We start from the raw sequence: 57671 nt of genomic DNA on the forward strand, positions 1-57671 counted from the left end.
ATCAAGGGCAGCTGGTAGATATTAGGCAAGCGACGTTACAAGACGCTCAACTTTTAGACAGTATTCAAAAGCAAGTGTATGCAGTTCCACCCTGGCAATTAGCCACTTTTTATTCGGAATTGGCTAATCGGCGCCGGTTGTATTTGTTAGCACAGACACCGACCCATGTCATCGGTTTTATTGGGTGTGATTTCTTTGAGCGGGCACATATTACTTATTTAGCAATTTTGCCGCATGATCAACATCAAGGTTGGGGGCATTTGTTGTTACAGGTTATGATTGATTATTGTCAAAATTTTGATTATCCGGAGCTGACTTTAGAAGTCGACTATAACAACCAGGCGGCCCAAAAATTGTATTTGCAATTGGGTTTTCAGCCCATTAAATTATTAAAAAATTATTATCCTATGATCCACCATGATGCCATTTTCATGAGTCGACCATTAACAAAGGAGTAGTGCATGACATCTCAGAACCCAATTAATATCTTAGCTTTTGAAAGTAGTTGTGATGAAACGAGTGTGGCCGTAGTCCAAGATGGAAAAACAATTCTATCCAATATCATCGCAACCCAAATTAAAAGCCATCAACGTTTTGGCGGTGTAGTGCCGGAAGTAGCTAGTCGTCATCATGTTGAACAAATTATTCATTGTACTCAATTGGCTTTACAAGAAGCACATATAAAGTATGAACAGTTAGCCGCCGTGGCCGTAACTTATGGGCCGGGGCTAGTCGGATCGTTATTGGTAGGACTAATGGCTGCTAAAGCCGTTAGTTGGGCCCATGATCTACCGTTAATTGGTGTAAATCATTTGGCAGGACATATTTATGCAGCTAATTTAGTAAAGTCCCTACAATATCCCGCTTTGGCGCTCGTAGTTTCCGGAGGTCATACCGAGTTAGTACGTGTTAGTGCTCCGGGCCAATTTCATATTTTGGGAGATACCCGCGATGATGCTGTCGGTGAAGCCTATGATAAAGTAGGCCGTTTATTAGGCGTTAAATATCCCGCTGGGAAAACTTTAGATCAATGGGCTCATGAAGGACAAGATACGTATGATTTTCCGCGCGCCATGTTGCAGGAAGATAATTTGGATTTTAGTTTCAGTGGTATTAAAAGTGCTGTCATTAATACGCTGCATCATGCCCAACAAATCGGCGCACCGATTAATAAAAAGGATGTTGCAACCAGTTTTCAAAATGATGTGCTTGATATTTTAGTCACTAAAACTAAACGGGCTTTGGCGCAGTATCCTTGTGCACAACTGATAGTTGCAGGAGGAGTAGCGGCTAATTCGGGTTTGCGCGAACGATTAACCGCAGAATTGACCCCACAAGTAGAACTGATTTTTCCACCCTTGCGGTTATGTGGTGATAATGCAGCCATGATTGGGGCTTATGCCGCCGTGGCCTATCAGCAGCGGAACTTTAGTGATTTGACTTTAAATGCGGATCCCAGTCTGGATTTTGCTTATCAAACAGAAGATTAGTTGCCTGGCAAAAAGCTTTGTGCACTAGTTACACAATGCTGTCCCAGATAAAAAAATTTTAACCTGCTGTCTATCAGAGACAGCAGGTTTTTGGTTCCTGGCTAAAAATAAAAAGCTGCGCACTACGGCAAGGCAGCATGCAGATTAATTACTTCCAGCTTGTTTGAATAGAGGGATTGTCAGTAAATTGGCTCACTGATAGAGCAGACTTGGTGGCCGGCAGTAATTAATAAAACGAAAAATGGCGTTCAAGTTTATTCAATTAGCTGGGCCCATTGATCTTCGGCGTTATTTTTTTGCTGAGTTAAGGTGGTAATTTGTTGTTGCAGCTCTTGAAGTTTAGTGTAATCTTTTAAATTCTCGGGTTGAGCCATGGCTTGATTTAAAGTTGTAATTTGTTGTTCCAGCTGATCAATTTGAGTTTCCAAGGCGGTGATTTGGCGTTGACGTTTGCGCTCTTGGCGTTGGCGTAACTTGTTTTGTTGATAGTTTTGTTGACCAGTTGTCGGGTGAGCAGTGGTGGTTAAATCCGGCTTATCTTGACTGGCCGCCAATGCTTGAACTTCCGCTTTTTTAGCCAGATAATAGTCATAGTTACCTAAATACAGTGTGCTTTGTTGCGGTTCTAATTCTAAAATGCGGGTAGAAATTTTGTTTAAGAGGTAACGATCATGTGAGACAAATAAAATGGTGCCGGCAAAGTCTTGCAAAGCTTGTTCTAAAATTTCTTTACTTTGAATATCTAAGTGGTTAGTCGGTTCGTCCATAATCAGTAAATTATCATGTTTCAAAGCCAATTTACATAATGTCAAGCGGGCCTTTTCGCCTCCGGACAAATCATGCACAATGTTAAACACATCATCATCTTGAAAGAGAAAGGAAGCTAAAATATTTCGAATCTCTTTTTCATCGATTGTCGGATGTTCATCCCAAATTTCATGTAGGACGTCTTTGTTGGAATTTAATTGATTGAGATTTTGATCATAATAGCCGACGGTCACATTAGTTCCCCATTTGATAGTTCCCTGTAATGGCGGAATTTGATCAATTAAAGTTCGAATTAAGGTTGACTTACCCACACCATTAGGCCCAATGACGCCTAAGCGTTCGTGCTTTTTCAGTGTAAAAGTAATATCTTGTTTTAACTCATTATTCTGATACCCGGTTTGTAAATCCTTGACTTTGAGGACTTCATTGCCGCTAGTTTGTTGGGTCGTAAATTGAAAGCGCACGTGAGGTTGGAGCGATTTGGGTTTGGCTAAGCGGTCAACTTTAGCCAATTGTTTGCGGCGACTTTGAGCACGTTTAGTAGTTGACGCGCGAACGATATTTTTTTGAATGAAAGCTTCGGTTTTTTGGATTTCTTCTTGCTGTTTATTATATGCCTTCCAAGCTAAAGCAAGATCTTTGTCTCGTTGGGCTAAATAAGCACTATAATTACCGGAGTAATGTTTGAGCGTTTGATTTTCCAGGGCGTATACTTCGTTGACGGTATGATCTAAAAAGTATTGATCATGGGACACTATTAATAAGGCCCCCTGATAGGTTTGTAAATATTTTTCCAACCAGTTTAAAGTATCAATATCCAGATGGTTGGTAGGTTCATCCAGAATTAATAATTCGTGGGGCTCTAATAACATTTGGGCAAAAGCCAGGCGGGATTGTTCACCGCCCGATAGATTTAAGGCAGGTTCTTGTTGACGACTTTCGGGGAAACCAAAACCACTTAATACAGAACGAATTTCCGAACGATAGCCATAACCATTTTCATCTTTAAATTTAATTTGTAATTGATCATACTGGTGCAACAGTTCCTGGGCTTGGGGAGTGGTGGTATCCGTTAATTCGCTCAAACGCTTTTCCAAATGATGGAGTCGTTGTTCATCTTGTTTGAGATAATCAAAAATGTGTTCCATTTCCTGATAAATGGTGTTGTGCGAATGGAAGTGGGGATTTTGCGCGAGGTAGCCCATCCGCAGATTATTTTTATAAATTATCTTGCCAGCACTGGGCGCTAGTTCTTGATTAATAATTTTTAAAAGGGTTGATTTGCCGGCGCCATTAGGGCCCACTAAGCCTACACGGGCTTGTTCGGCGATTTGAAAATTGACTTTTTGAAAAAGGGTGTCACTTCCAAAGTTAAGAGCAATATTTTGACCTTGAACAATTAACAATTTAAAACTCCTTCATAATAAATGATTCGAACTGGTTGACATTGTGATATTAGTTGCGTGATACTTTAAGGTATAACTTAAAAAAATCACAAGAGGGTTTATTATGGCGCAATACAAAATTCCAAATGCTACAATTAAGCGACTTCCATTATACTATCGTTATTTTCAATTTTTAAGTGATTCTCATAATCAAAAAGTTTCTTCTACAGAACTAGCCAAGGCCGTCCAAGTTGACAGTGCCACCATTCGTCGTGATTTTTCTTATTTTGGATCATTGGGCAAAAGAGGTTACGGGTATGAAGTGGAACCTATGGTGGAATTTTTTAAAAAATTATTGAACCAAGATAAGACTTCGAAAGTAGCTCTAGTGGGTGTTGGTAATTTAGGCCATGCGCTATTAAATTATAATTTTTCGCAGACTAATAATATTAAAATCGTAGCTGCTTTTGACAGTGATCCGGCCAAAATTGGCACGCAGATTAATCAAATCACGGTTTATGATATTCAAGATGTGGCGCAGCATTTACATGAGCAACAAATTGATGTTGTTATTTTGTCGGTTCCGGTGGGCAGTGCCCAAGTAGTCACAGATCGGTTAGTGCAAGCACATGTGAAGGGCATTTTAAACTTTACACCTTTGCGGATTTCAACTCCCGAAAATGTCCGGGTGCATAATGTGGATTTAGCTAATGAATTACAGACGTTGATTTATTTCTTGGATAATTACTCAGCTTAAAACAACAGTAAGTTTGTTAGAGGCTTAGAGTTTGAAAATAGGATATTAATTGATGGATTATTGTGTCAGTAACCGAATTGTCCGGAGGATTATTGCCCTTTAGTCGAACGTTTTTTAGATGGTTATTGGCTCAATTCCGTCTTCAGCCGAGCTTTTCTTTAGAATTGATTGTGGAAAAACGGGGCTTGCATTTCATACTTGCAGCAACTACAATAAATTTTTCATTTAAAACATTTCATATCAGTTCAAAATAAAAAAATTGGAAATAGTCAGATTGGAAATTCTACTCCACCATCTATGATACTTTTGGGGTTCTTAAAATTCTGAAAATTACCCACAAGAGGACTATACAGGCTTGACAACAGCTTGTAGTTTTGTGTTACAGGATATTTGACTAATAGCTGGCTAAAGCTTTATGCGTATGGTGCAGAATCTAACCGTGATTTTGCCGAGCATTCATTAGCTTGTAATGGGCGAGATCCCAAGCGGGCAGTGACAAATGGCTTGTAGATATTTCCAATTGGAAAGGAGCTTTTTTGCGTAAAAAGGTACTAATTCAAAGTGGCTATGCCCTGTTGCGCCTGCTGGTTTTAGGGCTGGCAGCTTATTTGCTGTACTTTGCCTTACAATTGGCGCTCACAGGAGCATTTTGGAAAAATTTTCTGGAAACCTGGACTCGCTTCTTTGATGGAAGCAGTCCAGTTTTTTGGGTTAATTATGGAGTAGCATTAGGTTTAGTGAGTTTAATCATCACGCTCATCGGTGATTATTGGTTAGGTTTAGCTACTGCGACTAGTTTAGGAATAATTTTCATTTTTGTTGATTATACCAAAATTGTTTCGCGTTCCGAACCCTTGCTGCCGAGTGATTTTTTGATGGCTGGTCAAGCAGGTGATTTAATTCAAATGATTAAATTGAAAGCCATCTTTTTGTTGTTAGGGACCATTCTGCTGATTTTTCTGGTGGCATATTTGTTACACCGCTGGAGCCGACCGCTATGGTGGAATTATCATACTTTAGTTTGGCCGCTACGCGTTTTGGTTGTAGTCAGCTTGGGCGGACTATTAACTCTTTTTTCCCAGGCGGGTAATTCTAAATCTTTCGCGGCTGTTAAATTAGCCCAATGGGGTATGGCAAATATTGACCACGAACAATTAGCTAACTATCAAAATTGCGGTTCGCTAGTGGCTTTTACTTTTAATATTAAAACGGATCCCATGACTCGTCCGCAGAATTATAGTGCCGCTACAATGGCAACGATCGCTAAACGTTACCGCAATGGTTTGGCTCAGCAGAATCAAGGCAAAAAATTTGCGGATGTTAATATCATTTATATTTTAAATGAATCTTTAACAAATCCAGAACGAACCGCGGATCGTTATCCACTTACAGGAACACAAAATCCAATGCCTTATCTGACGCAAATTTTAGATAATCCTGCTGAAAATCAAGCTTCCGGTTATATGATTAGTCCTGGCTTTGGCGGCGGCACAGCGAATATTGAATTTGAAGCGAATACTGGTTTTTCTAATTACTTTTTAAATAATACACCTTACCAGGATATTCTTTCCAAAAAGAGTTACTTCCCGAGTCTAATGCATTATTTAGATGCGGCGCATTATCAATCGCAAGCTTATCATCCTTATTCCGGGACAATGTATCGCCGCCGCCAAGTCTATCCGGGATTAGGAATTAAACAATTTCGCGATCATAATCAATTAAAGGGTTTAAAGCAATCACCATATGGCCTTTATACTTCTGATGCTTCAGCATATCCGAATTTTTATGCCCAACAAAAACGAACCCGGCAGTTTAGTTTGATGATTACCATGCAAAATCATATGCCTTTTGAGGCCGCTAAGGGAAGTAATGCGACTTTCACTTTAGAATCACCGGTGGCTAATGATCAAGATAAGACCAATCGATTGCAAGCTTATTTTCAAGAAGTTAATGCTTCTGATCGAGCCTTTGAACATTTAGTAAACCATTATCAAAAGGCTAAAGAAAAAACTTTGATTGTTATGTACGGGGATCATTATCCGGGTGATGGAATATACGATGATTTATATAAAGCTGACACTTTGAACTCGCATGCAACCCCGTTTGTGATGGTGGCTAATTTTCCTTTAACTCAGCATAACTATGATTATTTTTCACCGAATTATATGTCTTTGTTGTTGTTACAACAATTAGGCTATCCACTAACACCGTTTTATAATATGTTAATTCAATTACAACAACAAATTCCAGTGCTGACTAAGCCACTGCAAATTGATGCGCAAGGCAAACAATATACGGCCCGAACAGATACAGACCCTCATCAGGCCACAGAACCAAAAAATTCTGCTACTAAAAATGCTTGGACCAAAACTCAAGTTTACCAAGATTATCGTTTATTGGAATATGATGTCACCTTTGGTAATAATTATGCCCGCAAGTACCACATGTTTGATGTCAATGATTAACCTGAAAAAAATTTATAGAAAGACTTGCAACAATCTAAAAACATGCTATTATATTAATTGTTGGTTAGCACTAATATTAAACGAGTGCTAAAAGTGCTAAAAGAAATAATTTTTTGGAGGGATTATCTTGTTAAAGCCATTAGGTGATCGCATTTTAGTTCAAGTTGATGAAGAAAAAGAACAAACAGTTGGTGGCATCGTTTTAGCCAATAACGCCAAAGAAAAGCCTCAAACTGGTGAAGTTGTAGCTGTCGGTGATGGCGCTCAAACTCCCGATGGGAAAATTATTCCACTGAACATTAAAAAAGGCGATAAAGTTTTATACGATAAATACGCTGGTTCAGAAGTTAAATATGAAGGTAACAAATATTTGGTCATGCATGAAAAAGATGTCATGGCAATTATTGATTAATTTAATATAATTGAAAATTGAAAATACTTTGAGGTGAAAAAAGTTATGGCAAAAGAAATTAAATTTTCTGAAGACGCTCGCGGTCAAATGTTACGAGGCGTGGATAAATTAGCAAATACAGTAAAAACTACTTTAGGACCTAAAGGACGTAACGTGGTCTTAGAACAATCTTATGGCTCACCTAATATTACCAATGATGGTGTGACAATTGCCAAAGATATTGAATTAGAAGATCATTTTGAAAACATGGGTGCTAAGTTAGTTTCTGAAGTTGCTTCGAAAACTAATGATACTGCTGGTGATGGTACGACTACAGCTACTGTTTTAGCACAAGCTATTATTCAAGAAGGTATGAAGAATGTAACTGCTGGTGCTAACCCGGTAGGGATTCGGACCGGAATTGAAAAAGCAACACAAGTAGCAGTTGATGAATTACACAAGATCTCTCATAAAGTTGAAGGTCGCGATCAAATCGCTCAAGTAGCTGCTGTTTCTTCTTCCAGTGAGCAAGTTGGTGAATTAATTGCGGACGCCATGGAAAAAGTGGGTCACGATGGCGTTATTACCATTGAAGAATCCAAAGGTATTGAAACAACTTCTGATGTAGTAGAAGGTATGCAATTCGATCGAGGCTACTTGTCACAATACATGGTTACCGATAATGACAAGATGGAAGCTGATTTGGAAAATCCTTACATCTTGATTACCGACAAAAAGATTTCCAATATTCAAGATGTTTTACCATTATTGCAGTCCATTGTTCAACAAGGCAAGGCTTTATTGATTATTGCTGATGATGTAGATGGTGAAGCTTTACCTACTTTAGTTTTGAACAAGATTCGGGGTACTTTCAACGTAGTTGCGGTAAAGGCTCCTGGTTTTGGTGATCGTCGTAAGGAACAATTAGAAGATATCGCTATTTTAACTGGCGGCACCGTCATTACTTCTGATTTAGGTTTAGAACTCAAAGACACCACAATTGATCAATTAGGTCAAGCTGGTCGTGTAACAGTTACTAAAGATAATACGACTATTGTTCAAGGCTCTGGTTCCAAAGCAGCAATTGACGAACGAGTAGAATTGATCAAAAAACAAATTAGCGATACAACTTCGGATTTCGATCGGGAAAAATTACAAGAACGTTTAGCTAAATTAGCTGGTGGCGTTGGCGTGATCAAAGTTGGTGCTGCTACTGAAACTGAATTAAAAGAACGTAAATACCGGATTGAAGATGCGTTGAACGCAACCCGCGCCGCAGTTGAAGAAGGCTACGTTGCTGGTGGTGGTACCGCATTAATGGATGTCATTCCAGCAGTTACCAAATTAGCTGAAGAAGCTGATGGTGATGTGCAAACAGGTATCAATATTGTAAAACGGGCTTTAGAAGCACCGGTACGTCAAATTGCGGAAAATGCCGGTAAAGAAGGTTCTGTCATTGTTGAACATATGAAGGGCGAAGAACTCGAAACAGGATACAATGCCGCAACTGACAATTGGGAAAATATGATTAATGCAGGAATTATTGACCCAACTAAAGTAACTCGTTCCGCTTTACAAAATGCAGCTAGTGTTTCAGCTTTGATTTTGACAACCGAAGCTGTCGTAGCTGACAAACCGGAACCAAAGAATGATGCTCCAGCAGCTGATCCAAATGCTTCTGCCGGCATGGGCGGTATGATGTAATTTAAGTCTTAACCTTTTTTAAAAAACCTCTAGAAGGAATCAATAGGTTCTTCCAGAGGTTTTTTTTGAACAAAGAAATATCTAAGCAATTGCAGTATTTCTACCGCATCATTGTATAATAAGCAATAAAAGAGGGGGATTGAAAGTCAATGAACCAGCATAAAAATTTTTTATTAAACCGAATTGCCGGACCCCAGGATCTTAAAAAGTTGAGTCTTGCTGAAATGAATCAATTAGCTGCTGAAATTCGCACCTTAATTGTGGAAAAAGATGCTGCTCAAGGAGGTCACCTGGGGCCAGATTTGGGGATTGTGGAAGCCACGATTGCTTACCATTATGTGTTTAATGCGCCCCAGGATAAAATTGTTTGGGATGTGTCGCATCAAACCTATCCACATAAAATGCTGACTGGAAGGGCCCAGGCTTGGCTGGATCCTGATTGTTATACGGATGTTTCGCCGTATTCCAAGCCAGACGAGAGTCCTTATGATGATTTTGCAATTGGACATACTTCCACTTCCATTGCTTTGGCAACAGGAATGGCCAAAGCTCGGGACTTAAGAGGCGGTCAGGAAAATATAATGGCCTTAATCGGTGATGGTTCTTTGACTGGGGGGCTGGCCTTTGAGGGTTTGAACAATGCCGCCATTGAACCACACAATTTGGTAATAGTAGTTAATGATAACCAATGGTCGATTGATAAAAACGTCGGTGGAATAGTTACCGCTTTACAAAAACTCCGAGATTCCAACGGCCAAACTCCCGAAAATCCTTTTCAAGCGATGGGATTTGATTATCGTTATGTAGCCGATGGCAATGATTTAGCAGCTATGATTGCTGCTTTTCAGGCGGTTAAAGATGTTGACCATCCGATTTTGTTACACATTAATACACTCAAAGGCCAAGGTTATGAGCCGGCCATTCAAGCCGAGGAAGCGCATCACTGGGTCAGTCCGTTTAATTTAGCAAATGACAATCCCTTAAATCCAAAGCCTAAGACACCCAATCCGAATTCAGTCGCCCTAGAGGTCATTCAATCCCAGATTGCGGCCGGACAAAACATTATGGCCATTACAGCGGCAATTCCAGGTGCTTTTGAGCTGGATCAATTTAAAAAGCAATACCCCGATCATTATTTAGATGTGGGTATTGCCGAACAAGAATCGGTAACTTTGGCCGCTGGGTTTGCCCGTGCAGGTGGCACACCGATTTTAATGGAAAAGTCGACGTTTTTACAACGAGCTTTTGATCAATTATCCCATGATGTGGCTGCAAATGATTTGCCCGTAGTAATGTTAGTTTCTGGGGGGAATATTTCCGATCAATCCAAAACTCATTTAGGTATTTTTGATCAAGTCATGCTTGCTAATCTGCCTAATTGGCGATATCTAGCACCGACTACTTTAGCAGAGGAACAAGCAATGTTGGAATGGGCCATTAACCAAAAGCAGCACCCGGTAGCCATTAAAATGCCACAAGAGGTGCCCTTAAGGGATCAGCAGACCGTGACTACAGATTACACAACGATTCACTATCATGTTCAACCAGGTCAAAAAATTGCTATTTTGGCGCTAGGAGATTTTTATCAATTAGGTCAAAAAATTGCTAGCCAACTGCAGGCGACGTTGGTTAATCCGCTGGCCGCTAATATCTTAGATGAAGCAACCCTAACTAAATTAGCTGAGGAACATGAAATTATAGTTACGCTGGAAGATAATATTTTAGATGGTGGTTTTGGACAAAAAGTAGCAGCCTATCTGGGTCCAAAAAAGGTGAAAGTTTTAAATTATGGGCAAAAACGAATTTATACTGATCAAACTCCGCTCTTTGAAAGTTATGCAGCTAATCATTTAACGGCCAAACAAATTATTTCTGATGTTCAAGCCTTGGAGCAATCGATGACAGCCCACCCTGCTTCTAGCTAGTATAAGCGCGCGCAGTCATTTTTATCCTAGATTGTGTTTTCTCAACTGCTGTGGTGGAAGTAATTGAACGTTTGCTTTCAGAAATAGTGGAATACAGATATCAAAAAGTTTCTTACTCAAGAAGAAACTTTTTTTATGTTCAATAGCAATTCTCCAGTCAGGAATTAGTAAAAAGGAAAATTGACCACTCCAAATGAAAAGCTAATCAGTTGTGGCTAAAAATCCAGTCCAGGCCATTTGATTAAACTTTACGGCAAAGGATGCAATACAAGAAGAAGCCACTGGTAACACTACTTAAAACCGCTCCCAGAAGGGCCAGCTTAGTGGGTTGATAAAAAATTTTAATCTGAAGCGCTTGGCGATGGGGTGGGATCTCGATAGCAAGTAATCCGTGATTACTAAATTGAGCCTCTTGGGATTTTTGCTGGGGGATTTGGTAGCGATAACCCCGATAGGCGGTACGCGGTAATTCGATGGTCTTCCCTGCAGCGGAACTAGTCGTTTGAATAAGAAGCTGTTCAGGGTTGTTTTGTAAAATTCGGTAATGATTATGGCGGGCAATTTCTGACGGTGTAGGATCATGGCTTAATTGCATGCGCCACGCATTTAATTTAGCGGGCTGGTATTCTCCCATACTAATAGAATATTCCTGTGAAAAATCCGCTGGAATCAAAGCCTTTCGTTGTTGATAAAATTGGTAGTTATTAGTGACGGGAACGAGGAAAAAATAACCTACTATTAATACAAAAATCCCTCCCAGAATGCCACCTTGCTGGCGCTGTTGGGCAATAATTTGTCCCGCAACTCCCGCGACTACTAAAACTTCTAAGGGCAAAATTAGGGTATTAAAGCGAATGACCGTTTGTAATAGAACAATAGGTTGAAAAAGTTTGACCGCGACGCGAATTAAAAAATTACTGTAAATAAAAATTGTTAATATACCGGCGATGATTGCGATTTGATCGAGAAAACGAGCGGTTAGCCGATGCTGGACCTGTTGATAAATTAAATAAATACTACACAACAAAAAAAGAATAAATAAAGTGGAAAAGACACTGCTGAGCGTAAAATCATTATGAATAATTTGGTAAGATCCGTCATTGGCGCGCGTAGTATCGGTATATTTTTGTGCCGTATATTGTTGGATGAAAGGCAATAAAAAAGCCGCACATAATCCTAATGCCCAAGCAGCACTTTGACATAGAACTTTGATCAAGTTTCGAGATTGTGCATTATGCCATAAATTCAGCAGGCTAAAAAGCAGGACATAGGCACAAGCCAAAAGAAAAGTTAAAATATGACTCAAGAGCAGGGCACTCATACTGCCGGCTAAAAGGAACTTAAATTGCAATTGGTTTTGCCGGATTTTTTCTAAACTTAAAATAACCAACGGAATAAAAATTAACGCCCAGCCTTCGCCGATAGCTGTTCGGGTGTAGATGGCCGTGAGATAATAATTAGAAAGTAAATATAAGGGAGCAGCTAAAAGATTGGCATAATAGTTGTGGAAAAGTTCATTAGTTGTCCAAGTAATCGTAATAATTGCTAAAATAGAAATAATGATGATCATCGCTAGATAAACTTTTACGACACCACAACCCAAGGCCACCAAAATGGCGAAAGGATAAAGAAAAAAATTGCTATAAAAAAAGCCGACACCGTAGCCCAGGGTATGAAGATATTCAAAACCAATCGGATTCGGAAAATGTCCTGCCTGCAGATTATGGGCTAAAGTTTGTAGACGGGCAATATGAAATTTGGGATCATAACCAGTCGCCCAAGTCTGTTGCATCAAGGGAATCAGACTAATGATTAAGGTAATGATTAAGGTGCTCATAAAAAGGAATTTGCGTTTAGGATTCATTACTGTTCCTTACTGAATTAAAATTGAAATGTTCCGAGATTCTGTTGAAATGTTACTATATATAAAATATCACAAAAGCTGTGTCAAGAGCTTAGAATTATTATGGGACCTAGTTAGGAGAATATTATGCGAGTTTTATTTGTCGGCGATGTAGTGGGAGATATTGGGGTGCAGGCGATTGCCACCTACTTGCCGCCCTTAAAAAAAAGTTATCATCCGCAGGTGACCATTGTGAATGGTGAAAATGCCGCCCAGGGTCGCGGAATCAAAGCCCCGCAATTTAAAGCACTACTGCATGCCGGCGCCGACATTATTACGTTAGGCAATCATGCTTGGGATAAGTACGAGGTGCAAGCGTTATTACAGCAAAATGATAATTTATTGCGGCCGGCTAATTACCCGGGAGAACAGACTCCCGGGCAAGGAATGGTAATCAAACGGGTCAATGAGCAGCAGTTAGCTGTTATTAATTTACAAGGTCGAGCTTTAATGAATCCTTTGGATGATCCTTTTCGCACAGTAGATCGCTTATTAGCGCAAATCCCAGCCACGGCCAATGTTTTAATTGACTTTCATGCTGAAACAACTAGTGAAAAAACAGCCTTTGCTTATTATGTGGATGGGCGTGTAGGAGCGGTGTTAGGCACACATACACATGTTCAGACTAATGATGCACGAATTTTGCCTAAAGGGACCGCCTTTGTAACCGATGTGGGCATGACTGGTTCTTATGATGGTGTTTTAGGAGTGAAAGTAGCCAATAGTATTCAACGCTTCGTAACGCAACGGCCGACCAAATATGAAGTAGATGATCATGGCCGCCCCCAAATTAATTATTGTTTACTTGATCTAGCAGCACATAACCAGATCCAAGTGGGTCAGATTAATCCAGATCATCCTTTTACCAATTAATGTCAAATTACGAATGAATTAGGAGTAAATTGTTTCATGCCACAAAAAACCAAAGATACACCAATGATGCAGCAATATCTCAAAATTAAACAAGATTATCCTGATGCATTTTTGTTTTATCGAATCGGCGATTTTTATGAGATGTTTTACGATGATGCCATTAAAGGATCACAAATTTTGGAACTGACTTTGACAGCCCGTAATAAAAATGCTGCAGACCCGATTCCAATGTGTGGTGTGCCGCATCATGCGGCGGATAGTTATATTGAAATTCTCGTGGATAAGGGTTACAAAGTCGCCATTTGTGAACAATTAGAAGATCCCCAAACGGCCAAGGGTATGGTCAAACGGGGAATTATCAAATTGGTCACGCCGGGCACCAGCCTCGATGATAAACCCAATCAAAGTACAGAAAACAATTATTTGGGAGCTATTTTTCCGCAAGCGCAAACCTGGGGCTTTGCTTATACCGATTTATCTACGGGAGAATTTTGGGCAACGAATTTTTCGGATTTTAAATCAGTAGAAAATGAATTACTTAATTTACGCAGCAAAGAAGTGGTGGTACCGGCCAAACTACCTAAAAAGCAGGTCAAACGGCTGCAGAAATTAGGCTTGATGGTTTCACCGGAAACGCCGCAACAAGATTATGCCGAAGTCTCATTTGTAACGCAAAAGTTAACGGCCGCTAGTCAAATTCAAGCGGTCCGCAATTTAATCGCTTATTTAATGGAAACTCAGAAACGTTCTTTAGCCCATCTCCAGGTGGCACAAGCGTATTCAGTCCATCAGTACTTACAAATGGATCATAATGTCCAGAGTAATTTAGAATTGTTTAGTTCTTTACGGACTGGGAAACGCTCCGGGACTTTGACTTGGCTTTTGGATCAAACCAAAACCGCTATGGGCAGTCGGCTGTTAAAACAATGGATTCAACGTCCGTTACTGCAAGTGAAGAAATTAAAGTATCGGCAAGATTTAGTTCAGTTATTATTAGATAATTTTTTTCAACGTGGATCTTTACAGGATTATTTAACCCAAGTCTATGATCTGGAACGTTTAGCTGGGCGAGTAGCTTTTGGCAATGTTAATGCCCGTGATTTAATCCAATTAGCGACTTCTCTAGCACAGGTTCCCAAAATTAAAGCGACCTTACTAGATCTTCAAGCGCCGGTGGTCGATGATTTATTAACCCATTTGCCTGATTGTCAAGATTTAACTACAGCCATTACAACCACTTTGGTAGACGATCCGCCGATTTCGGTGACTGACGGGAATTTAATCAAAACCGGTTTTAATCAGCAATTAGACCAATATCGTGATGCCATGAAAAATGGTAAACAGTGGCTTGCCCAAATGCAAGCCAGCGAACAGCAGGCCACAGGTATTAAAAATTTAAAAATTGGCTTTAATCGAGTCTTTGGCTATTATATTGAAGTAACAAATGCTAATAAAAAACAAGTTCCTGCCGAACGCTATCAGCGTAAACAAACTTTGACAAATGCCGAACGGTATATTACGCCGGAATTAAAAGCGATTGAACAAAAAATATTAGAAGCAGAAGAGAAATCCAAAGTTTTGGAGCATCAGCTGTTTAATCATTTACGCGAGCAAATAAAGGCACGGATTACCGATATTCAAACGGTAGCTTCTACTCTGGCAGCGTTAGATGTCTTACAAAGTTTTTGTGCAGTCAGTGAACAGTATCACTACGTACGCCCGCAATTTACGCAGCAAGAAAAAATTGCCGTGATTAATGGACGTCATCCCGTGGTCGAAAAAGTATTAGGAAAACAAAAGTATATTCCTAATAGTATCACGATGGATGCGAAAACCTCCATCCTGCTGATTACGGGACCTAATATGTCTGGGAAAAGTACGTACATGCGCCAATTAGCGTTAATTGTGATCATGGCCCAAATTGGCTGTTTTGTACCCGCAGAGCAGGCGCAGTTGCCAATTTTTGATCATATTTTTACCCGGATTGGTGCAGCTGATGATTTAATTGCCGGCAATTCGACTTTTATGGTGGAAATGATGGAAGCTAATGATGCTCTGCAACATGCTACCCCCCATTCTTTAATTATTTTTGATGAATTAGGACGCGGGACCGCTACTTATGACGGCATGGCTTTAGCACAGGCGATCGTAGAATATCTCTCGCAAAAGGTCCCGGCGAAAACTCTCTTTTCCACGCACTATCATGAATTGACGGGTTTAGCAGCCCAATGGCCGAATATTAAAAATGTTCATGTTGACGCTACCGAAGAAAAAGGTCAGCTGGTATTTTTGCATAAAGTTTTACCCGGTCCGGCTGATAAATCATACGGTATTCATGTAGCCCAGTTAGCCGGGTTGCCCACTTCCTTATTGAAAAATGCACAGCAAATTTTAACCACTTTAGAACAAAAACCGATTCATTTACAGACGAAGTCTTCGACCCCAGCCACGGCCAAATCAATATCGGAACAAACCAAGCCCAGTCAACCAGTGGAAAAAGAAGAACAGCTATCTTTATTTGGCGAACCGCCGACTTCTAAAAATAGATCTTTACTGCAACAGTTGAAAGATGCTAATTTGATGAAAATGACGCCGCTAGATGCGATGAATTTGTTATTCAAATTACAAAATGAGTTGCAGGACTGAAAGGAGAATGAAAATGGCGCATATTCAACAATTACCTGCAACTTTGAGTAATCAGATTGCTGCCGGCGAAGTAATTGAACGACCAGCCTCAGTTATTAAAGAGCTGGTCGAAAATGCGCTGGATGCTCAAGCAAGTCAAATCGATATTTTAGTCAAGGATGCCGGCATTTCATTGATTAAAGTTGCCGATAACGGTACCGGAATTAAGAGCTCAGAAGTAGAATTAGCTTTTTTACCCCATACCACTAGTAAAATTAGCAATCTACATGATTTATTTCATGTGCACACTCTGGGATTTCGCGGCGAGGCTTTGGCTAGCATCGCTGCTGTAGCAAAAGTTGCTTTAACGACCAGTACTGATAACAATGCAGGCGTCTGCTTAAAAATTAATGGTGGTCAAAAACAGAGTTTAACCACCCTCGCTAAGGCGCGAGGGACGACAGTGACTGTAACTGATCTATTTTATAATACTCCCGCACGTTTAAAATATATTAAGACGGTAAATACGGAATTAAATCATATTATTAATATTGTCAATCGGTTGGCCTTAGCGCATCCGGAAGTGGCTTTTACGCTGGCCACAAACCAGCGCAATTTAATTCGGACTTCGGGCAATGGCAATTTACAACAAACAATTGCCGGCATTTATGGCCGCTTGACGGCGCAACAAATGATTCCTTTTCAACAAGCAAATGCCGATTTTCGTATTCAAGGCTATACTTCACTGCCACAACAAACACGTTCCAATCGCCGCTATATTTCTTTAATAATTAATGGGCGTTATGTGGTTAATAACCAACTGATCCAGGCAGTGATCGCCGGATATGAGTCGAAGTTAATGGTCGGTCGTTATCCCATTACGGTAATTAATATTGCTTTGGATCCGCTTTTGGTGGATGTTAACGTTCATCCCACCAAACGCGAAGTCCGCTTGAGTAAAGAGGCAGCTTTAGCGGAGTTGATTCACACAACCATCGCTCAAAGTTTAGCCAAATTGAATTTAATCCCGGATGCTTTACGCAATCTGCCTCAAAAAGCGCAGCAACGGGTCTTGCAAACTGATATCAAGAAGTCCTCTGACACAATAAAAAAACCACTGGGGGCTCCAAAATCAGCGCCTCAACAAATTGCAGAAGCAAAGACTAACGTGGCTTCAACTCAAGATTCCTGGATTGCTGCTGGGGCATTGCACAGTACCCCCATTTTTGAGGATCCCTCCCATTTGAAACAATGGGATCACGAAATGACCACGCTGGCAGCCGAGCCTCTGGCAGATGATTTGTCCCAAGCGGCCACAATGACGTCGCTGCAAAAATCTTTTCCGCAATTGCAATTTATGACGCAACTACATGAAACCTATTTGGTAGCTCAAAGTGATGATGGTTTTTATTTAGTGGATCAACATGCTGCCCAGGAACGAGTGAATTATGAAAAATACTTTCAGCAGTTGGGATCCGTTAGTCCAGATCAGCAAAATTTATTAGTGCCCTTGGTCTTAGATTACGCCAATGCAGATGCAATTTTGATTGGGGAACACTTACCGTTGTTGCAAACCATGGGCGTGGGCATTACTGCTTTTGGTCAGAATAGTTTTGTTGTGAACAGCTATCCTACCTGGATTCCTGATAATCAAGTAGAAACGACTATCCGGGAAATGATTGATTATGTTTTAAAAGACGGTAAAATTGATATTGCCAAGTTTCGCGAACAAACTGCCATTACAATGAGCTGTAAATTGTCGATTAAAGCCAATCACCCTTTGGATCGTTTACAGGCCCAAGCAGTCTTAGACCAGTTAGCGCAAGCTAAGAATCCCTATAATTGTCCCCACGGCCGGCCTACTTTGGTTCATTTTAGTGATCAGGATATTCAAAAAATGTTTAAACGGATCCAAGATCCACATCAATCTTTACGACAGAAATGAGGGTAACGGGTGTTTGAGTATTTAACTGGGAAAATTACGTATCTTTGTCCGCAATATTTAGTTTTAGAAGTGCAGCAAGTCGGTTATCGCTTACTGGTAGCCAATCCTTATCGCTATCAATTAAATCAAACCCAAACACTGTATGTTGAACAAATTATTCGAGACAACGATCAAACATTATATGGCTTTTATGATTTACAAGAAAAAGAGTTATTTCAACAATTAACTTCGGTTGCCGGAATTGGACCCAAAAGTGCCTTGGCAATTTTAGCAGATGATGACCATACTGGCCTAATTAATGCGATTGTCACTAATGATGTCCAATTTTTAACGCAATTTCCCGGAGTAGGCAAAAAAACGGCCCAACAAATTATTTTAGATTTAAAAGATAAAATCCATCGCACAGATCAACAAAGAGTCGTCACTAATTTATTTGCGGCTCCTGTTGCTAAGAATGGAACAGATCCCATCTTAGCAGATGGTTTGGCAGCCTTAAAAGCGTTAGGTTATACGGATTCCGCCATTAAAAAAATTGCCCCGCAATTAGCCCAAATGGAATTAACGGATGCCGGATCCTATGTAAAAGCGGGCTTAAAATTACTTCAATAATAGGAGGTTGCAGTGGCTAAAAAAGATTTAACTAATGATCATGTATTGGATGATCAAGAACAAGCAGTAGAAAAATCTTTACGTCCCCAAACTCTCAGCCAATATATTGGTCAAACGAAAATTAAACATGAATTGCAAGTTTATATTCAGGCTGCGCAAAAACGCCAAGAAGCATTAGATCATGTTTTGTTATACGGCCCGCCGGGATTAGGTAAAACTACTTTGGCATTGGTGATTGCACATGAGCTTGGGGTTAATCTTCGATCTACCACCGGTCCTTCGATCGATAAAGCGGGGGATCTCGTGGCGATTTTAAGTGAATTACAGCCAGGCGATGTTTTGTTTATTGATGAAGTACATCGATTACCCAAGAATATTGAAGAGATCTTATATTCGGCCATGGAAGATTTCTTTATTGATATAGTGGTAGGCCAGGGAGCAGAGGCACATGCGATTCATTATCCCTTGCCTCCGTTTACTTTAATTGGGGCTACCACGCAGGCAGGCCAGTTATCCTCGCCTTTAAGAAGTCGCTTTGGCATTATTGAACATTTGACTTACTATAATACCACTGAATTAACGCAAATTATCCAACGCTCAGCTACGGTTTTGAATGTCACCATTACTTTAGAAGGTGCCCATGAATTAGCCCGTCGTTCGCGGGGAACTCCGCGTGTAGCTAATCGATTGTTAAAACGTGTGCGTGATTTTGCACAAGTGGCCGGCCGCCAAGAAATTGATGCTCCCTTAGTTAGTTCTTCGCTACAGCAATTACAAGTAGACAGTGCCGGATTGGATCAGACGGATCGTAAGTTATTACAAATGATGATCCAGTTGTACCATGGCGGTCCGGTAGGTTTAAAAACCATGGCGGTAAATATTGGTGAAGAACAAGAAACTGTGGAAGCCGTGTATGAGCCATATTTATTGCAACAAGGATTTTTAAAAAGGACTTCGCGAGGACGGATGGTCACGTCCAAAGCGTATCAACATTTAGGATTACCTGTACCAGATCAGAATGGAGCAAAATAATGTTAACTTTAGATGACTTTGATTATGATTTACCGGCAGAACTTATTGCCCAAACTCCTTTAAAAAAGCGAGATCAATCACGTTTGTTAGTACTTGATCACCAAACCGGAGCTTATCAGGATCGGCATTTTTATAATATATTGGATTATCTTCATTCCGGTGATGCTTTGGTTATGAATGATACCAAAGTTTTACCGGCTCGTTTATATGGAGTAAAGAAAAATACACAAGCGCATTTAGAAGTTTTACTACTGCATAATACGACTGGTGATAACTGGGAAGTTTTAATGAAGCCTGCCCGCCGGGCGCCTGTGGGTACGGTGATTGACTTTGGTGAGGGTCAATTGCAATGTACAGTGACTCAAGAAATGGAACATGGCGGCCGGATGGTCCGCTTTGACTATCAGGGTATTTTTATGGAAATTTTGGAACGCTTGGGAGAAATGCCATTACCGCCATATATCAAAGCTAAATTAGATGATCCGGATCGTTATCAAACCGTTTATGCTAAAGAAGAAGGTTCAGCCGCTGCACCTACTGCGGGGTTACATTGGACCCAAGATTTATTGGCCCAAGTTCAAGCCAAAGGAGTGCATTTAGTATATTTAACACTGCATGTCGGTTTGGGGACTTTTCGCCCAGTTTCAGAAAATAATATTGAAAAACATAAAATGCACAGTGAATTTTATCGTTTGACGCCTCAGGCGGCCCAAGAACTAAATGACGTGCGCGCTCAGGGTGGTAAAATAGTAGCCACGGGCACAACTTCCATTCGAACTTTGGAAACGATCGGGACTAAATTTGCAGGCGCGATTAAACCAGATAGTGGTTGGACGGATATCTTTATTAAGCCCGGTTATCAGTGGAAAGTGGTGGATGAGTTTATTACGAATTTTCATTTACCTAAATCCACTTTGGTAATGCTCGTCGCTTCTTTTACCGGCCGCAAAAATATTTTGCAAGCTTATCAGCATGCCATCCAAGAAAAATATCGCTTTTTTAGTTTTGGCGATGCGATGTTTATTAAATAAGTTAAAATGAGGTTTTTATGGAACAACCAATTCAATACCGTTTGATTAAAAAAGAAAAGCATACTGGAGCCCGCTTAGGTGAATTAATAACACCGCACGGCACTTTTTCAACGCCGATCTTTATGCCGGTCGGCACGCAAGCAACTGTTAAGACCATGGCCCCGGAAGAATTAAAGACAATTGGCGCCAGTGTCATTTTGGCGAATACTTATCATTTGTGGTTGCGCCCGGGTTCGCAGCTAGTACGTGCTGCCGGCGGCTTACACCAATTTATGCATTGGGATCAAGGTATTTTGACTGATTCGGGAGGTTTTCAAGTATTTTCCCTGGCACATCGGCGGGGAATTAGTGAAGAAGGAGTGACTTTTAAAAGTCATTTGGATGGTCAGCCGATGTTTTTATCGCCGGAAAAAGCGATTCATATTGAAAATGATTTAGGCTCAGATATTATGATGAGTTTAGATGAATGTCCGCCGTTTTTTGAATCACATGCTTATCTAAAAGCTTCCGTTGAACGAACTTCGCGCTGGGCTCAACGCGGTTTACAGGCGCATCGTCATCCTGATCGCCAAGGTATCTTTGGGATTGTGCAAGGTGGAGGTTATCATGATTTACGCCGGCAAAGTGCGCGTGATTTGACTAGTTTAGATTTTGCCGGTTATTCGATTGGCGGCCTATCAGTTGGTGAATCGAAAGCGGAAATGAATCACGTTTTGGACTTCACCACGCCTTGGTTACCGGAAAATAAGCCCCGTTATCTGATGGGGGTAGGAACGGCTGATTCTTTATTAGATGGTGTTATTCGCGGCATTGATATGTTTGATTGTGTTTTACCAACGCGCATTGCCCGCAATGGGACCTGTATGACTTCGCAAGGACGATTAGTTGTCAAAAATGCCCAATATGCCCAAGACTTTACACCATTAGATCCGCAGTGTGATTGTTATACTTGCCGAAATTATACCCGGGCGTATATTCGGCATTTGATTCATGTGAATGAAACATTTGGGATTCATTTAACTAGTTACCATAATTTGTATTATTTGGTCCATTTGATGGCGCGTATTCGCCAAGCTATCCGAGATGACAACTTACTGGATTTACGTGCGGAAGTTTTTGATCAATATGGCTTTAATGAAAAAAATGCGAAAAATTTTTAATGAAGTAGTGTCTTCTGATAAATTGTCTGTTAGAATTAAAAGCAGTGAAATAAGTTTAGTTCAATATTTGAGGTGAAAGAATTGCAATTTTTAGCGGCAGCTAGTGGTGGAATGGGTAATTATACGATACTGATCTTTTTTGTTTTGATGATTGTTTTAATGTACTTTACTATGTATCGTCCCCAAAAAAAGCAGCAGGAACAACGGCAGAAAATGTTAAATGCCATTAAGGTGGGCGATCCCGTGGTCACCATTGGTGGCTTACATGGCACTATTGATGAATTAGATGATGCTAATCAAACCGTGGTTTTAGATTGTGATGGGATTTATTTAACATTTAGCCGATCGGCGATTCGTACCATTGCTAAAACCAAACAGCAACCAGCGGCTACTAATAAAACTCAAACAACAACAGCCAACGATTCAAAAAAAGCAAGTACTTCGGCACCAGAAGATGATTCTCAGCCAGCCCCCCAAAAGGCTGCGGAAGTTGAGCCTCCAGCTGAGACCACTCCAACGTCTGCGGAGAAATCTAAGACCACAGAAGCTGATCAAGAAGCGTAAGAAAAACGATTGTCATTTGGGCGGTCGCTTTTTTGTTATGGCTTTAAAAATTAATGTTGTAAAATAAGAATAGGTATTTTGATTGGCGAGCGCGCCCTAAAGGAGAAGAGCTCATGGCACAAGAACAAGCGGTAATTTTTATTATTTTCGGTGGTTCCGGTGATTTGGCGCATCGTAAACTATATCCAGCGCTTTTTAAATTGTATACAAAAGGATATTTGCGGCAACATTTTGCGGTGATCGGAACAGCGCGGCGACCATGGAGTCACGAATATTTTCGACAAACGGTCAGCGAATCGGTTGCTAATGACTTAGGGGATCAAGCTCAAGTAGCCAGTTTTGTGCAGCATTTTTATTATCAATCTCATGATGTCAAGGATGCCAATCACTATGTAGCTTTAAAGAAATTAGCGCAGCAGCTTAATCAACAATATCAGGCACAAAATAATCAAATTTTCTATATGGCTATTGCACCGCAGTTTTTCGGTACCGTGGCCCAACATGTTAATTCAGAGGGCCTGTTGAATCCAGACGGCTTTAATCGTCTGGTCATTGAAAAGCCCTTTGGCAAGGATTTGACGACTGCGCGAGCCTTAAACGACAGTATTAGTGCTACTTTTAAAGAAGAACAAATTTACCGGATTGATCACTACTTAGGTAAAGAAATGATTCAAGCTTTACCTATTTTACGCTTTACCAATCCCGTGCTGGAGGCGGTTTGGAATTGTCACTACATTAGCAATATTCAAATCACCTTAGCAGAAGCCCTAGGCGTGGGGGAACGGGCCGGATATTATGAATCTGCAGGGGCATTACGCGATATGATTCAAAATCATGCGCTCCAGATTTTAGCGTTACTGGCGATGGAACGGCCGACGGAATTCACATCACAGGCGGTTCATCAGCAAAAAGAACAGCTCTTTGCCCAACTACATCATTACACGCTGTCCGAAGTCGATCACAATTTTGTCCGCGGGCAATACGATGTGGATCGCCGCGGCTATCAAACGGCTTATCGGGAAGCTGATAATGTACCTGATGATTCCCTAACGGAAACTTTTGTGGCGGGGCGGATTTTTGTAGATACTCCCCGGTGGCACAATGTACCCTTTTATGTACGGACGGGCAAACGACTACGTCAAAAAGCGACGCGAATTGATATTGTTTTTCAACCTGAAACCAACAATATTTTTGCGAATTATCACAAGCAAAAGATTTTACCAAGACCGACGGTGCTTACGATTGCGATTGAACCCCGCCAGGGATTATGCTTAACGGTAAATGGTACCAATCCGGGACTGGGTCTGCGGAATTCTTTGCAACCCTTGAGCTTTCGGCAATCTGATGGCTCGTTGGCTAATTCGCAGGAGGCATATGAAAAATTACTAATTGATATTCTACAAGGTGATCAAACGAATTTTACCAATTGGATCGAACAAGCCTACACTTGGCAGTTTATTGATATTATTCGTCAGCGTTGGGATCAGATTACACCTGATTTTCCTAATTACCGCAGTAACACTTTTGGCCCAAGTAAAAGTGATCAACTCTTGGCACAATTGGGTCATGAGTGGATTTTTGGCACTGATTCCTTTTAATAATGAGTTTTTTGGAATTACCTCAGGTTGTTCATGACCAGCGCCAAATCATTCATGTGGATATGGACGCATTTTATGCCTCAGTGGAACAACGCCAACATCCGGAATATCGCCACAAGGCACTAGTGATTGCTTATGATCCCCGTAAATATAATGGTCATGGCGTAGTGACTACTGCAAATTACGAAGCGCGGAAGTATGGTATTCATTCGGCAATGCCGACTTTTCAAGTATTAGATAAAGTTCCTGCCGATAAGTTAGTCTTTGTCCCACCAAATTTTTCCTTGTATCGCCAGGTTTCTCAACAAATTCATGCGATTTTTAATACCGTAACCCCCCTGTGGGAGCCGGTAGCTTTAGATGAAGCTTATTTGGATGTCACCGCCCAATTAACAACACCGCAAGCAGTAGTTCCTTTAGCTTTAAAAATTCAACGCACTATCAAGCAGCAATTAAATTTAACCTGTTCTGTAGGTATTTCTTATAATAAATTCCTGGCTAAAATGGCCTCAGATTATGCCAAACCATTTGGCCGCACGGTAGTGAGCAGTCAACAGGCCTTAGCTTTTTTAGCCCCCTTACCTCTAAAAAAATTTCATGGGATTGGTCAAGCTACCCAACAGCGTTTAGCGAAGTTAGGCATGCAAACCGGTGCGGATTTACAAAGGGTTTCCTGGGATTTTTTAACCCAAAAATTTAAAAAGACTGGTTACTTACTCTATCAACGAGGGCGAGGGATCGACGACTCCAGAGTACGGGCCCAGCGTTTGAGTAAATCAATTGGTAAAGAACAAACTTTTTATCGTCCCATCTTTAACGATCAAACAGTTACCCGGATCTTGCATGAATTAGCTGCAGCGGTCGCGCAGGAAGCGCAAACTAAAAAATTGCGGGGGCGGACCGTAGTCATTAAAGTACGCACGGCCGCAAATTTTGAAACTTATACCCGGCGACAGACTTTAGAACGGGCAACTAACGATGAAACAACCATTTTTCAAGCCAGTTCGCAATTATTCACGGCACTTCAAGTAACGACGGATCCTTTGCGGCTGCTGGGAATTACTTTAACCAATTTAGTGGAAAACAGATTTGAAGAAATTAGTTTATTTTAAGGGAGTCAATTATGAATTCTTTTCAAGAATTATTAGCGGTAATTCAGGCAGCGGATAAAATCATCATTCATCGGCATCAAAATCCTGATCCGGATGCGTTAGGTTCACAATTAGGTTTGGCGTTGAGTATTCAAGCCGCATTTCCCCAAAAGACCGTTCTGATGGCGGGAGCAGATGTGGGTGATTTAGCTTGGATAGCGCAGATGGATGCCGTCACTGAAGCCGATTATCAAAATGCTTTAGTGATTGTAGTAGATACTGCCAATCAACCGCGAATTAGCGGGAAGCATTATAAACAAGGAGCGCAACTGATGAAAATCGATCATCATCCCAATGTGGAACCTTATGGTAATTGGCAGTATGTTGATCCCAATGCCTCTAGCTGTGCGGAAATTATTGGCGATTTAATTAACACTAATCCGGCGGTTTTAAAAATGAACCGGGCAGTAGCCCAGGCATTATATACCGGAATTGTGGGCGATACGGGACGGTTTATGTATCCAAGTACTTCGGCACATACCTTAGAATTAGCTGCCCAGTTAATTCGTTATGATTTTCAACCTCATAAAATTAATGAACGCTTGAATCAATTGACTTTAAGTCAGGCACGTTTACAAGGCTACATGTTTGAACATTTAACCATTGATCCTAGTGGAGCCGCTCAACTAATTGTACCTTTAGATTTATTAACCAAACTAGGTTTAGATCAGAGTCAAGCCCATGCCATCGTTTCGACTCCGGGGCGGTTACAAGAAGTGCATAGTTGGTTTATCGCTGTTGAGAAGCCGGATCATACTTATCGCATCCATTTGCGGTCACAAGAACCCGAAATTGATGGTTTAGCAGCCCAACATGCTGGTGGCGGTCACGCTTTAGCTAGTGGAGCTAATGCACACAATCTAGCAGAAGTGGCTGATATTTTTCAGGAATTAATTGCTTTACAAAAAAAGTTTTCAGCGAGGTAATCTATGTCAACGTTTGCCGATTACAATTTTGCACCCTTTTTACAGCAAGCTTTAGCCCAAATTAAATTCACAAAACCTACACCTGTCCAGCAACAAGTTATTCCGGTGATTAATGCCGGACGCGATGCGGTTGTGCAAGCCCAAACGGGGAGTGGAAAAACGCATGCTTACTTGTTGCCCTTATTGAATCAACTCACAACAGCTCCGGTGGTGCAAATTGTCATTACTGCGCCTAGTCGGGAATTAGCTTATCAAATTCGCTTGGCCGCAGAACAATTACTGCAGCCAGCCGCCCATACTTGGAAAATTGGTTTTTATGTGGGGGGAACAGACAAACAACATCAAATAGCTTCCTTGCGCAAGCAGCAACCCCAGATTGTCATTGGCACGCCAGGACGAATTTTAGATTTACTGAAAAGTCAGCATTTGTTAGTGAATACAACGCAGCATTTGGTAATTGATGAAGCTGATATGACTTTAGATATGGGCTTTTTAAATGATGTGGATCGCATTGCCAGCGCAATGCCGGCACAATTACAAATGTTGGTTTTTTCGGCTACTATTCCGCAAAAATTACAACCATTTTTAAAAAAGTATTTACACCAGCCGCAAAACATTCAATTAACAGTACCGACGATTATTGCACCAAATATTACTAATTGGGCTTTGTTTACGAGAGGCCGAGATCGCAAGCAGGTATTGTATCAAGTATTAACGATGGGTCAACCCTATTTAGCGTTAATTTTCGCGAATACGAAAACGGCAGTGACCGAAATTTATGAATATTTAGCTGCGCGCGGTTTGAATGTGACCCAAATACATGGTGATTTGCCGGCTCGTACTCGGCGCCGGACAATGAAAGCCATTGAAAATATGGAATATCAGTATGTAGTAGCTTCCGATCTCGCTGCTCGGGGCATTGATATTCCTGGTGTTTCACACGTGATTAATGCTGAAATTCCGCGCGAAGATGAATTTTTTATTCATCGGGTAGGGCGAACTGGTCGCAATCAAATGTCCGGTTTAGCGATTACGTTATTTGATCCAGATGAAATCGATAAAATCAGTCATTTGGAAGAATTAGGCATTAAATTTGTCATTAAACAAATTAAAAATCATGAATTTGTGGACTATCAGTTGAATCAACGTCGCCAGCGGCGAGCACAATCGAGTGCTTTAGATCCTGGATTGCGGGGCTTAGTGAAAAAGCAGCAACGGAAAAAAAAGCCCGGTTATCGTAAGAAGATAAAGCAGGCAATTAAAACTGATCGCGCGCAAAAACGCAAACTAGCCCAGCGATTACAAAAGAAACAGCAGCGTCAGGCCCGCAAACAACAGTCTTAATTAAAAGATTGACATTTGAATAGGGACTGATTATGATAACTAATGGACAAATTATCGAAACGCCTAGCGTCTTAGAGAAAGCATGGTTGGTGAGAATGCTACGCTGGTTTAGGTAATGCTACCATTTTAAATTAAATAATAATTCAAAAGTACATGAAAGTGGCAAACGACAAAATCGTTGCAAACAAGGTGGTACCGCGCGCGGGCGTCCTTGATAAGCAGCGGTTTTGTTTTATTTTGGAGGGAATTCAATGAAAAAAATGACAAGCGCCCAAGTAAGACAAATGTTTTTAGATTTTTTTAAATCTAAAGGCCATGCGGTTGAACCCAGTGCATCTTTAATTCCAAAAGATGATCCTACTTTGTTGTGGATTAATTCTGGGGTGGCTACTCTAAAAAAATATTTTGATGGCGAGATTATTCCCCAAAATCCGCGGATCACTTCTGCTCAAAAAAGTATACGAACGAATGATATTGAAAATGTGGGCAAAACCGCGCGCCATCAAACCTTTTTTGAGATGTTGGGCAACTTTTCGGTTGGCGATTACTTTAAAAAAGAAGCGATCGCTTATGCTTGGGAATTGCTGACAAGTCCAGAGTGGTTTGATTTTGATCCAGAACGATTATATATGACGGTGTATCCCAAGGATGATGCTGCCTATCAAAATTGGTTGGAAGTGGGCGTGCAGCCGAGTCATATTTTCAAAGTGGAAGATAATTTTTGGGATATTGGTGTCGGCCCCAGTGGTCCGGATTCCGAAATTTTTTATGATCGCGGTCAAGAAAATAACGATGTTGAAGAAAACGATCCGGAAAATTATCCAGGGGGTGAAAATGCCCGTTATTTAGAGATTTGGAATATTGTTTTTTCACAGTTTAACCATTTGCCGGATGGTCGTTTTGTGGATCAGCCACATAAAAATATTGATACGGGGATGGGCTTGGAACGAATTGTTTCCGTGATACAAGATGCTCCTACTAATTTTGAAACGGATTTATTTTTGCCCATTATCCAAGCTACGGAAAAAATGAGTGCGCATAAACAATATGCCACTAATCCGGCCGACGATGTTGCCTTTAAGATTATTGCAGATCATGCTCGGGCGGTGGCTTTTGCGATCGGCGACGGCGCAATTCCTTCCAATGAAGGTCGGGGCTATGTTTTACGTCGATTAATTCGGCGGGCCAATTTGAATGGCCAGCGTTTAGGGATTCAAGGAGCCTTTCTCTATAAACTAGTACCGGTTGTAGGGAAGATTATGCAAAGTTATTATCCGGAAGTCCTTGCGCAACAAGATTTTATTCAAAAAGTGATTCGATCCGAAGAACAGCGTTTTGCTGATACTTTAGAGGATGGTCTCGACCTCTTAAATACTGAAATTAAGGCAGTCAAAGATTCAGGCAGTTCAGTATTAAGTGGTGAAGCAGCTTTCAAATTGTTTGATACCTATGGTTTCCCCTATGAACTGACTGTGGAATATGCCCAAGAAGAAGGCCTCAGTGTGGATCAAGCGGGCTTTGATGCTGCTATGGAAAAACAAAAAGAGCGGGCACGTCAAGCACGGGGCAATGAACAGTCCATGGCTTCGCAAGATCAGTTATTAATGGACATTCAAACACCTAGCCAATTTGTGGGCTATACCCAATTAGATGTGCCTAAGTGCCGCTTAGAAAATCTGATTGTCCAAGATCAAGCAGTATCCAGTGTCACGAAGGGTTCCGCACAATTAATTTTTGATCAAACACCTTTTTATGCGGAAATGGGCGGCCAAGTAGCTGATGTAGGAATAATTAAAGATCAACAAGGAGATGTGGTTGCGCAAGTCGAAGATGTGCAACATGCGCCTAATGGTCAAAATTTACATTATGTGACTGTGCAAAAGCCGCTGGAAAAGGGAGCCACTTATGAACTGATTGTGGATGCCAACTTCCGCAAGAAAGTACGACGTAATCATACCGCTACGCATTTGTTAGATCAGGCACTGCGTAATGTGTTAGGAAAACATACGCAACAAGCAGGTTCCTTAGTGGAACCGAATTATCTGCGTTTTGATTTTACTTGCTTGGATAAAATTAGCGCCCAGCAATTAGCCCAAATTGAACAAATTGTTAATGAACAAATTTGGCAAGAAATTCCAGTAGAAACAATCGAAACTGACTTAGAATCCGCTAAGAAAATGGGGGCGATTGCGCTATTTGATAATAAATACGGTGATCAGGTTCGAGTAGTTAAGATTAGTGATTTTTCGATGGAGCTGTGTGGCGGCACCCATGTAAAAAATACTGCAGAGATCGGTCTCTTTCGTATTGTGAGCGAGGCTTCGACCGGAGCTGGCGTGCGGCGGATTACAGCTGTGACGAGTCAAGAAGCTTTTGAATATGATCAACAACAAATTAGTTATTTACAGCAAGTACAACAACAAGTCAAAGCCCCCCAATTACAAAGTGTGCCCGCAAAGGTAGAGCAATTAAATACAGAATTAAAAACAACGCAAAAACAATTGCAAATGTTTAAAAATAAATTAGCCCAAAAAACAGCCCAAGATTTATTAAATAATGTTACTCCTGTCGGGAACTTTCAAGTGATTCAAGCAATTGCACCGGTCACTGGGATGGCTGATTTACGGCAAATTGCGGACAATTGGAAAAACAAAAATGCTTCAGATGTGTTAATATTAGGTGCAAAAGTTCAAGACAAAGCTAATTTATTAGTGGCAGTAAATCAAAAAGCGATAGACCAAGGCTTGCAGGCAGGTACCATTATCAAAGCCATTGCGAGCGAAATTGGTGGCGGCGGCGGCGGTCGCGCAGATTTAGCACAAGCTGGCGGTAAAAATCCGGCGGGGTTGCAAAAAGCATTGCAAAAAGCATTGACGCTGATCAATAATTGGTCAGCTGTCAAGTAAAATGCTTGCCCAGTCTTGTGTAATGCGGGATGCGGCTGTATAGTAAAATAGTGTTTACAATTTAATTAATTGAATATTGTTGGGATTTTTGAAGAGGGGTGTTGTATGTGAGTTCACTAGATAATACGATGAGCTTTGACTTTAATGAAAGTCGGCAACAAGATGTACGTGATACGTTATCCAAAGTGTATCGAGCGTTGGAAGAAAAGGGATACAATCCGATTAATCAAATTGTAGGTTATCTTTTGTCCGGGGATCCAGCCTATATTCCACGCTATAATGATGCGCGTAATTTGATTTTAAAACATGAACGTGATGAAATTATTGAAGAATTAGTCCGGTTTTATTTGAAAAGTGATGGTTCCAAGCAGTGAGGTTCATGGGGTTAGATGTTGGTTCTAAAACAGTAGGCGTCGCTGTGAGTGATTTATTGGGCTGGACTGCACAAGGTGTGGAAATTATTCGAATTAATGAAGCACGACAGGAATTCGGCTTAAAACGTTTGAAAGAACTAGTGGATCAATATCAAGTCGAACGCTTTATTGTGGGATTACCCAAAAATATGAATAATACCCTGGGCGAACGAGCTCAAAAATCACAAGCATATGGAGAACTGATTCACCAAGAATTTAAATTGCCGGTAGATTATATGGATGAACGCTTAACTACAGTACAAGCAGAGCGAATGTTAGTCGAAGAAGCCGATTTATCCCGAAAAAAACGCCATCAAGTAATTGATGAATTAGCAGCGGTCATGATTTTACAAACATATTTGGATCGACAAGCTAATCTTAATTAAAGGAGTCGCTTATGACACAGCAATCAGAAAACAACGTTGATCAGGAAATTATTTTAAGTGATGAACAAGGTCATCAAGCCCGTTACAAAATTTTATTTACTTTTGATTCCGAAGATTACGGAAAATCATATGTGCTTTTATATTTAGCCAGTCAAGAAAACGCTGCGGAGATTGAAATTCAAGCCTTTAGTTTTCAACCTGATGCCAACGGTGATGTCACGGCCGGTGATTTAGAACCGATTGAAGATGATGATGAGTGGGCCATGGTTCAGGAAGTTTTAAATACTTTTTCAGCCGAAGAGTAGACTTTACATTTTAGGGGACCTCATGTTAATTTTTTTGATTTTAGTCTATGGTATTTATATCGGTTCTCGACGGGGACTGGTGATGCAGGCCGTTTATACTATCGGCTATTGCATTAGTTTTGGCATCGCCGTACTCAGCTACCGTGTCTTAGCGCCTCAATTAGACTTAATTGTGCCGTACCCTTCCACTTCACCGCATAGTTATTTTGCCTTTTTCAGTAGTAGTAATGGTGTAAGTTTTTTGGATACTGCTTTTTATCGTGGAGTAGCCTTATTACTAATTATCTTAGTGGGTTGGATTGTAACGCGTTTAATCGCAGCTTATCTGCATGATTTGACCTTTTTTCCCCTGGATCTGCGAACGAGTCAAATCGGTGGTGGCTTTTTAGCTTTTTTATGTAATTATGTGGCTATTTTTATGGTTTTATATGTCTTAGCCTTAGTTCCGCTTACCGGTCTACAGCGGGCTTTAAATAATTCCTTGATGGCCTCCAGTATGATTCGCTATTCTTTAGGGTTACCCCAGTTGTTTTATCATTTATTAATTGCTACTTCGTAAATTTTCGACATGATGAATATTTTAAGGCTGAAACAAAACGTTGTTTTGCTTCGGTCTTTTTTTTAAGAAGGATGATTGATGAATTCCAGAATATTAGAAACTTTAGAATACCCCAAAATAAGGACTCAACTAGCGGAGTTAACGATTACGCAAGATGGTCAAGAACAAGCTTTGTCCTTAACTCCTAGTTCTCGCCGCCCTCAAGTACAACAATGGCTGGCAGAGACGCAAGATGGTTTCGAAATAGATCGCTTAGGTTTAAATTTACCCTTAGAGCCGACTAAAAAGATTAATTCTGAATTGAAAAGATTACACATCGAAGCAGTATTAAATGGGACGGAATTGGCTAAAATCAAAACCGTTTTACAAAATGCCAATCAGTTACGCGATTTTTTGAATGATTTACGGCAACAGGGTGCCAATTTACCGTCATTATATCGTTTAGGCCAAAAATTAGTCCCACTGCCAACTATCAGCCAACGATTAGAAGCGGCCATTGATGAACAGGGAAACATTTTAGATACAGCTTCACCCGAGTTAAAGCAAATTCGAACTACTTTAAAACGAACGCAGCAACGTGTACGCGAGCGTATGGAAAGTTATCTCCAAAGTGGCCAGCGCAAATATTTAACCGAGAATTTAATTACGGTACGTGATGACCATTTGGTTTTACCGGTGAAAGCTGAAGCTCGTCAACATTTTGGTGGGGTCATCCATGATCAAAGTGCTAGCGGACAAACTATTTATGTAGAACCGCAAGGCGTGATTAATCTTAATAACACAATTCAGACACAAAAAATTTTGGAAAAGCAAGTCATCGCCCATATATTAGCGGATTTGAGTGCAATGTTGCGACCTTACCAGGCGCAGTTGCGCGAAGATGCTTGGTTGGTAGGTCGTTTTGATTTTATTAATAGTAAAGTGACGTATGCCAAACAACTCAAAGCGACTCAGCCCCAGTTAAGTGACGAACAGCATTTTGCCTTTTATCAAGCACGACACCCATTATTGCCCCAAGATCAAGTAGTGCCTAATGATATTATCTTAGGCCAAAAATATCGGAATTTAATTATTACCGGTCCCAATACGGGCGGTAAAACCTTAACTTTAAAAACGGCTGGTTTATTGCAATTAATGGTGCAATCAGGCTTATTTATCCCCGCTGGAGAAAATAGCCAGGCCGCGATTTTTGACGAAATTTATGCCGATATCGGTGATGAACAATCGATCGAACAAAATCTCAGTACTTTTTCTTCCCATATGGAAAATATAATTTGGATGAGTCGACATCTCAACGCCCAAACCCTCGTCTTGTTGGATGAACTTGGAGCTGGGACCGATCCCCAAGAAGGAGCTGCTTTGGCCATCGCCATTGTTGAGTCCTTCAGTCAAAGCCATTGCCAATTAATGATTACCACGCATTATCCAGAGTTAAAGGTCTTTGCATATAACTACCCTGCGACAATTAACGCTTCGATGGAATTTGATACAAAGACTCTGCAACCCACTTACCGCTTATTAATTGGAATTCCTGGAAGTAGCAACGCTTTTGATATTGCAGCTCGGTTAGGGATGCCGGCCGACGTAGTGCAGCGGGCGCGGCAATTACAACCTGGTGCCAGTCAGGATTTAAATGTGATGATTCAAGATTTAGAAAAACAGCGGAATCAGTATGAACAAGAGGCCCAAGATTATCACAAGCAACGTCAGACATTGCAGCGCCAACAACAGGATTTAGATCAGCAACGACAAAAATTACAAAATCAAAAAGCGCAACTGCTAGATCAGGCACAAGCAAAAGCCAATCAATTGGTGGATCAGGCACAGCAACAAGCTGCTAAAATTATCGCGCAATTACGTCAATGGCAACAACAAGGACGTTTGGATATTAAAGATGACCAATTAATTCGGGCTCAAACCCAATTGAACCAATTACATCAACAACGGGCTTTACAAAAAAATCGCGTATTGCGGCGTGAAAAACGTAAACAACAAATTAAGGTGGGGGATGAAGTTCATGTTAATTCCTATGATCAAGATGGGGTCGTCATTGGTCAAGATAAAAAAGGCAACTTTGAGGTCCAATTAGGCATTTTAAAAATGCGACTGCCCCAAGAACAGTTGACCAAACTGAAAAAAATTCCTACTAAAGCAGCCACGAATTACGTTAGTCGCCGACGTGCACATGATAATTTGCCATTACAATTAGATTTACGTGGTAAGCGTTATGAAGAAGCAATGCAAGATTTAGATCAATATCTGGATGCGGCTTTATTAGCCGGCTATCAAGAAGTAACGATTATTCACGGCTTTGGCACCGGGGTCATTCGTAAAGGAGTGCAAAAATATTTGTCCCATCATCCGCGTATAAAAAAATTCCAATATGCTCCTGCTAGTGCAGGCGGTCAGGGAGCGACAATTGTTCAGTTACGCTAAGGCGGATTTATTAGGGACCCAGGCGCTATTGTGCTACAATATGCTACAATGAAACTAGATTAAAGGAGATGACAATATGGTAGAAGAAATAACGGATCAAGATTTTCAAGCCAAAACAAATCAAGGTCTCGTTTTAACCGACTTTTGGGCAACTTGGTGTGGTCCTTGTCGAATGCAAGCTCCTGTAATTGAGAAATTAGCGGAAAATTATGATGACGTCAAATTTACCAAGATGGATGTCGATGCTAATCCAGCCACGGCAAATAGTTTTGGTATCCGCGCGATTCCGACCTTGCTTTTACAAAAAGATGGTCAAGTTGTAGAAACCATGGTGGGTTATCAAAGTGAAGACCAATTGAAGGCCGTCATTGCCAAACATTCTTAATGTATTAAAAAAGGTGATTACCATTAGGTAACCCTTTTTTGTTATACTTAGTGTAGTTTAAAGATAAAATGTTATAATTGTGCAAGAGAAATTCAAAATTATGTTAATTTTCAGTCAAACTGAGGATATTTATTAGTGGCACTCACCACCAGGTTAAGGAGATTACAGTTGTGAAAAAGTTTTTAAATCGTCCGGTTGTAAAATTTATTTTGCTGACTTTTTTTTATTTTGTAATTATTATGGCTCTGGTGTATCTTTACAGTTATGCGGGAATTAATAATAGTAAATTTATTTATAATGAGTTTTAAGAAGGTGCCGACTTGTGAGTTATAAATTAACTAATTTGATTCAAGCAATAGATCACCAAGCAAAAGATAATCGGGCTAGCTGTTATTGGGATGACCAGGGGCATCATCCATATCAAGATCTCTATCAGCAAAGCAGCTGTTTGGCGGCTTATCTGCAAACCTTAAACCTCCCCAAAAAGAGCCCCATCATCATTTACGGCGATCAAAGTTTTTTGATGATTGTAACGATGCTGGCTGTAGTAAAGGCCGGTTATGCATACATTCCGGTAGATGCAGATTCGCCTCAAGAACGTTTAATCCAAATTCAGCAAATTGCACAACCGGCAGCCATTATCGGAGTAGTAGAGTTGCCGTTGACTTTATCTTTGCCCACAATTACACGAATGGATTTACAGGAACATTTGGATTATCAGACTACTGCTTGGGATACTAGTCAAAGTGTTCAGGGGGAAGATAATTTTTATATTATTTTCACCTCAGGAACTACAGGGGTACCTAAGGGAGTGCAAATCAGTCATGACAATTTATTAAGCTATGTGAATTGGATGCTCAATGATTTTAACTTACCAGCTAAAGTGCGTTGCTTGTCCCAGCCACCATACTCCTTTGATTTGTCGGTTATGGATTTATATCCCACGCTGGTTTTAGGAGGAGAGTTAGTGGCCTTATCCCATGCAGTAACGGCTAATTTTGCTCAACTCTTTCAAGTTTTACCGACGTATGACTTAGAAGAATGGGTCTCTACGCCTTCTTTTGTGGAATTATGCTTACTGGATAAAAATTTCCAGCAAAAAAATTATCCGCGGTTGCATCATTTTTTGTTTTGTGGTGAAGAATTGACACACACTACTGCAACAAATTTACTCCAGCGCTTTCCCGAGGCACAAATTTTCAACACTTACGGACCAACGGAGGCTTGCGTTGCGGTCACCGCTATTCAAATTACCAATGTCCTGTTAAAACAGTATTCGCGGTTGCCAATTGGTTATGCGAAAGCAGATACGAAAATTTGGTTAGTTGATGACAAACAGCAATCGGCGACAGCAGGTGAAATAATGATCAGCGGACCTAGTGTTTCGAAGGGTTATTTGCATAATCCTCAAAAAACCCAGCAAGCTTTTTTTCAAGCTCAAGACCAATGGACCTATCGTTCGGGTGATTTAGCAACGATGAATGCTGATGGATTAATTTTTTACCGCGGTCGAACGGATTTTCAGGTGAAATTGCATGGATTTCGAATTGAATTAGAAGACATTGATCAAAATTTGAGCGCCTTACCTCAAGTCGATCAAGCGATTACGGTACCGCGATACGATGCCAATCATAAGGTAGTGCAATTAATTGCCTATGTAGTTTTAAATCAACCACTGACCAATGCAAGTGCTGTTCTCAAAAAAGAATTAGCGGCGACTGTCATGGAGTACATGGTGCCCCAGCGGATTGAAATTCGGTCACAGTTACCCCAAACAGCCAATGGCAAAATTGATCGCAAAGCTTTGATGGCTGAGGTAAATCAACATGATTAATTTACAACCTTATCAAAATCCGCAATATTTTGTCCTTTTGCTTATTGCACTTCTCCCGCTAATGATTGGCTTGTATCATGGAAAGCGCTGGCGTGGATATGAAACGATTATTTCGCTAGTTTTTTTGTTTTTCATTTTTGATGCTCAGAAATGGCCTCAAGGTGTAGCTTTGATGGGTTATGCGGTCAGCCAAATTGTCATCGTTGGTAGTTATTTTCATTATCGTACGAACAAAAGGTACCACAATCGTTTCAGTATATTTGCCTTGGCTGTTGGTTTATCGATCGTGCAATTAGTCTTAGTGAAATTAACGCCGTTGTTTGCTCAGGGTCGCGATTCGATTGTCGCCTTTTTGGGGATTAGTTATTTAACTTTTAAAACCGTAGGCATGTTAATGGAGATCCGCGATGGTGCTATTAAGGAGTTTAGCATTAGCAAGTTTTTACATTTCTTACTTTTCTTCCCAACGATTTCTTCGGGACCGATTGATCGCTATCGCCGGTTTATTCAAGATTATGAATCAGTTCCTGAGCAAACGAAATACGTCCAATTAGTGGGCAAGGGTTTGCACAATTTGTTCTTAGGTTTTTTTTATAAATTTTTATTAGGCTATGTATTTGGAACACTGTGGTTACCTTATTTGGAACATTTGGCAATGCTGCAAAGACATTCTGCTCCCTTGGGAATTTCAATTTATTTAGTAGGTGTCATGTATTGTTATAGTATGTATCTTTTTTTTGATTTTGCCGGTTATAGTCTGTTTGCGGTTGGTATTAGTTACTTAATGGGGATTGAAACGCCCATTAACTTTAACAAGCCTTTTTTGGCTGCTAATCTCAAAGACTTCTGGAATCGTTGGCATATGACCTTATCTTTTTGGTTTCGAGATTATATTTATATGCGTTTTGTGTTTTGGGCGATGAAGCATAAATTATTGCACAGCCGAATCGCAATGGCGAATATCGGTTATCTACTGTTATTTTTGACCATGGGTATTTGGCATGGCGAAACTTGGTACTATATAGTTTATGGTTTGTTTCATGCGATCGGGTTAATTGTAACGGATGCTTGGATTCGCTTTAAAAAACGGCATGCAACTCACTTGCCTACTAATAAGGGGACGAAGTTGCTGGCAATCTTTTTAACTTTTAATACGGTCTGCTTTAGTTTTTTAATTTTTTCAGGGTTTTTAGATCAATTATGGTTTAGTTAAATCAAAGGAGAATAACTGATGGATACAAAAGAAACAGTCTTAAATATTTTGGCAGATTTAGTAGGCACGGATGATGTAAAAACTAATTTAGATCAGCCTTTATTTACCAGTGGTTTATTGGATTCCATGGCCACAGTGCAAATGTTGTTGGAATTACAGCAGCAATTAGGCATTGATGTACCCGTATCAGAATTTAACCGCGAAGAATGGGAGACACCTAATAAAATTATCGCAAAGGTCGATAGCTTGAGAAATGAGTAATTTTAAAAAATTAGTCGCAATATTGGCTCCAATGATTGCGGCAGGCCTGTTGGTGGTTTTGTTATTATATGGTCCACTCCACTTTCCTGCGCCTAATCAGACCGTAGAAGATAAGGCGGCTTTGTCTTTATCGCCTAATGTTTTGCGCGGCGATCAGATTAAGGATAAGGCTTTAGATAAGGGCTATTTAATGATCATGGGTTCTTCGGAGTTATCCCGTTTTGATTCCTTTCATCCGGCGGTATTAGCTCAAAAGTATGAGCGCGGCTATCATCCTTTTTTACTAGGAGCACCCGGCACCCAATCGCTGACGCATTTTTTTTCTACCCAAGCAATGGGCAAGCATGTAAATCATAAAAAAGTGGTCGTGATTATTTCCCCGCAATGGTTTGTTCCGACTGGTGTAGATGCCAATATGTTTGATCATTATTACTCCAAACAGCAGGCTACTTATTTTGTTAATCATGCCAATCCCAGTTCTCCCGCGGACCGTTATGCTGCCCAGCGTTTATTGGCAATGCCTTCGGGGCAATCCGATGATGTACTGGCGGCGGCTTTAAAAAACATTGCGCACAAAAAGCAACTGACATCCATGCAACGTTTGTTGATTACTCAGATCTCGAGTAATAATTTACGCCATCAAGATCAGTTATTCACGCGCTTTTTAATTCGGGATCGGCGGCGGTTAATCTCCGAACGGGCTAAGTCCTTGCCGACAGTTTATAATTATCAGCATTTAGATATTATGGCGGAAAGCCGTGGTCGGGAACATACGACTAACAATGATTTTGGTATTGCTAATAGATTTTATTCGAAACAGTTGCAAAATAACGTTAAGGGATTAAAGAATAGTCAAACAAAGTTCACCTATGAATATGGTCCGGAGTATTCGGATTTTCAATTATTATTAAATCAATTTAAACAGCACCATGTTACACCATTATTTATTATTACGCCGATTAATGGTCGCTGGCAAAATTATACTGGTTTACGGCAGTCAATGTTGAATAATTTTGATAAAAAAATTAACTTTCAATTAAGATCTCAAGGTTTTACACATATTGCCGATTTGCATCAGGACGGTAATCAGCCTTATTTTATGCAAGATACGATTCATTTAGGTTGGCGGGGCTGGCTGCATGCAGAACGCCAAATTCATCACTTTGTGCAACACACGCCACCGATGAAAAAATATCAACTCAATGATTATTTTTATTCGAAAAGCTGGCAGCAACGCAAGCCCCAGACTATTTCTTCCGCTGAGTAAATGCTCGGCGTTTTTTATGATCCTGAATAATACAAGAAATGAGGTTGAATGATTTATGCAAGAACGGCCGATCGGATTTTTGGATTCTGGCGTTGGCGGCTTAACCGTCATAAAAGCAGCAGTGAAACTATTACCCTATGAAAATATGGTTTTTATTGGTGATCAGGCTCATTTGCCGTACGGTAATAAAACGGCTGCCCAAATTATAAAATATGTACGCGCCGCGGTTGATTTTTTACAGACGAAAGAGGTTAAAGCGATTGTCTTTGCTTGTAATACCGCGACGGCCTATGCTTTACCAGTTCTGCAAGCAGAGGTTGATTTACCGCTTTTGGGGGTTGTTGAATCAGGGGCGCGCGCAGCTTTAGCGCAGACTCAGAATCAAAAAATTGCGGTTTTAGCCACACAGGCCACGGTACAAACCGATATCTATTCGAAATTATTGCATCAATTAAACCCGACCGTAGCAGTTCATAGCTGGGCAATGCCGGATTTCGTTCCGATAGTAGAAAATAATCAAGCACAAACCCCTCAAACACAAAGTTTGGTTGATCGTTGTTTAGCTCCGGTACGGGCGTGGGACATGGATACCATCATTTTGGGCTGTACGCACTATCCAATATTAGCACCTGCGATCCAGGCAAGTGTAGGGCCGCAAGTGCACTTAGTAGATGCAGGCGCAGCAACGGCTGTTACTCTTAAACAATTTTTAAATCAACAGCAGCTGGCAATAAAGCAGCCACAACAGCCAAAATATGAATTTTATACTACAGGGGACCCGCAGGCTTTTGATCAAGTAGCGCAGCAGTGGTTACCAGAATTAATGATCCCAGCGCAAGCGGTGAACTTAGATGAAGGGGCGATTTAAAGCATGAATCAAATTTTATTGGCCACGCAAAATTCCAATAAAGTGCGGGAACTAACGGATTTATTAGCTGATACAGCAGTACAAGTATTGTCTTTCAGTGATTTGCCGCCAGTACCAGAAGTAGTAGAAACTGGCACGACTTTTGAAGCTAATGCCCGGTTAAAAGTCCAAGCCGCTGTCAAACATTTTCATTTGCCGACTTTAGCGGATGATTCAGGCTTGGAAGTTACTTACTTACATGGCCGGCCTGGAGTTTATTCGGCTCGATATGCGGGCAATCATGATGATGCTGCGAATAATGCTAAATTATTGAGTGAGTTAGCCGGCGTCGCACCTGCACAACGCACAGCTCAATTTGTAACGACACTAGTTTTTCAAGATCCGGCTACCAACAAAGAAATAGTAACTCGTGGCTGTCTCAAAGGACAAATTGCGACTGTACCTCAAGGGGACAATGGTTTTGGCTATGATCCTTTATTCTACATTCCAGCAGCCAATCAGACGTTGGCTCAAATGAGTCCGACAGAAAAAAATCGACTTAGCCATCGGGGCCAAGCCTTACGTAAATTTGTACAGCAATATCGGCTGCTCTATCAAAAATAGCATTTAAGCTTGAGTCTTATTGCTTAAATCCATGGAGTTTTCAGGCATTTGAATATTCGCAGCTTGTAAAGCTGCAAGATAAGCACCTAAAAATTTGCGCTTTAAAATTTCTTGGGTGCCGTTTTTAGTGTCTAATTGAATTTGATAGTGTAATAAACCCAGCCGTACTTCCGTGGGTCCCAGTAATTTCGGAGCTTGAATTAAATCGGGATTTTGGGGCGTTAATTGTTGATTGACTTGTTCTAAGACGCGGGTTACCTGTTGGATATTGGTATGCGGGAATAATTGTAAATCTATAATGGTCGTCATATTACCCCGAGACAAGTTTTGCACAATGGTAATATTTCGATTGGGGATATAATTTAAAGTTCCATCGGCACTACGTATTTGCGTTGTTCGTAAACCCACGTAAGTGACAGTACCGGAGATATCATTAACCTTGACGACATCGCCAACATCTAATTGTTGTTCTACTAAAATAAAAACCCCATTGACGACATCACTTACGAAACCTTGGGCTCCAAGACCTAAGGCTAAACTAAAGATTCCAGCACCAGTAATTAAGGCACCAATGGGCACACCACAAATCGACAAAATAACATAAATGTAAATAAAAACGAGGAAATAAAAATAAATATTCTGGGCTAGTGTAGCAATAGTTCGGGAACGATTACTGCTAGTTTTATCATGGCGTAAATTATTAGAAATCCGGCTGACAAAACTTTTCCCAAAACGGTAAAGTACTAAAAAAAATAAAGTGACCAAGATAATTTTGACTACATTACTCAGTAAAGTATTAAAAAGGTTAATCCAGTATTGCGGATTATTAATCTGTTGCAGAAATAAGGTTTGGTTTTGGCCCGATTGTTTAGGTTGTTGATTGAGCTGAGAAGTATATTTACCAAGAAGATTATTCAAAAGACCACTCCTTAATTTTATATTACCAGTATAGTCGGTCCAATTGCTGTTGTCATGATTTAATGATAGAATTTAACTGATTTTAAAATAGGGGGCAAATTAGATGACAATGGGTCAAATCGCCGCGTTAATTGCTGCCATAGCATTTGTAATTTTAGTTGTGTTTCTAGGTGTTATGTTAGTGCAATTGGCCACAGTATTAAAAAAATTACAGGCAACCGTGGATGAAACTACCAGAATTATCAAGACTTTAACGATTGATTTAGACAAAATTGCGCATCAAGGCAATGATTTAACACAAAAGTTTAATGATTTGATGGTGGATATCAATGCTAAGATGACCAAATTAAATCCCTTTTTCCAGTCAATCGAAAATGTGGGTGGTAATTTAGAAAAAGCAACCAATAAAGTTAAAGATCAGCCATCGACCAATCATCGATCTTTTAAATTTTCACCTACTTTAGCTGGAAAGTTGGCTAAAACCGCCTGGAAAATTTATCGGAAAAAGTAGCAGCTAGTGGAGGTTATATGAAAAAATTAGAATTAGTTTGCGGGGCAGTCTTAGGTGCCGGGCTGACTTATTGGTTATGGAAAAAACAGCCATTACACAATTTCAATGCTGGAAAAAACTCAATGCCAGAAGCGAATAAGGCTCAACTGCGTGACGCCTTTAACCAAAAGACGGCAGCTATCGCTAAAGAGTTTCCAACCACTAATGTGGCCGACGTCAATACGAATTTTGATGACATTGAATTAGATGCAAATCAAATTGTCCCACCGACTGATTAAAAAAGAAAGAAAAACCACTCCTTTGGGAGTGATTTTTTTTGTAGTTCTGTAACAGAATAAGCTTTAATAGTGATTTTATACAGCAGCTGTCTTGGTCTTTTAATTTTCAGATATCGAAGACTACTATTTCAGTGATGCTAGTCCAGGCATCATTTTAGTTGTCTCCAACAAAAAAGCACTAGTTGGCTACTAGTGCTGTGAGATAAAAAAGATTATTTAACAGGTAAAACTTTTAATTCCTTCGGTGTATGAGTAAAAGGTTGATTACCAGTTTCGGTAAGATAAAGGCAGTCTTCGATCCGCACACCTGCTACATGTGGAATATAGATGCCTGGTTCAATTGAAAAGCACATGCCCGGCTGCAAGACCATGTCATTACCTTCCATAATTGAAGGGAATTCATGCGTCGAGGTACCAATACCATGGCCTAAACGATGAATAAAGTATTCGCCATAGCCGGCATCGCTAATGATTTTCCGGGCCACATGATCCAATTCGGCAGCCGTAATTCCAGGTTTAGCCGCATCCATTGCCGCCAATTGTGCTTGTAAACAAACATCAAAAATTTCCCGTTGCTTAGCTGATGGTTCGCCAAAAGCAACCGTTCGGGTAGCATCACTCATGTAACCTTGATGCACAGTTCCTAAATCAAACAATGCTAAGGAATTGGCTTTAATAGGAGTTTTTTCAGGAACACCATGAGGATTAGCTGCGTTGTCACCTGATTGGACAATTGTGTCAAAACTGGTATGCATGACACCTTTTTTCATTAAGCCATATTCAATTTCAGCCACAACTTGTTGTTCTGTGCGTTGTGTAGAAAGAGCCGCAAAACCTAATTGAAAAGCATAATCGGCCTCTTCACCGGCGGCTTTCATTAATTCAATTTCTTCGGGTGTTTTTATGAGCTTTAAATGATCTAAAAAGACGGATGCGTCTCCCGGAAAGGAGGCTTCGGGAAATTGTTCCTGTACGGCTTCATAACGGGCATAAGGTAAGTCGGCTTTTTCCAAAGCCCATTTATTATATTTAGAAGTGCGCTCTTTAATATGTTGGGCAATCAGGGCAAAAGGATTTTCATGATCCAGATAACCGAAGACATCCTGATGCCAGCCGGCCTTTTGCGCAGCTTCCACTTCTAACTGCGGTGTAAACAAAAAAGGTTCCGCTTCCGGAAAAACGAATAAAGCTAAAACCCGTTCTTCCGGATCACTGTGAAAACCTGTAAAGTACAAAATGTCTGTAGGATTGCTAATGTATGCGACATCAAGGTTTTGGTCTGCAACCCACTCTTGTAATTTTTCTAAATGACTCATAATGTAACCTCCGTTTCAATAATATAAAAAGTATAGCACTTTTGGTTTATGGAAGTAAAAAGTAATAAAGCGCTTGCAATGGCCGATCCTTTTTGTTAAATTATTTATGAAAACTTTTGAAAAGTAGTTTTCAAAACTAGCTTATTTATAGATTGGATATGAAATAGATGGATAAATCAGATAAAGAAATCACAATTACCGATGTAGCAAAACAGGCTGGTGTATCCATGGCAACCGTTTCACGAGTAGTTAATGGGAATAATAATGTAAAAGAAACCACCCGTCAAAAAGTCATGGATGTCATAGATAAATTGCATTATCGACCTAATGCCGTAGCACGGGGATTGGCTAGCAAAAAAAGTACAACCATTGGTTTAATTTTACCAAATATGGGTGATTTACTGTATTCTAATTTAGCTAAAGGGATCGACGATGTTGCTTCAATGTATAAGTATAACATTATCTTGACTAGTTTGAAAAATGGAATCGGCAGTGAGCAACAGTTGTTTAATGATTTACTGGCCAAACAAGTCGATGGCATTATTTATATGGGTGAGACTATTTCGAATGATATTTATAAAGAAATGTGTAACTCACGGGTACCAGTGGTTTTTGCGGGCGCGATTGATGAACAACAACAAATTTCCAGCGTTAATATTGATTATGTCAAGGCAGTGCGGGATGTAGTCAAGTTTTTGATTGACAACGGGAATCGAAAAATTGCGCTGGTAACCGGTGATTTAAATAGTCCGATTAATGGTAAATATCGATTGGAAGGTTATCAGCAGGCATTAGAGAATGCAGGTATTAGTTATTCGTCAGACAATGTTTTCGAAACTGTTTACAGTTTACAAGCTGGAGCAGCCGTATGGGATGCGATGCATGATAGTGGAATTACAGCGGCTTTTGTTTCCAATGATTTACTGGCAGCAGGAATTTTAAATGCCGCAGTCGACTCAGGAATTCAGGTGCCTGAAGAATTTGAATTAGTAACCAGCAGCAATACCATTTTATGTGATGTGGCACGTCCTAAAATGACATCCGTGGCACAACCACTGTACGATATTGGGGCAGTAGCGATGCGCATGTTAACCAAATTAATGAATGATGAAGAGATTAACGATAAGACCATCAGTTTGCCTTATAGTTTCGTCAAACGTGGCACAACTAAGAATAATTAAAACATCTCAAAAAAGGCTTTGACTGTACCAACTGTCAAAGCCTTTTTTAATGGCCTGTGGTGGTTCGTTCGGCCGGGGTTTCGGAATTACTTGCAGAAGTTTCACCTGTTGAGTGTGGCTGAGTCGGTGTAACTGCTGAACTATTGGATTGAGCTTGGGGAGTAGTGGTGCGCACATTAGGATTAGTGGGGGCTGTAGGCGAAGTATTTTGAATGGCGGGCGAAGCTTCCGGATTGGTTGTGCTATCTTGATTATTATTCCAAATCGATGATGCATAGTTACCTAAAATAGAATCCGGATTGTTCACTGTACTGTAGTCGGGATTATAAATTGTATCATTGGGGTTATTTAGTTGTTGTTCTACCCCGTAGTTATTGCGCCGGCCAAAGTAATTATCCCAAAACAACTCATAATCCTTAGCGCGACCACCAATGCCAAATTCATGACTTAAATTAGGGGCGTGAGTTTTATAAAATAATCCCGTGGTCATCTGACCGTGCACATTACTATGATATTCATGATACGTAATTTGTCCGGGTAAGGTCCCAGTGCGACTTAAGACTTGCTGGCGCTTCACCGCAGCTGGTTGAGCCATGGCCTTTTGGTTGAGGAATAGTTCTGGTTGTGTTTGATAAACGCTATTCATCAGATTAGCCCAAAGTGTCTGATTAGTTTCAGTAGAATTTTCGGCTAAATTGTAATTATGACCATATAAATTATCATAACCAATCCATGAAGCCAAGGTCAGTTGAGGGGTACTGCCGATAAACCAATTATCCCGAAAATCGTTGGAAGTGCCGGTTTTGCCAAACGCATTTTTATAATTAAAGTCTAATTGATAAGTCAGTGAAGAAGCGGTTCCCCTTTTAATGACTCCATGCATCATTTGCTGCATAATATAGGCTGTCGGTTTAGCAAAAACTGTTTGGAGATGAGAAGAGTGTTGGTACAAAGTGCGATTGTTGACATCAGTAATTTTTTCTACAGAGTATGCAGGACGGTGTTGACCTTGGTTTGCAAAAGTAGAAAAAGCGCTCGCCATTTGTGCCACCGTAAACCCTTTATGAGTTCCGCCCAGGGCTAGACCTAATTGTTGATACTCTTGGGGGGATAATTTTAATCCCATTTTTGTCATATAAGTTTGTGGTTTAGTCTTTTGCAGGACCTGGCTATATAGATGAACTGCCGGAATATTAAGTGATTGTTCCAAGGCTTGATCGGCGGCGACAAATTTGTTAGCAATTGTGTCGCCAAAATCCGTTGGCTGATACTTATTTTTTCCTTGGCCAAAGGTATATTGGAAGTCGGCCAGCATAGTTTTACTGCCAATCAAACCGTTATCAATGGCAGGTCCATAAACCAGCATCGGCTTAATGGCTGATCCCGGTGAACGGCGAGTATCAAAGGCATGATTAATTTGATTTTCCTGAAAATTTTGTCCACCCACAAAACCTAAAACTGCACCGGTTTGGTTATTTAACAAAACACTGCCGTTTTGCACAGGTTCTTTGACTTTAATTTTTTTGCCGGTATTGGGATCAATTGCATTGGTGTAGTGAATGGTTCCTAGATTGGCTGCAGTTTGTTTAAAGGCTGTTTGCATTTGATCATAAAGATCTTTATCAATCGTCGAATAAACATGATAATCATGTTCCCGCATAAGATGATCGGCTTGCTGAAAATAAACTTGATATAAATCTTGATCTTTTAAAACTTCTTGATATTTAATTTTATTATCACGGGCTAGTTGTTTCATTAGTTGCAACCGTAATTGCGAAGTTAATAAGTTATATAAATAATTGTATTTAATTTTGGCTTTGGGAGCCGGTTCTGCAGGAGCAAATTGCTGAGCCAAATTCACTTTTTTGGCTGCTAGATATTGCCGATAGGAGATATCACCATGACGATACATACGAAATAAAACCAAATCTTTGCGCTTTAATCCGAGTTTAATTTCTTGGCGTTGCTGGCCGTGATTGTCAAAAGGAGTATATAATGAAGGACTTTGAGGTAAGCCGGCAATAAAAGCGGCTTGGGGCAAAGATAAATTTTGAGCAGAAGTCTTAAAAATTCCTTCGGCAGCTGCTTGAGCTCCGGCAATATTCTGGCCCCGGTTGTTTCGACCCAAAGGAACGACATTTAAATAAGATTCTAGAATGTGATTCTTCGAAAAGTGCTTTTCAATCCGCGTTGCTAATAAGATTTCAATAGCTTTTCTTTTCCAAGTAGTTTCGGAAGATAAAATTTGCATTTTCACCAGTTGTTGGGTCAAGGTGGAGCCCCCTGTTTGGGTACCCCAGCCAGTCACTTCCCCTAAAATAGCACGCAGAAGAGATTTGGGCACAATGCCATGATGTTCGTAAAAGTTTTCGTCTTCTGTGGCTACAATAGCTTTCTTTAAATAAGGAGAAATTTGTTGGATCGAAACTTGTTGGCGCTGTACATCACTGGGAACGCGGGCTAATTTCACATGATGGGCAAAATAGAGCGTTGTTGATTGATCAACTTTTTGAATTTGATTTTTTAAGTTGGCATAACTGGGAATGCTTTCTTGTTTGACAATCGTGGTTAAATAACCAGTGGCCAAGCCGCCGCCCAGCCCCAACAATAAAATAAAACCTAGTATCATGGCAAAAAACAACTTCCGAATAATACTAATAGTTAAGCTGATTTTGCCATTCCAAGTCGTCGGCCAGTCTTGTTGTTGCACAATACGCAAAGTGGGGTGCTCTGGAGACTCTGCAGACTGAGCAGGTGGTGTTGCCTGCCACCAATTTTTGAAGTGTGATTTAATGCGAGTCCACCAAGAAGAATCATACTTATTCAAAAGAAAACCCACCTTTTAGTGATAAAAAAATCAATTCTACTATTTTACATATTATATAACAAGATAAATGAACTATAGCGATAATTACTAAACAATCAGTTCAAATAATAACGAGAATCTGGATTTTTGTAAATATCAGCAAAGAAACTGTAAACAAAATAGCTAAGCACTAAAGGCAAGAGCCAAATGTTGCATTGTTTTAGGCGAGCGTTTAATATTTGATTGAGGGCCACTGCTGTAATGGAGGAGGTTTTTCTCATGGAAATTACTTTTAAGCATGTCGATTGGGCGCCAAATCGTCAGCCAGCTATCCTAAAAGATGTGAATTTTACTATTCCTGATGGAAAACTAGTAGTTTTTTTAGGATCACGTCACAGTGGGATTAATGCAGTAATCAATTTAATTGCTGGTTTTATACGACCTAATCAAGGTGAGATAAGGTTTGACCAACAAACAATTAATTTGCAACCCCCCCAAGCGCGGAATATTGGTTTTCTTAGCTCCGAGGTGAGTTTATATCCCCAATTAAACGTATTTGATAATATCGCCTTTCCCTTAAAAGTTTTAAAAATTAAAAAAGGGGATCGTCAAAAGCGCGTTCGCACATGGGCCCAATTAGTCAATGTGGAAAAACTATTAAAACGCTATCCAGCCAGTTTATCACCGCAACAAAAATGTAGAGTGGCCTTAGCACGGGCCTTAGTCAAAAAACCAGACCTCTTGCTTTTGGCGGCTCCTCTCAAGGCCGTTTTACCGACCGAACGTTCGGAATTACAGCAGCTAATTTTACATTTGCAAGCCAGTTTGGGCATTACTACAATTTGGACGACGGCCGATCAAGATGAAGCACTGCAAAGTGCAGATCTTATTGCCATTATGCACCACGGAAAAATCCAACAATTGGCTACACCAGAGGAACTTTATCATAATCCGCAAAAATTATTTGTGGCCCGTTTTTTAGGGCATCCACCAATTAATGTCCTGCCGGCGTCGCTCATTGAACCGGCAGTTAAAAAGTATCTCTCCCAAGATATCTATCGGCATGCCGAATTTGTCGCCATTCGTCCTGAAGCTATAACTTTAGAACCGCCTGACGACTATGTTGCCCATATAAAGGCGGAGATCAAACGCATTGATAATTTTGGCATCAGTAGTGCCGCCTATATTCAATTTCAGGAACAAGAGTTAGTTTCTTCAGCTATTAGTGATTATTTTAAACAAGCTGATCAATTAACGGACCTGTATTTTGCCGCTCAAGGAACTTATTTTTTTGATCCACAAGGGCAAAGAATCGCAGGAGGCCAATTATGACTAAACGTGCGCCAGTCAATCAGAAAACGTTTTCAGCTTGGTTGGCACTGTTGCCACTATTCATCTTGGTGGTGGGATTTACTTTTTTCCCCCTGATCAAAATTTTGTTTATTGGTTTAGGAAAAACAGTGCAGCCTTTTCAAATAAATAGTTTTGCACTCTTAGCCAAAGACGCTAACTTTAGGCAGGCTTTGAAGAATACATTGATTTTATGTCTGGGGGTAGTTCCAGCCAGTTTGGTAATTGGGTTCTTCCTAGCGTGGGCGGTTTCTGAGGTGCGACTCTTGCGCCCAGTTTGGCGCACTATCTATTTATTACCGTTAGCCAGTGGCTTTGTAGGACTAACAATTTTAATGCAGGGACTGTTTCAATTCCGACAGGGTCTTATGAATGAAGGACTTAAATTGGAGGGCTGGACCGTTCGGCACTGGCTCCAAATACCAACTGCGGCGAATGCCGCATTTATGGTTACTGTTTTAATTCAAGGTCTGGGTCTCAGTTTTGTAATTTTTGTGGCTAAAATAAGAACTTTGCAGCACCGTCAAGCAATATATCAATTGGCCGCTATAGATGGGGCCTCCTCCCGGCAGCAATTGCGTTATGTCACTTTACCAGCGTTAAAAACCACTTTTTGGGTAGTACTTTTGGTAGAGTTAATGTTTGTTTTGCAGCTCTTTGATCAAGCCTATATTTTTTTTAATCATCATTTAGTTTCACAACACTTGGGTTTTACTTTAACCTATTATGTATATCAAACTTTTTGGCAACAACATAATTATCAATTAGCGGTGGCGGCAGCCTTAGTTTTAATGGGTTTAATGGTGCTGGGAATGATTATCCCCCTGTGTTGTTTAAAAAAGCACCCCCGCAACTTCACGCCGCAGATTAAGGCGTTATGAGGCAGACCATGAAACGAAGAATATTACATTGCCTACTATTTTTATTAGTTTTATTAGGTGCAGTTGCGATTATTTTGCCTTTTGTTTGGCTGCTCAGCATGACATTAGCTGATCCCAAAGCGCAGACAACAGCAGCCATGTGGCAACCCCAACAATGGCGGTGGGCGAACTTGCCGTCCATTTTAGTAACCAATCTGAAGCATCTGCATTTAGTGACTAGTTTTGCTGTGGCCTTAATTACCGCATTTTTGCAACTGCTAGTGAGTGTGTTGGCTGCCTTTGTCTTTGTTCATTTTAATTTTTGGGGAAAAAGATTGTTCTGGATCCTGTTGGTTTGTACGTTGGTCATTCCTACAGCGATTGTAATCATCCCTAATTATCAAATGTTAATGGCATCTACTTGGACGCGCAATTTGAGTGCTTTAATTGGACCTGAAATTGTGAATGTAGGTGCTGTGTGGCTACTCATAGCTACTTTTCAAGTCATTGCCCAACGGTTTTATGTCGAAGCCCAATTAGACGGCGCTAGCGATTGGTACTACTTACGACATGTAGTTATCCCCTTAACACATCCTTCGTTAATTACCGTTTTTATCAGCCAATTTTGTCTGAGTTGGAATAACGTGCTGTGGCCTTTAGTTGTGAATCGACGTTTGTCATTACTGACTTGGCCGTTAGATTTACAAAAGTTAGGTCAGCAAGCGCATTTTAGTTACCAAGCCTTTTTAGCTATTACCACTTGGGCTATTATGTTTTTAGCATTTATTGTTTTATGGTTACAAAAAGATCTCCTTACCGGAATCGCCACCCTTGTAGCAGATGATGACAGATAATTTGTGAGGGTTCTTGTTTTTCTGGTCTGATTTGTGCTACGATATAACGACTTTAACAAACGCTCAGTAATAAAATTGCGAGGCGTTTTATTTTTTGGGTAAGGGGTGGATTATTTGAATAAAGAAGCCAAACGGGCCATTTATATTTTAATTTTTGGCAACTTCTTAATTTGCTTAGGAATTAGTTTAGTAATTCCAGTACAGCCGTATATTAAAAAAATGTATGGTTATTCAACAACAGAAATGGGAATTATGACCTCCCTCTACTCGCTAGCACAATTTATTGCTTCGCCGATTGTTGGCCGCGTGTCGGATATCATTGGTCGTAAATCCGTCATTGTCAGTGGGTTAATTTTATATTTTGTGTCGGAAGTGATCTTTGCGATGTCCAATGATTTATGGCTGTTTGACTTATCGCGCATCATTGGAGGACTCTCGGCGGCAATGTTTATTCCTACCTCAATGGCCATGGCAGCAGATTTAACTGATAATCGGCATCGTGCCCGGGTCATTGGTTGGATTTCGGCGGCTTTTAGTGGCGGTTTAATTCTAGGACCTGGTTTAGGTGGTTTAATTGCACAGATTTCTTATAAAGCACCTTTTTGGGCTGCTGGTTTGTTAGGGTTATTAAGTACTATTTTTACACAGTTATTATTACAAGATCAGGCTGGCAAGCGGCCCACTAATTCCGCGGTTGTCAATTGGCGGCAACTTTTAACCCCCTTACTAATTATTTTATTTGTAATGATTTTTGTATCTTCATTTGGTTTGCAGGGCTTTGAAAGTATTTATAGTATCTACGTCAATCAAGTCTTTCACTTTGATATGGGCACCATTGCCTTGGTGTTAACGCTTAATGGTATTTTCTCTTTGTTTTTCCAAATCGTTATTTTTGATTGGTTGACACAAAAACTGGGAGAACTGAATTTAATTGCTACTTGTTTTCTATTAGGCAGTTTATGTACTGTCTGGATCACACAAGCAAAACAAAATATTGAAGTCATCATTGCTACTTTAGTGGTCTTTGTAGCGTTTGATTTATTACGACCAGCCATTACTACTTTATTAACGAAAATGAGTCACGCCAATCAGGGATTGGTGAATGGTTTGAACATGTCCTTAACTAGTGTAGGGAATATTATCGGTCCGATCATGTCCGGGATGTTGATGGACTTTAATTACCATATTCCGTATATCGTTGTAGCAATCCTATTGTTTATTTCCTTTTTGATCACTTTACTTGTTGCGGCAGTTTTTAAAAAGCAGCTGACTTAGGTTCTAATATAAACAAGAGCAAAGATTATAGCCAATAAAAAGCCGGTTTCCGGCTTATGTTGGGAGAAACAACCAGGGGTTTAGAGTACTGGTTGTTTTTATTTGGCATTCAATAAGAATTGCGAGGGCATATCCGCATTTGCCAAAGGCCATTGTTGCAACACGGTGAAATCGGCGACGCTCGGCACTATATATTTGAGCGCGGGTAGCGGTGAAATAACGGCATTTTGACAAGGCGGTTGGAACTGTAAAGCCAGATGATTTTGAATAGAAATATCACCTTGATGAGCAAGCGGGACTATCGCATTAGGCGGCAAATTGTCGGGGGTGGGTACTACCAATAAATTGTTTAAGGGTAACCAGCCATGGTAATTAATTTGGGCCCAATTAGTGCCATCAATATTTTGTAAGGCAGTGACTTGATAACAAGCTTGCGGCAGTAAACTGCCATTCACCGGACTCTGAGAATGAGGGGCCTGATTTAAATTCCGGTCCACTTGACCAGATCGCACGCGTACTAACTGATTGAAAAAAGGTGTTAAACTAGGTATGAGATCAGTTTGGACAAAACCGGCATCCGCAATAAAACGATTATCTGCAATTTGATAATATTCTTTTTGGTTCAGTGTCACCACTTTTTGAATATGGACCGGCGTCTTAGAAGCTAAGGTTCCTTTTTGAGGAGCCTTGGGATAGGGATTTTCCCAAATAGGAACTGCCGTCTTATTTAAAAAGACGGCATCAAAATCAGCGTTACTTTGATTAGCTTGTCGTTTTAATTTTTGATAATGGCTGGCTGTCGCAGGAAAATTAGTGACAATCCCGTCAATGGGTAAGTTAACCAACCAGTTCCATTGTTTCGGATCTTCATTCATTTCGTCCCAGACGTAGACACGCTGATTGATCGCATGTAATTGATCGACTAATTGGGAGGTTAATAAATTAGAAGAAACATTAATTGCATTGGAATATTGTAAAGTCTCAAAATTAATTTTAGACAAACTGCCGGCGATAAAAATGCGCGGAATCTGGGGCATTAATTTTTGTAAGTTTTGCAAACTGGCTAACGAAAAAGAGTGAACCATCACGCGGTTTTCAAAATGATATTTTTTGATAGCGTTGACGAGCAGTTCCTCCATATTTTGTGGATTACCATGTTTTGTTTTTTTCGTCTCAATCAAAAATTTGGTATTGGGACGATTTTGGTAACGGGCAAATAGTTGATCCAAAGTATAAACTGGTTGACCATTACGTTGTTTCAATTGGGTTAATTGATTAGCCGGGTGTTCGGACACAATGATGTTATTGCCCGTAGTACGCAACAAATTACGATCATGCGAAATGATTAATTGATTATCACTGGATTCATGCAAGTCCACTTCAACGTATTGGGCTCCTTCATTAAAAGCAAGATCGAGACTTTGAAAACTTTCTTCGGGAGCTTTGATCGGATCACCGCGATGACCGACGACAATGAAGCCGCTATTAAAAATAAATGTTATTAATAGTAAAATAGAACTGAGAACTTTTTTTAACAATGAAATAACCTCTTAATTTAGGAGTCGAGAATATGGCTGAACATCAAACTTTTGATTTAATTGAAAGAATTACCCGTAATGATGGTACGCAGTATTTCGAATTAGGCAATGTCTTTTTGAATGGTCGCGCTGAACTGGCCGCGGAACGGGGACTGATTAAAGAAGTCCGCATTTTACAATTGAATATTCCTCATTCTAATGCCGTAAAAATATACGAAAATTACATCAATGAAAACTATCAATTTCCCGATGCTAATTTGGACCACTGGGAAGAATGGGCTAAACCAGCCGGCAAAATCAAGGACGCTTTTGATTCAATTTTACAAGCTAATCATATTAGCTGAAACAATATATTCCATCATAAAACATTTAGGCTGATTGTTTAAGCTTTTGCTTTTATAAAAAGTGAGGGGGAGTTTCATGACCGAGAAAATTCACATCATTCATACTAACGATTTGCATTCACATTTTGAAAATTATCCCCGCATTGAGCGCTTTGTCAAAGAGCAGCGTCATTTGGATCAGCAGACAGGATGGCAGACATTATTATTCGATTTAGGTGATGCAGCTGATCGGGCCCATCCGTTAACTGAAGCGACGCATGCCCAAGCTAATATTCGCTGGTTAAATAAGTTACATTACGATGGGGTAACAATTGGTAACAGTGAGGGACTGTATTTTGATCATCAGACCTTAGAAACCATGTATAATCAGGCTAATTTTGATGTGATTTTAGGCAATCTCTATGAAACCAATGGGCAATTGCCGCATTTTGCACAACCCTACAAAATTATTACTACCAAACAGCATACAAAAATAGGCATTTTAGGTTTAACCGCGCCTTACTTATTAACCTATCCTTTGATGAATTGGGATATTAAGTTAGTGCAGCAAGTTTTGCCACAGTTGATCGCTCAAATAGCACCGCAAGTTGATGTTTTAATTTTGTTGTCGCATTTGGGCTTGAGTACCGATCGTTATTTATGCCAAAAGTATCCGCAACTCAATATAATTATTGGCTCGCATACGCATCATCTCTTAATTAACGGTGAGTTAGATCAGCAGACCTTTTTAGCGGCAGCTGAAAAGTATGGTCATTATATCGGCAACATTTACTTTACCCTAGAAGATCACCAGATACAACAAATCTCCGCGCATCCTACTTTGACTGCCAATTTACCCGTTTTACCAACTGATCAGCAAGTTATTACTAATTATGCCCGCAAAGGGCATAGATTATTACAACAGCAAAAAATAGCATTTTTACCTCAGCGTTATACTGCTACTGGACTAGGAGCACATTCCAGTATTCAACTCACACTCACCGCTATGGAACAAGCTACGCAGACTACTGCTGCCATGATTAGTTCGGGTTTATTTTTGACTGATTTGTCTCAAGGCATATTGACTGCCGATGATTTGCATGAACAATTACCTCATTCCATTCATTTAATGAAAACAAAGTTGAAAGGTCAAGAATTGTGGCGTTTTGTAATGGAAGTGGAAAAGAATCGAGGATTTTTACGAAATTTCCATCAGAAGGGAATGGGTTTTCGAGGCAAAATTTTTGGGGAAATTTATTTTGGTGGCATTCAAGTCCAACCGGGAACACGGCAGGTTTTTTATCAACATCAAGAATTGATCCCAGAGAAAACTTATGAGATTGCGCTTTTAGACCATTACTTATTCATTCCTTTTTTCCCCACTCTGCAAATTGTGGGCGATAATCAAATTATTTATCCCGATTTTTTACGGACAGTAGTAGCTAAATATTTAGCACGAAAATACCCTTTAAAAAAGGAGTAACTATGACAGAAGAACATTCAAAGAAAAAGAAACAATCCTTATTGAGTAAAAGTATTGAGCATGCCATTGCCGTCACGGATAATGATAATGCCGAGCAATTTGCGATTGCCGAAGTATTACAGTTAAGTTCGGAAAAAATCAAAATTAATCAGGAAACTTATTTACTGGTGGTCAATCATAAGCAGGGATTTGATGCAGCGCGCTTGGCCGTGCGGTATAATCCCGTCTTGAAAAAATATGATTACATTGTTGGCGATTGGGGTTATGGTCAGTTGCGCTTACGCGGGTTTTATGATGATCAGCGTCCACAAGTGAAGATTGATCAGAAAATTTCAACCCTCCAAGATTATTTGTTAGAATATTGTAATTTTGGCTGTGCTTACTTTGTAATTGAACGGGAACGTAAATTACCGTATGCAACTAAATTAAAACCGCGCAATCATCGGTATAAGCGCCGCGTGGTTAAAACTCCGAAAATTGTTTCTAAAACTAACTCATCGCAAGCGACAAAAGCTTTACATTCCAGCAAAAAAAATACTAAATTTAAAATTCGTAATTTAGGTAAATAATGAGGTCAGCATGGCAAAATATCAAAACTATTTAATTGATTTAGACGGCACTACGTATCGCGGGCACCAGCCTATTCCCGCTGCGCAACGTTTCATTCACCGACTGCAAGCTCAGCAGTTGCCATTTGCTTTTTTAACTAACAATACTACTAAAACGCCCCAAGCAGTGGTTCAAAATTTGGCACAAAATCACAATATTAAGGTGCAACCTGAACAAGTAATTACCCCATCCGCGGCGACCGCTGATTTTTTGCTTGAACAAGCAGGAACTCATTTAAAAGACCAATCACTGTATGTAATTGGCGAGCAGGGGTTAAAAACGCCGCTTTATCAAACCGGATTACAATTTAATGAAACAGATCCAAATTACGTAGTAGTCGGTTTAGATAGTGATGTTACTTATCATAAATTTGAATTAGCCACACTGGCGATTTTGCGGGGCGCACAGTTTATTGGCACCAACGCGGATACTAATTTACCTAATGAACGGGGGTTGGTGCCTGGAGCAGGATCCGTCATTTCTTTAGTGGAAACTGCCACGCAACGGCGAGCCATTTACATTGGTAAACCGGAACGCCGAATCGCTGATTATGCTTTGAAAACATTGCGTTGGTCTCGAGATCAGGTTTTATTGATTGGCGATAATTATCAAACCGATATTAAGTGTGGTTTGGCTGCAGGAATTGATACCTTGTTGGTTTACACAGGTGTCAGCACGCCGCAGCAAGTTCAGCAACAAAAAGATTTACCGACGTATCAAGTAGCTAGTTTAGATGATTGGGAATTGTGAAGTATGGGGGGATTAAATTTATTTTTTTCAGTAATCTTTGGGGGTTGGATTTTAAGTAGTACTGTTCTGTTAACCATCGTGGGTAGTTTGGCTATTTTTTGGTTGGATGCACATTACTTACAATTAGATTTAGTGGTTCAGCTGTCACAGGCGCAAATCTGGCATAACTATCTGCAAATTTGGCGGTACTTATTTTGGTTTCCGCAACGGTGGCTGCATTTAGATAATTTTCACTCTTCAGTTCAAGGATTGGAACATTTTCATGAAGTGCAACTTTTAATTGGAGCAGTTGTTATATTGTGGTTCATTACAACTATAATTTTGTTGGTGTTGGTGATTAAGCACCAGTTATCCAAAGTGCTCGTTACGCAGCAATTTTTTTTGGGAGGATTGCTGTGGCTACCGTTAGTTATTTTGGCTTGTGCATTAATTGATTTTGAAGATTTATTTATTGGATTTCATCATTTGCTTTTTCGTAACAATTATTGGATTTTTGATGCGTTAAAGGATCCAGTAATCAATATGTTACCGGATACC

General features: G+C 40.3%; 51 protein-coding genes (2 of these 51 cut by a window edge). 45 read left to right on the forward strand and 6 right to left on the reverse strand.

The annotated features are described in order from the left end of the window. Both rimI and tsaD read left to right on the forward strand, forming a co-directional pair. Positions 1 to 458, forward strand: the 3' portion of a protein-coding gene (rimI, locus tag JG30_RS01965) for a ribosomal protein S18-alanine N-acetyltransferase (RefSeq protein ID WP_052725164.1). It extends 67 nt beyond the left edge of the window; only the last 458 of its 525 coding nucleotides appear in the window; its start codon lies off the left edge, out of view; it ends in the stop codon at positions 456 to 458. A gap of 3 nt (positions 459 to 461) precedes the next feature. Next, complete coding sequence (tsaD, locus tag JG30_RS01970; protein ID WP_046315748.1) at positions 462 to 1490, forward strand: tRNA (adenosine(37)-N6)-threonylcarbamoyltransferase complex transferase subunit TsaD; 1029 nt, start codon at positions 462 to 464, stop codon at positions 1488 to 1490. A gap of 254 nt (positions 1491 to 1744) precedes the next feature. Here the strand turns inward: tsaD and JG30_RS01975 are convergent, their stop codons facing one another. After that, positions 1745 to 3664: an ABC-F family ATP-binding cassette domain-containing protein gene (locus tag JG30_RS01975; protein WP_046315750.1), complete on the reverse strand. Its 1920-nt coding sequence runs from the start codon at positions 3662 to 3664 to the stop codon at positions 1745 to 1747. A gap of 103 nt (positions 3665 to 3767) precedes the next feature. Here JG30_RS01975 and JG30_RS01980 point away from each other — a divergent pair, with 103 nt between their 5' ends. The 5 genes from JG30_RS01980 (at position 3768) to JG30_RS02000 (ending at position 10885) form a co-directional block, all read left to right on the forward strand. Next, positions 3768 to 4400, forward strand: a complete 633-nt coding sequence (locus tag JG30_RS01980; RefSeq protein WP_046315752.1) for a redox-sensing transcriptional repressor Rex — start codon at positions 3768 to 3770, stop codon at positions 4398 to 4400. Positions 4401 to 4936: 536 nt separating this feature from the next. Beyond that, positions 4937 to 6865 (forward strand): LTA synthase family protein, encoded by a 1929-nt coding sequence (locus tag JG30_RS01985; RefSeq protein WP_046315754.1) that lies wholly within the window; start codon positions 4937 to 4939, stop codon positions 6863 to 6865. A gap of 127 nt (positions 6866 to 6992) precedes the next feature. Further along, positions 6993 to 7277 (forward strand): co-chaperone GroES, encoded by a 285-nt coding sequence (gene groES, locus JG30_RS01990; RefSeq protein ID WP_046315756.1) that lies wholly within the window; start codon positions 6993 to 6995, stop codon positions 7275 to 7277. Positions 7278 to 7322: 45 nt separating this feature from the next. Next, complete coding sequence (gene groL, locus JG30_RS01995; protein WP_046315758.1) at positions 7323 to 8960, forward strand: chaperonin GroEL; 1638 nt, start codon at positions 7323 to 7325, stop codon at positions 8958 to 8960. 149 nt (positions 8961 to 9109) lie between these two features. Continuing rightward, positions 9110 to 10885, forward strand: a complete 1776-nt coding sequence (locus tag JG30_RS02000; RefSeq protein WP_046315759.1) for a 1-deoxy-D-xylulose-5-phosphate synthase — start codon at positions 9110 to 9112, stop codon at positions 10883 to 10885. Positions 10886 to 11126: 241 nt separating this feature from the next. On the opposite strand, the gene JG30_RS02005 is transcribed toward JG30_RS02000, so the two are convergent. Then, positions 11127 to 12749, reverse strand: coding sequence for a glycosyltransferase family protein (locus JG30_RS02005; RefSeq protein WP_046315761.1), 1623 nt, complete (start codon positions 12747 to 12749; stop codon positions 11127 to 11129). Positions 12750 to 12875: 126 nt separating this feature from the next. Between JG30_RS02005 and JG30_RS02010 the strand changes: the two genes are divergently transcribed. The 26 genes from JG30_RS02010 to JG30_RS02135 all read left to right on the forward strand — a co-directional run bounded on the left by JG30_RS02010 (position 12876) and on the right by JG30_RS02135 (position 41082). Then, positions 12876 to 13661 (forward strand): TIGR00282 family metallophosphoesterase, encoded by a 786-nt coding sequence (locus JG30_RS02010; RefSeq protein ID WP_046315763.1) that lies wholly within the window; start codon positions 12876 to 12878, stop codon positions 13659 to 13661. 36 nt (positions 13662 to 13697) lie between these two features. Then, positions 13698 to 16307 carry a DNA mismatch repair protein MutS gene (gene mutS, locus JG30_RS02015; RefSeq protein WP_046315765.1) on the forward strand — a complete coding sequence of 870 codons (2610 nt, stop codon included), beginning with the start codon at positions 13698 to 13700 and terminating at the stop codon, positions 16305 to 16307. Positions 16308 to 16320: 13 nt separating this feature from the next. After that, positions 16321 to 18231 (forward strand): DNA mismatch repair endonuclease MutL, encoded by a 1911-nt coding sequence (gene mutL, locus JG30_RS02020; RefSeq protein WP_046315768.1) that lies wholly within the window; start codon positions 16321 to 16323, stop codon positions 18229 to 18231. Between the two features lie 9 nt (positions 18232 to 18240). Further along, positions 18241 to 18840, forward strand: a complete 600-nt coding sequence (ruvA, locus tag JG30_RS02025; RefSeq protein ID WP_046315770.1) for a Holliday junction branch migration protein RuvA — start codon at positions 18241 to 18243, stop codon at positions 18838 to 18840. Positions 18841 to 18852: 12 nt separating this feature from the next. Next, the gene (ruvB, locus tag JG30_RS02030) at positions 18853 to 19872 is read left to right on the forward strand and encodes a Holliday junction branch migration DNA helicase RuvB (protein WP_046315771.1); all 1020 of its coding nucleotides are present in this window, start codon (positions 18853 to 18855) and stop codon (positions 19870 to 19872) included. After that, the gene (queA, locus tag JG30_RS02035; RefSeq protein ID WP_046315774.1) at positions 19872 to 20903 is read left to right on the forward strand and encodes a tRNA preQ1(34) S-adenosylmethionine ribosyltransferase-isomerase QueA; all 1032 of its coding nucleotides are present in this window, start codon (positions 19872 to 19874) and stop codon (positions 20901 to 20903) included. The genes ruvB and queA overlap by 1 nt, the downstream gene beginning before the upstream one ends. Before the next feature lie 17 nt (positions 20904 to 20920). Then, positions 20921 to 22063, forward strand: coding sequence for a tRNA guanosine(34) transglycosylase Tgt (gene tgt, locus JG30_RS02040; protein ID WP_046315776.1), 1143 nt, complete (start codon positions 20921 to 20923; stop codon positions 22061 to 22063). A gap of 81 nt (positions 22064 to 22144) precedes the next feature. Beyond that, positions 22145 to 22627, forward strand: a complete 483-nt coding sequence (gene yajC, locus JG30_RS02045; RefSeq protein WP_245626282.1) for a preprotein translocase subunit YajC — start codon at positions 22145 to 22147, stop codon at positions 22625 to 22627. 113 nt (positions 22628 to 22740) lie between these two features. After that, on the forward strand, positions 22741 to 24225 hold the full coding sequence (zwf, locus tag JG30_RS02050; RefSeq protein WP_046315778.1) for a glucose-6-phosphate dehydrogenase: 1485 nt from the start codon (positions 22741 to 22743) through the stop codon (positions 24223 to 24225). A 2-nt stretch (positions 24226 to 24227) separates the two neighbouring features. Continuing rightward, on the forward strand, positions 24228 to 25337 hold the full coding sequence (gene dinB, locus JG30_RS02055) for a DNA polymerase IV (RefSeq protein ID WP_046315780.1): 1110 nt from the start codon (positions 24228 to 24230) through the stop codon (positions 25335 to 25337). Positions 25338 to 25348: 11 nt separating this feature from the next. Beyond that, entirely contained in the window at positions 25349 to 26302 is a 954-nt protein-coding gene (locus JG30_RS02060) for a DHH family phosphoesterase (RefSeq protein WP_046315781.1), read from the forward strand. Positions 26303 to 26305: 3 nt separating this feature from the next. After that, complete coding sequence (locus JG30_RS02065; RefSeq protein WP_046315782.1) at positions 26306 to 27646, forward strand: DEAD/DEAH box helicase; 1341 nt, start codon at positions 26306 to 26308, stop codon at positions 27644 to 27646. A 251-nt stretch (positions 27647 to 27897) separates the two neighbouring features. Next, positions 27898 to 30552: an alanine--tRNA ligase gene (alaS, locus tag JG30_RS02070; protein WP_046315784.1), complete on the forward strand. Its 2655-nt coding sequence runs from the start codon at positions 27898 to 27900 to the stop codon at positions 30550 to 30552. 107 nt (positions 30553 to 30659) lie between these two features. Further along, complete coding sequence (locus JG30_RS02075; RefSeq protein WP_046315786.1) at positions 30660 to 30926, forward strand: IreB family regulatory phosphoprotein; 267 nt, start codon at positions 30660 to 30662, stop codon at positions 30924 to 30926. Next, entirely contained in the window at positions 30923 to 31351 is a 429-nt protein-coding gene (ruvX, locus tag JG30_RS02080) for a Holliday junction resolvase RuvX (RefSeq protein WP_046315789.1), read from the forward strand. The genes JG30_RS02075 and ruvX overlap by 4 nt, the downstream gene beginning before the upstream one ends. Before the next feature lie 11 nt (positions 31352 to 31362). Then, on the forward strand, positions 31363 to 31656 hold the full coding sequence (locus JG30_RS02085) for a DUF1292 domain-containing protein (RefSeq protein WP_046315791.1): 294 nt from the start codon (positions 31363 to 31365) through the stop codon (positions 31654 to 31656). A gap of 22 nt (positions 31657 to 31678) precedes the next feature. Continuing rightward, complete coding sequence (locus JG30_RS02090; RefSeq protein ID WP_046315793.1) at positions 31679 to 32215, forward strand: CvpA family protein; 537 nt, start codon at positions 31679 to 31681, stop codon at positions 32213 to 32215. A gap of 78 nt (positions 32216 to 32293) precedes the next feature. Continuing rightward, positions 32294 to 34651 (forward strand): endonuclease MutS2, encoded by a 2358-nt coding sequence (locus JG30_RS02095; RefSeq protein WP_046315795.1) that lies wholly within the window; start codon positions 32294 to 32296, stop codon positions 34649 to 34651. 76 nt (positions 34652 to 34727) lie between these two features. Beyond that, entirely contained in the window at positions 34728 to 35036 is a 309-nt protein-coding gene (gene trxA, locus JG30_RS02100) for a thioredoxin (protein WP_046315798.1), read from the forward strand. Between the two features lie 170 nt (positions 35037 to 35206). Beyond that, entirely contained in the window at positions 35207 to 35344 is a 138-nt protein-coding gene (locus JG30_RS02105) for a teichoic acid D-Ala incorporation-associated protein DltX (protein ID WP_376856554.1), read from the forward strand. A gap of 14 nt (positions 35345 to 35358) precedes the next feature. After that, positions 35359 to 36870, forward strand: coding sequence for a D-alanine--poly(phosphoribitol) ligase subunit DltA (gene dltA / locus JG30_RS02110; protein WP_046315803.1), 1512 nt, complete (start codon positions 35359 to 35361; stop codon positions 36868 to 36870). Continuing rightward, positions 36863 to 38083, forward strand: a complete 1221-nt coding sequence (gene dltB, locus JG30_RS02115) for a D-alanyl-lipoteichoic acid biosynthesis protein DltB (RefSeq protein ID WP_046315804.1) — start codon at positions 36863 to 36865, stop codon at positions 38081 to 38083. Before dltA ends, dltB begins: the two co-directional genes overlap by 8 nt. An 18-nt stretch (positions 38084 to 38101) precedes the next feature. Then, positions 38102 to 38344, forward strand: coding sequence for a D-alanine--poly(phosphoribitol) ligase subunit DltC (gene dltC, locus JG30_RS02120; protein ID WP_046315806.1), 243 nt, complete (start codon positions 38102 to 38104; stop codon positions 38342 to 38344). Further along, positions 38337 to 39611 (forward strand): D-alanyl-lipoteichoic acid biosynthesis protein DltD, encoded by a 1275-nt coding sequence (dltD, locus tag JG30_RS02125; protein WP_046315808.1) that lies wholly within the window; start codon positions 38337 to 38339, stop codon positions 39609 to 39611. The genes dltC and dltD overlap by 8 nt, the downstream gene beginning before the upstream one ends. Before the next feature lie 55 nt (positions 39612 to 39666). Beyond that, a complete protein-coding gene (gene murI / locus JG30_RS02130) occupies positions 39667 to 40479 on the forward strand; it encodes a glutamate racemase (RefSeq protein ID WP_046315810.1) in 813 nt (270 codons plus the stop codon). A 3-nt stretch (positions 40480 to 40482) separates the two neighbouring features. Beyond that, positions 40483 to 41082 carry an XTP/dITP diphosphatase gene (locus tag JG30_RS02135; protein ID WP_046315812.1) on the forward strand — a complete coding sequence of 200 codons (600 nt, stop codon included), beginning with the start codon at positions 40483 to 40485 and terminating at the stop codon, positions 41080 to 41082. A gap of 3 nt (positions 41083 to 41085) precedes the next feature. On the opposite strand, the gene JG30_RS02140 is transcribed toward JG30_RS02135, so the two are convergent. Further along, positions 41086 to 42000: a mechanosensitive ion channel family protein gene (locus tag JG30_RS02140; RefSeq protein WP_046315814.1), complete on the reverse strand. Its 915-nt coding sequence runs from the start codon at positions 41998 to 42000 to the stop codon at positions 41086 to 41088. A gap of 103 nt (positions 42001 to 42103) precedes the next feature. On the opposite strand from JG30_RS02140, the gene JG30_RS02145 reads away from it, so the two are divergent. After that, positions 42104 to 42511 (forward strand): DUF948 domain-containing protein, encoded by a 408-nt coding sequence (locus JG30_RS02145; RefSeq protein WP_046315816.1) that lies wholly within the window; start codon positions 42104 to 42106, stop codon positions 42509 to 42511. A 17-nt stretch (positions 42512 to 42528) separates the two neighbouring features. Then, positions 42529 to 42789 (forward strand): hypothetical protein, encoded by a 261-nt coding sequence (locus JG30_RS02150; protein ID WP_046315818.1) that lies wholly within the window; start codon positions 42529 to 42531, stop codon positions 42787 to 42789. Between the two features lie 212 nt (positions 42790 to 43001). Here JG30_RS02150 and JG30_RS02155 read toward each other — a convergent pair whose 3' ends face one another. After that, on the reverse strand, positions 43002 to 44105 hold the full coding sequence (locus JG30_RS02155; RefSeq protein WP_046315820.1) for a M24 family metallopeptidase: 1104 nt from the start codon (positions 44103 to 44105) through the stop codon (positions 43002 to 43004). A gap of 167 nt (positions 44106 to 44272) precedes the next feature. Here JG30_RS02155 and ccpA point away from each other — a divergent pair, with 167 nt between their 5' ends. Beyond that, a complete protein-coding gene (ccpA, locus tag JG30_RS02160) occupies positions 44273 to 45286 on the forward strand; it encodes a catabolite control protein A (RefSeq protein ID WP_046315822.1) in 1014 nt (337 codons plus the stop codon). Between the two features lie 46 nt (positions 45287 to 45332). Here the strand turns inward: ccpA and JG30_RS02165 are convergent, their stop codons facing one another. After that, complete coding sequence (locus tag JG30_RS02165) at positions 45333 to 48113, reverse strand: transglycosylase domain-containing protein (RefSeq protein ID WP_052725166.1); 2781 nt, start codon at positions 48111 to 48113, stop codon at positions 45333 to 45335. A gap of 258 nt (positions 48114 to 48371) precedes the next feature. Between JG30_RS02165 and JG30_RS02170 the strand changes: the two genes are divergently transcribed. From JG30_RS02170 to JG30_RS02185, 4 genes are all read left to right on the forward strand, one after another. Further along, positions 48372 to 49424, forward strand: a complete 1053-nt coding sequence (locus JG30_RS02170) for an ABC transporter ATP-binding protein (protein ID WP_046315824.1) — start codon at positions 48372 to 48374, stop codon at positions 49422 to 49424. Further along, positions 49421 to 50323 carry a carbohydrate ABC transporter permease gene (locus JG30_RS02175; RefSeq protein WP_046315825.1) on the forward strand — a complete coding sequence of 301 codons (903 nt, stop codon included), beginning with the start codon at positions 49421 to 49423 and terminating at the stop codon, positions 50321 to 50323. Before JG30_RS02170 ends, JG30_RS02175 begins: the two co-directional genes overlap by 4 nt. Before the next feature lie 8 nt (positions 50324 to 50331). After that, complete coding sequence (locus JG30_RS02180) at positions 50332 to 51156, forward strand: carbohydrate ABC transporter permease (protein WP_046315826.1); 825 nt, start codon at positions 50332 to 50334, stop codon at positions 51154 to 51156. A 114-nt stretch (positions 51157 to 51270) separates the two neighbouring features. Continuing rightward, positions 51271 to 52431, forward strand: a complete 1161-nt coding sequence (locus JG30_RS02185) for an MFS transporter (protein ID WP_046315827.1) — start codon at positions 51271 to 51273, stop codon at positions 52429 to 52431. Positions 52432 to 52529: 98 nt separating this feature from the next. Here the strand turns inward: JG30_RS02185 and JG30_RS02190 are convergent, their stop codons facing one another. After that, on the reverse strand, positions 52530 to 53969 hold the full coding sequence (locus tag JG30_RS02190) for a glycerophosphodiester phosphodiesterase (protein ID WP_052725167.1): 1440 nt from the start codon (positions 53967 to 53969) through the stop codon (positions 52530 to 52532). 32 nt (positions 53970 to 54001) lie between these two features. Here JG30_RS02190 and JG30_RS02195 point away from each other — a divergent pair, with 32 nt between their 5' ends. The 5 genes from JG30_RS02195 to JG30_RS02215 all read left to right on the forward strand — a co-directional run. Continuing rightward, positions 54002 to 54313 carry a hypothetical protein gene (locus JG30_RS02195; RefSeq protein WP_046315828.1) on the forward strand — a complete coding sequence of 104 codons (312 nt, stop codon included), beginning with the start codon at positions 54002 to 54004 and terminating at the stop codon, positions 54311 to 54313. Positions 54314 to 54389: 76 nt separating this feature from the next. Continuing rightward, a complete protein-coding gene (locus JG30_RS02200) occupies positions 54390 to 55775 on the forward strand; it encodes a bifunctional metallophosphatase/5'-nucleotidase (RefSeq protein WP_046315830.1) in 1386 nt (461 codons plus the stop codon). Between the two features lie 2 nt (positions 55776 to 55777). Next, on the forward strand, positions 55778 to 56344 hold the full coding sequence (locus JG30_RS08780) for a YutD family protein (RefSeq protein ID WP_071236996.1): 567 nt from the start codon (positions 55778 to 55780) through the stop codon (positions 56342 to 56344). 10 nt (positions 56345 to 56354) lie between these two features. Continuing rightward, entirely contained in the window at positions 56355 to 57134 is a 780-nt protein-coding gene (locus tag JG30_RS02210) for a TIGR01457 family HAD-type hydrolase (protein ID WP_046315833.1), read from the forward strand. 3 nt (positions 57135 to 57137) lie between these two features. Next, positions 57138 to 57671, forward strand: the 5' portion of a protein-coding gene (locus tag JG30_RS02215; RefSeq protein ID WP_046315835.1) for a TIGR01906 family membrane protein. It continues 111 nt past the right edge of the window; only the first 534 of its 645 coding nucleotides appear in the window; the start codon lies at positions 57138 to 57140; the stop codon falls past the right edge of the window.

It is taken from the genome of Bombilactobacillus mellifer, assembly GCF_000970795.1.
In the GTDB taxonomy this organism is placed as follows: domain Bacteria; phylum Bacillota; class Bacilli; order Lactobacillales; family Lactobacillaceae; genus Bombilactobacillus; species Bombilactobacillus mellifer.

What these genes read in the sequence shown, in the direction of transcription:
- mutL (WP_046315768.1), top strand. Translation starts at nt 16,321, where the DNA reads ATGGCGCATATTCAACAATTACCTGCAACTTTGAGTAATCAGATTGCT.
- zwf (WP_046315778.1), top strand. Translation starts at nt 22,741, where the DNA reads ATGGCACAAGAACAAGCGGTAATTTTTATTATTTTCGGTGGTTCCGGT.
- JG30_RS02195 (WP_046315828.1), top strand. Translation starts at nt 54,002, where the DNA reads ATGGCTGAACATCAAACTTTTGATTTAATTGAAAGAATTACCCGTAAT.
- tsaD (WP_046315748.1), top strand. Translation starts at nt 462, where the DNA reads ATGACATCTCAGAACCCAATTAATATCTTAGCTTTTGAAAGTAGTTGT.
- JG30_RS02175 (WP_046315825.1), top strand. Translation starts at nt 49,421, where the DNA reads ATGACTAAACGTGCGCCAGTCAATCAGAAAACGTTTTCAGCTTGGTTG.
- dltD (WP_046315808.1), top strand. Translation starts at nt 38,337, where the DNA reads ATGAGTAATTTTAAAAAATTAGTCGCAATATTGGCTCCAATGATTGCG.
- JG30_RS01980 (WP_046315752.1), top strand. Translation starts at nt 3,768, where the DNA reads ATGGCGCAATACAAAATTCCAAATGCTACAATTAAGCGACTTCCATTA.
- JG30_RS08780 (WP_071236996.1), top strand. Translation starts at nt 55,778, where the DNA reads ATGACAGAAGAACATTCAAAGAAAAAGAAACAATCCTTATTGAGTAAA.
- groL (WP_046315758.1), top strand. Translation starts at nt 7,323, where the DNA reads ATGGCAAAAGAAATTAAATTTTCTGAAGACGCTCGCGGTCAAATGTTA.
- JG30_RS02010 (WP_046315763.1), top strand. Translation starts at nt 12,876, where the DNA reads ATGCGAGTTTTATTTGTCGGCGATGTAGTGGGAGATATTGGGGTGCAG.
- JG30_RS02065 (WP_046315782.1), top strand. Translation starts at nt 26,306, where the DNA reads ATGTCAACGTTTGCCGATTACAATTTTGCACCCTTTTTACAGCAAGCT.
- dltC (WP_046315806.1), top strand. Translation starts at nt 38,102, where the DNA reads ATGGATACAAAAGAAACAGTCTTAAATATTTTGGCAGATTTAGTAGGC.
- JG30_RS02155 (WP_046315820.1), bottom strand. Translation starts at nt 44,105, where the DNA reads ATGAGTCATTTAGAAAAATTACAAGAGTGGGTTGCAGACCAAAACCTT.
- JG30_RS02095 (WP_046315795.1), top strand. Translation starts at nt 32,294, where the DNA reads ATGAATTCCAGAATATTAGAAACTTTAGAATACCCCAAAATAAGGACT.
- trxA (WP_046315798.1), top strand. Translation starts at nt 34,728, where the DNA reads ATGGTAGAAGAAATAACGGATCAAGATTTTCAAGCCAAAACAAATCAA.
- JG30_RS02200 (WP_046315830.1), top strand. Translation starts at nt 54,390, where the DNA reads ATGACCGAGAAAATTCACATCATTCATACTAACGATTTGCATTCACAT.
- tgt (WP_046315776.1), top strand. Translation starts at nt 20,921, where the DNA reads ATGGAACAACCAATTCAATACCGTTTGATTAAAAAAGAAAAGCATACT.
- JG30_RS02150 (WP_046315818.1), top strand. Translation starts at nt 42,529, where the DNA reads ATGAAAAAATTAGAATTAGTTTGCGGGGCAGTCTTAGGTGCCGGGCTG.
- alaS (WP_046315784.1), top strand. Translation starts at nt 27,898, where the DNA reads ATGAAAAAAATGACAAGCGCCCAAGTAAGACAAATGTTTTTAGATTTT.
- JG30_RS02145 (WP_046315816.1), top strand. Translation starts at nt 42,104, where the DNA reads ATGACAATGGGTCAAATCGCCGCGTTAATTGCTGCCATAGCATTTGTA.
- JG30_RS02210 (WP_046315833.1), top strand. Translation starts at nt 56,355, where the DNA reads ATGGCAAAATATCAAAACTATTTAATTGATTTAGACGGCACTACGTAT.
- JG30_RS02085 (WP_046315791.1), top strand. Translation starts at nt 31,363, where the DNA reads ATGACACAGCAATCAGAAAACAACGTTGATCAGGAAATTATTTTAAGT.
- mutS (WP_046315765.1), top strand. Translation starts at nt 13,698, where the DNA reads ATGCCACAAAAAACCAAAGATACACCAATGATGCAGCAATATCTCAAA.
- ccpA (WP_046315822.1), top strand. Translation starts at nt 44,273, where the DNA reads ATGGATAAATCAGATAAAGAAATCACAATTACCGATGTAGCAAAACAG.
- JG30_RS02060 (WP_046315781.1), top strand. Translation starts at nt 25,349, where the DNA reads ATGAATTCTTTTCAAGAATTATTAGCGGTAATTCAGGCAGCGGATAAA.
- JG30_RS02135 (WP_046315812.1), top strand. Translation starts at nt 40,483, where the DNA reads ATGAATCAAATTTTATTGGCCACGCAAAATTCCAATAAAGTGCGGGAA.
- JG30_RS02000 (WP_046315759.1), top strand. Translation starts at nt 9,110, where the DNA reads ATGAACCAGCATAAAAATTTTTTATTAAACCGAATTGCCGGACCCCAG.
- JG30_RS02090 (WP_046315793.1), top strand. Translation starts at nt 31,679, where the DNA reads ATGTTAATTTTTTTGATTTTAGTCTATGGTATTTATATCGGTTCTCGA.
- JG30_RS02180 (WP_046315826.1), top strand. Translation starts at nt 50,332, where the DNA reads ATGAAACGAAGAATATTACATTGCCTACTATTTTTATTAGTTTTATTA.
- queA (WP_046315774.1), top strand. Translation starts at nt 19,872, where the DNA reads ATGTTAACTTTAGATGACTTTGATTATGATTTACCGGCAGAACTTATT.
- dltB (WP_046315804.1), top strand. Translation starts at nt 36,863, where the DNA reads ATGATTAATTTACAACCTTATCAAAATCCGCAATATTTTGTCCTTTTG.
- murI (WP_046315810.1), top strand. Translation starts at nt 39,667, where the DNA reads ATGCAAGAACGGCCGATCGGATTTTTGGATTCTGGCGTTGGCGGCTTA.
- JG30_RS02005 (WP_046315761.1), bottom strand. Translation starts at nt 12,749, where the DNA reads ATGAATCCTAAACGCAAATTCCTTTTTATGAGCACCTTAATCATTACC.
- JG30_RS02170 (WP_046315824.1), top strand. Translation starts at nt 48,372, where the DNA reads ATGGAAATTACTTTTAAGCATGTCGATTGGGCGCCAAATCGTCAGCCA.
- dinB (WP_046315780.1), top strand. Translation starts at nt 24,228, where the DNA reads ATGAGTTTTTTGGAATTACCTCAGGTTGTTCATGACCAGCGCCAAATC.